The sequence below is a fragment of the Frigoribacterium sp. CFBP 13707 genome, assembly GCF_014842245.1.
GTDB classification, from domain to species: domain Bacteria; phylum Actinomycetota; class Actinomycetes; order Actinomycetales; family Microbacteriaceae; genus Frigoribacterium; species Frigoribacterium endophyticum.
Genome location: NZ_JACYVL010000005.1, coordinates 50,091 through 107,761, shown reverse-complemented (window position 1 = coordinate 107,761; position 57,671 = coordinate 50,091). Strand labels below are relative to the sequence as shown.

Below are 57,671 nucleotides of genomic sequence, written 5' to 3'. Positions count from 1 at the left end.
TCAGCGGCAGGCGGGCGCCGACCCGCCAGACCCCCACCGACTGGAGCACCGCGCCGATCCCGGCGACGAAGAGGTCGGCGGTGATCAGGTGCGGCAGGGCGCCGGGGTCGAGCCGCCCGGCCTCGATCAGGGCGGTGCCGATCACGAGCGGCACCGCGACGGCGCCCGCGTACATCGCCAGCACGTGCTGCAGGCCGAGCGGCAGCAGGCGGCGGAGCGGCGGCACCTCGTCGACGGGGTGCCGCGGCCCCTTCGGGCTCGTCGTCGTCGCGCCCACGACGGTGGCGGGGGCGGTCGGGGGGTGGTCGCTCATGCTGCTCCTCGCTGGGCCCCCGGCGGGGCCCCCTGACAGCTTGGCGTGCCCCGGGGGCCGCGCCGCGCCTCCGCCCTGATGTTTCACATGACCGTAACGCGGGAGGCGTGGGTCGCCCCCTGCAGGACGATCGCGTCACGCGCCCAGATCACTTAGCCCACGTCGTGCTCCAGCACCAGTTCTCGGCGAGACGTAACAGGGAACGCTCAGGCGTGGTTCAGTGGTCGGAGCGGCTGACCCGGCCGCTCTCGCATGTCGCAGACATGACAACATCAAGGAGAACACCATGATCGGCCTCATCATCAGCCTTCTCGTCATCGGGCTCATCGCCGGTGCCGTCGCTCGCCTCGTCGTCCCGGGCAAGCAGAACATCTCGATCCCCATGACCATCCTGCTGGGCGTCATCGGTTCGTTCGTCGGTGGCTTCCTCGCCTACCTGCTCTTCGGCAGCGACAACGCGGACGGCTTCTTCCAGCCCTCCGGCATCATCGGCTCGATCATCGGCGCCATCATCGTCCTCGTGATCTACATCCAGGTCACCGGTCGTCGCAGCCGCCGCTAGGCAGCAGCAGCACGGGCCCGGCCCGTCGCGCACCGAAGGGCCCCGGCACTCGCCGGGGCCCTTCGTCGTACCCCGGCGCCGCGGCCGCACCGGGGCGGGGGTGTTGGGTGGCCGCATGATCATCGTCACCGGACACCTGCTCGTCGACCCGGAGCTGCGCGACGACTACCTCGCCAGCCGTGCCCCCGAGATCGAGGCCGCGCGCGTCGCGCCCGGCAACCTCGACTACGCCCTCTCGCCCGACGTCGTCGACCCGGGCCGCGTCAACGTCGCCCAGCGGTGGGTCTCGGAGCAGGCGCTCGACGACTTCCGGGGCGAGGGCACATCGGAGGAGGACGAGGCCGAGGTGCGCGAGTCGCACGTGCACGACTACGCGCTCACCGGGCCGGAGGAGCCGTCGCTCTCGCCGGACGGCGACCTGGTCTGAGGGGCCGCCCTAGTCGGTGCCGTCGATCCCGCCGAGGCGCTCGAGCACCCCGGTGAGGATCGTGCCGGCGGGGTCGGGCAGCACGTGGTGGTTGAGGTAGATGCCCTCGAGCCACGACAGCACCTCGTCGGCGGGCATGCCCACCGCCGCCCAGTCGACGCCGGGCACGGCCCGGGTGACGGGCTGCTCGGTGCCGGGCCGCAGCCAGGCCTCGGCGATGGGGGAGTCGGGCGTGCCGTCGGCCGCGGCCGTCCAGAGCAGGGCGATCGGGTGCTCGCGGTCGTCGTCGACGCCGTGGTCGAGGGCGCCGTGCGCCGACTCCTCGACGTGGTCGTGCTCGACGTGGCCGGCGCCGAGCCACGGCAGGGTCAGCAGCTCGCCCTCGATGTCGACCTCGATCAGGTCGAGCTGCGTGGGCTCCTCGACCTCGCAGACCCAGAGGGTGAGGCCGGCGTCGTGCCAGGCGGCCGCGTCGTCGACGTCGTCGAGCAGGTCGGGCACGAGCTGGTGGAAGTCGGAGAGGAGCGCCGACGACCAGTCGAGCAGCTGTCGTGTGTCGTCGCCGTTCCAGGGGCTGACGTCGGTGTCGTCGCCGCTGAGGTCGTGGAAGTGGTGCTCGATGCCCGTGGGCGCGGTGTCGAGGTGGATCTGCCCCGTGCCGAAGCCGACGTAGAGCGTGCTCTGCTCCGTCTCGTCGTCCCACTCCGCGAAGAGGTTCGGGGCGCCGAGGGTCGTCGGCAGGGGCAAGCTGGCCGCGCGCCGGGTGCCGAGCGCGAAGACGGCGCGGAACCGCGTCGTCGGAAGCCGGAGGCTCATGTCAGTCACGGGGTGGTGGTCCAATCTCGATCGGCTCCACAGTACGGCCTCCCCGGCGCCGGTCGGCCCGTGCAGCGCCTGCACGTTCCCAGGGGTCTGTCGGCGCGGGCCCCTACCGTTCTCGCTCATGGACGACCCTCCCTCCCACATGCCCTGGCCCTTCCCGGCCCTGACCGCCTCGGCGGCCGCACCACGGGGGGAGGGGCACCATGAATGAGTGGGTGATGCTGGGCATCGGTCTCGTCCTCACCGTCGGCACCGGCCTGTTCGTCGCGTCCGAGTTCTCGCTGGTCAACCTCGACCGCAACGACCTCGAGAAGCGCCAGGAGAGGGGCGAGAAGCGCCTCGGCCCGACCATCAAGGCCCTCCGCATCACGTCGACGCACCTCTCCGGCGCGCAGCTCGGCATCACGCTGACGACGCTCCTGACGGGCTACACGTTCGAGCCGGCGATCAGCTCGCTGCTCGAGGGCCCGCTCACCGGCCTCGGCGTGCCCGAGGCGATCGTGCCCGGCATCGGCGCCGTCGTCGGCATCCTCGTCGCCACGCTGTTCTCGATGGTGATCGGCGAGCTCGTGCCGAAGAACTTCGCCCTCGCCCTGCCGCTCGCCACGGCCAAGCTCGTCGTGCCGTTCCAGGCGGCCTTCACGACGGTCTTCAAGCCGGTCATCCTGCTCTTCAACGACACGGCCAACGCGGCCATCCGCCGCATGGGCATCGAGCCGAAGGAGGAGCTCTCGGGTGCCCGCTCGGCCGAGGAGCTCAGCTCGCTCGTCCGCCGCTCCGCGCTCGAGGGCGTCCTCGACGACGACCACGCGACCCTGCTGGGCCGCACCCTGCGCTTCTCCCAGCACGACGCCGTCGACGTGATGACGCCGCGCGTGCGCATGACGACCGTCCGGGCGACCGACACCGCCGCCGCCGTGGTCGAGGCTTCGCTGAGCAGCGGCTTCTCGCGGTTCCCCGTCATCGGCGACGACTCCGACGACATCCTCGGGGTGGTGCACGTCAAGCAGGCGTTCGCCCTGCCCCTCGCCGAGCGCGACGACGTGCTCGTCTCCGCCCTCGTCTCCGAGGCGCGCTTCGTGCCCGAGACGATGGGCACCGACACGCTGCTCGGCCTGCTCCGCCGCGACGGCTTCCAGATCGCCGTCGTCACCGACGAGTTCGGCGGCACCGCCGGCCTCGTCACCCTCGAGGACCTCGTCGAGGAGATCGTGGGCGAGCTGGAGGACGAGCACGACCGTGCGCGCGTCGGCATCGTCCGCTCGGGCGGCACCGTGCTGTTCGACGCCGCGCTCCGGCCCGACGAGCTCCACGACCGGGCCGCGATCCGCGTGCCCGACGACGGCGACTACGAGACGGTCGGCGGCTTCGTCACCGAGCGGCTCGGGCGGCTGCCCGAGGTCGGCGACGAGGTGGAGGTCGCCGGCGGCGCCCTCCGCGTCGAGCGCGTCGTGGGCCAGCGCACCGAGCGGCTGCGCTTCGTGCCGCGGGCGGACGACGACGCGACCGGCCCGGCCGGCACGACCCGCGCCTCCGGCCCCGCCACCCCCGCCGAGAACCGCGACCGCGCCGACCGCGCGGAGCACGACCGCATCGCCACCGCCCTCCGAGAGGACCTGACCCATGAGTGAGTACCTGCCCGGCATCGTCTGGCTGGTGGTGCTGCTCGTCGTCAACGGCTTCTTCGTCGGCGCCGAGTTCGCCGTCATCAGCGCCCGTCGCTCGCAGATCGAGCCGCGCGCCGAGGCGGGCAGCAAGGCCGCCAAGACGACCCTGTGGGCGATGGAGCACGCGACGCTCATGCTCGCGACCAGCCAGCTCGGCATCACGGTCTGCTCGCTGGTGATCCTCAACGTGTCGGAGCCCGCGATCCACCACCTGCTCGAGATCCCGCTCGGGCTGACCACGCTGTCGGCCGAGGCCATCGGCGTCGTGGCGTTCGTCATCGCCCTCGTGCTCGTGACCTTCCTGCACGTGGTGGTCGGCGAGATGATCCCGAAGAACCTCTCGTTCTCGGTGCCCGACCGGGCCGCGCTCATCCTGGCCCCGCCGCTCGTCTTCGTGGCTCGCGTGTTCAAGCCGGTGATCTGGTCGCTCAACGGCATCGCCAACGGCGTGCTGCGGCTCTTCGGCGTGACGCCGAAGGACGAGGCGACCAGCACCTACACGCTCGACGAGGTCGCCGGCATCGTGCAGCAGTCGACGCGCGAGGGCGTGCTCGACGACGCGTCGGGCACCCTCAGCGCCGCGTTCGAGTTCACGACCCGCAAGGTGCGCGACGTCGAGGTGCCGGTGGCCGACATGGTGCGGCTCGCCCCGGCGGCGACCCCCGCGGACGTGCAGCGCGCCGTCTCGGCCCACGGCTACTCGCGGTACGTCCTCACCGACGCCGACGGGCAGCCCACCGGCTACCTGCACCTCAAGGACGTCATGGACCTCACGACGCCGGAGTCGTTCCACGCCCCGGTGCCCGAGAAGCGCATCCGTCGCCTGGGGGCGGTCTCGCACGATGCCGACCTCGAGGACGCCCTCGCGGCCATGCGCCGCAGCGGTGCCCACGTGGCCCGGTCGGTGAGGGCCGACGGCACGACGACCGGCGTGCTCTTCCTGGAGGACATCATCGAGGAGCTCGTCGGCGAGGTCGACGACGCGACGACGGTCTAGGCCCCGACGACGGGCTGGGCCTCGGCGACGGGCTGGGCCGCGACGACGGGCTGGGCCGCGACCGGCCCCGGCCCGCCCCCGCGTGCCGGGGCGGGCCGCTCGCCCGGCAGCTCGTGCAGGGCCTCGGCGGCGAGCTCGGCGGTGATCGGGTCGCCGTCGAGGGTCGCCTGCCGCAGGAGGCGGTACTGCTCCGCCATGCCGGCCCAGTTGAGCACCTGGACGATGTTGGGCAGGCGGAGCTTGTAGGCGAGGCCGTCGGTCACGTCGCGGCAGACCCGCTGCAGCGAGGCGTTGCCGCAGTGGTCGACGTAGGTGGAGAAGAGCGCCACGGTGTGGGCGTTGAGCGCCGGGCCGTCCTCCGCGTCGAGGTCGGCGAGGCAGGCGTCGATGCCGGCCACGATCTGCGCCGTCACGCCCGCCGCCAGCAGGGGGACGGCGAGGCGCACGGCGCCGCCGAACAGGACGCCGAGCGTCTGGACGGCCTCGATGGCCTCCTCGGCCCGGGGGGTCGCGACCCGGGTGTAGCGGTTCGGCGCCATCTCGACGAGGCCGGCGCGCACGAGGTCGCCGAGCGCCTCGCGGATGGGGGTGCGCGACACCTGGAGCCAGGCGATCAGCTCGTCGTCGTGCAGGCGTTCGCCGGGCTCGAGCGTGCCGTCGACGATCGCGTCGCGGATGCGCGAGCGCACCGTGTCGCGCAACAGCTGACGCTCGGCGGCGGGGGGCGAGGTGGGGATGGGCACGGCGGTCTCCGTTCGGCACGAGGGCGGTACGGCACGACCCTACCGGAGAAGTGTCACATACCAGTCCGTCGTCCGGGGGAGCGAGGGCTGGGGACGGGTGGCCCGGACGCACGAGACCCGCCCGGCCCCGAGGGGGCGGGCGGGTCTCTCCTGGCGTGCGCACCGTGTCGGGTCAGGAACGCGACGCGCACGGGCCGGTGCACCGCGCCTCCCGGGGGCTCTCGCGGGTCAGGAGGCGCGGGTCGTCACTTCGAGGCCGTGGCGGTCTCGCTCGGCACGTGCTGCGAGCCGACCTCGACGCCGTGCGAGGCGCGCAGCGTCTCGATGGTCGCCTCGATCTCGGCGTCGCGCTGCTCGTCGCTCCAGTCGAGGGCGCGGCCCAGGACGTCGGCGATCTCGGTGAGCAGCTCGATCGTCACGCCGCCGACGAACGCGAGGTTCGTGCGGCGCAGCACGACGTCGGCCAGGTGGACGGCGTCCTCGTGCTCGGCGAAGTAGGCGATCTCGGCCTCGGTCAGCTCGGGCTCGCTGGCCAGCGGCTGCGACGGCTGGTCGAGCAGCGTCTCGATCACGCTCTCGGCACGGGTGCCGTAGCGCGTCAGGAGGCGGTCGACCTGGTCGCGGTCGAGGCCGTCGGCGTGCGCCGCGACCCACGTCGTGCGGGCAGCGTCGGTGGTCGGGAACCCCTTGCCGCCGCCGATCGCCATCCCCGTCGTGTCGACGGTGCGCTCGACGCCCAGGCGCTTCGTGGCCTCGGTCGAGAGGTGCGCCGAGAGGGCACGGAAGGTGGTCCACTTGCCGCCGACCAGGCTCAGCACGGTCGAGGTCAGGCCCGCGATGGGCGTCTCGACGATGCGGTAGTCGCGGGACACGAAGCCGGGGGCGGTGTCCTCGTGACGGGGCAGCGGGCGGATGCCCGAGTAGCGGTAGACGATGTGGTCACGGCCGAGCTCGATCTGCGGGAAGACGTGCTTGACGAGGTCGAAGAAGTAGTCGACCTCCTCCTCGGTGCAGACCGCGGGCTGCGACGGGTCGGCGTCGATGTCGGTCGTGCCGATCAGCACCCGGCCCTTGAGCGGGTAGATGAGCACGATGCGGCCGTCGTTGTTCTCGAAGAAGATCTCGCGGCCCTTGGTGGCCTCGAGCAGCTCGGCGTTGTCGACGACGATGTGCGAGCCCTTGGTGCCGCCCATGTACGCCGACTCGCCGCCGAACGCCTGGTTCGTGAGGTCGGTCCAGGGGCCGGAGGCGTTGATGACGACGTCGGCCTGGACGACGAACTCGGTGCCGCTGACGACGTCGCGGAGCAGCACGCCGCCGTCGCGCGAGCCGACGGCCTCGACGTAGTTGGCGCTGCGGGCGCCGGTGCCGACCGCGAGGCCGTCCTTGAGCACGTCGAGCGCGAGGCGCTCGGGCTCGTGGACCGACGCGTCGTAGTAGGTGCCGGTGTACTTGACGCCCTTGTTGAGGGCCGGCATGTCGTTCAGCGCGGCCTTGCCGGTGCGGAACACGTGGCGGGGCACGGAGCCGCCGTCGCGCGAGAAGGAGTCGTACAGGGTCATGCCGACCTTGATCAGCAGCGCGCCGCGCTCCTTGGTGGAGCGCTGCTTGTGCGTGAGCATGCGCAGCGGGGCGTTGAGGATGCCCGAGAAGGTCGAGAAGATCGGCATCGTCGTCTGCAGCGGCTTCACGTAGTGCGGGGCGATCTTGAGGAGGCCGTTGCGCTCCTCGACGCTCTCGCGGACGAGGCGGAACTCGCCGTTCTCGAGGTAGCGGATGCCGCCGTGGATCATGTGCGACGAGGCGGCCGAGGCGCCCGAGGCGTAGTCGTTGCGCTCGACGAGGACGACGTCGACGCCCTGGAGGGCGAGGTCGCGGAAGGTCGCGATGCCGTTGATGCCCCCTCCGACGATCAACACCTTCGCGGTCGGGCGGTCGATGATCGCGGCGACGTTCTTGCGGATGCTCTGTGTCTTCTTCGACTCGGTCACGGGGTCTTCTTCCATCTGGGGGTGGTGGCGGGGCGGGTGGACGCACCGTCTCGCCGGTAACCTCATGGTCGACCCCTCGGAGCGAGGGTGCAACGTATCTGCACACATGTGCACGGAGGTGCTCGTGACCGAGCTGACGACGGCGGAGAAGACCCAGGAGGCGCTGCGTGCGGCGCACCTCTACTACATGCAGGACCTCACGATGGAGGCGATCGCCTCGGAGCTGGGGACGTCCCGCTCGTCGGTCTCGCGCCTCCTGAAGTCCGCCCGCGAGTCGGGGCTCGTCGACATCCAGATCAAGTCGCCGCTCGACCAGGCGACCGCCGTCGCCGAGGGGCTGCACCGGCGCTTCGGCGTCGTGGCGCACGTCGTGCCGGTGCCCGACCAGACGAGCGACGTCGACCGGCTCGAACGGGTCGCCCTGTCGGCTGCACGAACGATCACGCCCTACGTCGACTCGAACATGGTGATCGGGGTCGCCTGGGGCTCGACGCTCAGCGCCGTGAGCCGGTCGCTGGTGCCGAAGCCCACGCACAACTCGGTCGTCGTGCAGCTGAACGGCGCCGCGAACACGCGCACGACGGGCATCGAGTACGCGAGCGAGATCCTGCGGCGGTTCGGGCAGGCGTACACGGCGGCGATCCAGCAGTTCCCGGTGCCGGCGTTCTTCGACGACCCGGCGACGAAGCGGGCGCTGTGGCGGGAGCGGAGCACGAAGCGCGTGCTCGAGCTGCAGGCGTCGATGGACCTCGTCGTCTTCGGCGTCGGCTCGCGCGACGCACGCGTGCCCAGCCACGTCTACTCGGGCGGCTACCTCGAGCAGAGCGACCACGACAGCCTCGACGCCGACCACGTCGTCGGCGACGTGGCGACGGTCTTCTACCGCGCCGACGGCTCGTCGACCGACATCGAGCTGAACGCCCGCGGCACGGGGCCCGACCTCGCGACCGTCCGCCGGGCTCCCCGGCGGGTCTGTGTCGTCGCCGGCGAGGCGAAGGTCGCGGGCGTGCGCGGCGCCCTCGCGGCCGGGCTGGCGACCGACCTCATCCTCGACGAGGGCACGGCGCGGGCGCTGCTCGCGAGCTGAGGCGGGCGCGCGCCGACGACCCGGCCCGGAGGGCGGAAGAGCCCCGAGGAGGCGCGCCCGCAGCACCGACGACACGCCGACGTGAGAGACCCTTGCGTCTGGAGCTGTGCGTCCCCCATGATGGGGACGCTCCGGGGCCCACCCCACCTCGGAGTGAGCGCTCACCCGAACCTGCGATGCACGATCGCCGCGCACCCGTCCCGCCCCACGGCCCCCGGCCGTGGTGCGTCGACGCGTGCCCGGGCGGTCGGTCGCCGCGCCTACCCGAAGGCACCCCACCGCCATGCCCGGTCGTCCCGTCACGCCCTCTCCCGACTCCGCCCCCGTCGCCCCGTCCCCGCGGGCGCACGGCCGACGTGCCGCCCGCCGCCGCGGCGCCTCCGCCCCCGGTCGCACGCGCGCCCTCGTCGCCCTCGCCGCCGTGGTCGCGCTCGCCGGCGCGGCCCTGCCGATCCAGGCCGCCACGGCCGCGGCCGACACGACGCCGCCGTCCGCGCCGAGCAGCCTGAAGGTCAGCTACAGCGGCGGGGTCGGCAGCTCGCTGAGCTGGGGCAAGGTCTCGGCCGGCGACCTCGCCGGGTACCGCGTGTACCGCTCGAGCACGTCGTCGGTGTCGACCTCGTCGACCCTCGTCGCCAGCCCCACGACCCCGTCGGCGGTCGACGCGACGATCACGGGCGGGGCGAAGGCCTCCTACGCCGTGGCCGCGGTCGACCGCTCGGGCAACGTCTCGAAGCTCTCGAGCGTCAAGTCGGTCACGGCGACCGACACGACGAAGCCCTCGTCGCCCGCGAAGCTCAAGGCCACCGTCTCCGCCGCCGGGGTCGCCCTCGACTGGGCCGACGCGACGGAGCCCGACGTCGCCGGCTGGACGGTCACCCGCACCGCCTCCTCCGGCGGCTCCGCCGTCCAGCTCACCAGCTCGCCGGTCACCAGCTCGCAGTTCACCGACGCCCAGGCCCCCTCGGGCGTGAAGTCGACCTGGCGCGTGACCGCCGTCGACCACAGCGGCAACGTGTCGTCGGCCACGACCGTCAGCGCCACCCGCCCCGCCGGCCCCGCCGTCGTCCCCGCCGCCCCGGCCGGCCTCGCCGTGAAGCTCAGCAGCGCCGGCGTGCCCACCGTCTCGTGGTCGGCCACGCCGGGCGCCACCGGCTACGTCCTCTCTCGCGGCGCCGCGGCCTCCGGGCCGTGGGTGCGCGTGCCCACCTCGTCCGCCACGGCGACGAGCGCCGTCGACGCCGCCGCCCCCGCCGGGGCGACGTCGTGGTGGTCCGTCGTCGCGACGAATGCCGCGGGGCAGGGCCCGGCAGCCGTCGTCAGCGCCGCCGTCCCCGGCGACACCACGCCGCCCCGCGCTCCGTCGAGCCCGAAGGTCGTCGTGCTGGCGACCGGAGGCGTGACGGTCTCGTGGGCGGGCGGGGGCGAGGCCGACCTGGCCGGCTACACCGTGACGAGGCGGAACGGCGACGAGGTCTACGTGCCCCACCTCCCGGCGAGCGGGCAGGGCGTCCTCGTGGCGTCGACCTTCACCGACCCGACCGTCGCCGAGGGCGACACCGTCTACTACCGCGTGCGCGCCGTCGACCGGTCGGGCAACGCGTCGTCGTACCTCGCCGTCACGGCGAAGTCGCCGAACGTCGCCCCGGGTGCTCCGGGCTCGCTGAAGGTCGCCGCCGGCCCGACCGCCGGCCTCGCGCTCTCCTGGACGGCCCCGAAGGACCTCGACCTCGCCGGCTGGGCCGTGTCGCGCAGCGTCGCGGGGGGCACGTGGACCCTGCTGGCGACCGTCCCGCTCGACGCGTCCGGCGCCTCCCCCCGCTTCGTCGACACCAGCGCGCCCCAGGGAGTCGCGGCCTCGTACCGCGTGACCGCCCAGGACCGCGTCGGCAACGTCTCGAAGGCCAGCGGCGTCGTCACCGCGACCTCGCGCACCGTCGCCGTGCCCCTGCCCGTCGTGCAGACCGTGCTGACCGTCGGACCCGAGGGGACCTACGCCACCATCGGTGCGGCCCTCGCCGCGATCCCGCGCGCCTCGCTCGACGCGTACCGCGTCGACGTCGCCCCCGGCACCTACGACGAGTCGTTCGAGATCTCGCGGCCGAACGTCCAGGTGCACGGCACCGGGGCGACCCCCGGCGACGTCGTGATCCGGTCGGCCCGCGCCTCGGGCAGCGCCGACCCCGACGAGCCGGAGTCGACGCTCGGCACCGCCGGCAGCGCCGTCGTGCTCGTCACCGCCGCGAACGTGACCCTGGACCACCTCACCGTGGCCAACACCTTCGACGAGGCCGCGAACCCGCAGATCACCAGCGCCCAGGCCGTCGCCCTGCGCGTCGAGGGCGACCGCTTCGTCGCCGACACCGTCCGCCTGCTCGGCAACCAGGACACCCTGCTGGCCGACACCCCGAAGCCCACCACCCGCATCCGCCAGTACTACGTCGACAGCTACGTCGAGGGCGACGTCGACTACGTCTTCGGCGCCGGCACCGCGGTGTTCCAGCGGGTCACCTTCCGGTCGCTGGACCGGGGCAAGGCGAACAACGGCTACCTCACCGCCGCGAGCACCGACACGGGCAGCAAGTACGGCTTCCTGATCACCGACAGCAAGGTCGTGAGCGACGCCGCCGCCGGCACGGTCAACCTCGGCCGCCCGTGGCACCCGAGCGCCGACCCCGACGCGCTCGGCTCGGTCGTGGTCAAGGACACCTGGCTGCCCCGCGCGATCGACGCGGCGGCCCCCTGGGACGACATGTCGTCGACGAACTCGTCGGGCGTCAAGGTGCCCTTCTCCTGGAAGGACGCCCGCTTCGCCGAGAGCGGCAACACCGGCCCCGGCGCCGGCACGAACGAGAACCGTCCGCAGCTGACGGCCAAGGAGGCCGCGGCGGCGACGCCCGAGAAGTACCTCGCCGGGAAGGACGGCTGGAACCCCGTCCGTGCCGCCTCGACGGCGCTGCCGGCGACCCCGACCGACGTCGTCGCCTCGCCCGACGCCCGCGTCGTGCACCTGAGCTGGAGCGACGACGCCTCCGCCGCCGTCACCGGCTGGCAGGTGCTGCGGGCCGACGAGACCGGCCCCTTCGTGCCGGTCGCCACCGTGGACGCCCCGACCTGGAGCGACACGACCGTCAGCACCGGCTCGACCTACCGCTGGGCCGTCGTGGCGCTCTCGCGCACCGGCGCCGTGTCGGCGCCCTCCGCCGAGGTGACGGCGCTCGTCGCCGCGGCCCCGCTCGTCACCGACGTCGTCGTCGACCCGGCGGCCCCCGCCGACGGCGTGACGCGCTTCACGACGCTCCGCGACGCGCTCGCCGCGGCCCCCGCGGGCACGGCCACCGACCCCACCGTCATCTCGCTCGCCGCGGGCCGCTACGCAGAGTACGCCACGATCAGCAAGCCCCACACGATCGTCGTGGGCGCCACCGGCCGGGCCGGCGACGTCGTCATCACCGGCGACCGCGCCGCGGGCACGCCGACCGGCACCACGACGAACGGGGTCGCCGACACCTACGGCACCTCGGGCAGCGCCACGCTCGTCATCACCGGCAACTCGGTGCAGCTGCGCGACCTCACGGTCGAGAACGCCTACGTCGAGGGCACGTACGCCTCCGGCCAGGCCGTCGCCCTCCGCACCACCGGCGACCGCCTCGTGTACGAGAACGTCCACCTTCTCGGCAACCAGGACACCTGGTACGCCAACAGCCCGTCCGCGGGCGTGCCGGCCCGTTCGTACTTCCACGGCGGGTACGTCGCCGGCGACGTCGACTTCGTCTTCGGGCGCGGCACCGTCGTGATCGACGACTCCACCCTCGCGGCGCTCGACCACGGCACGTCGCCGAACGGCGCCGTCACCGCGGCCAGCACCGACGTCTCGCAGCGCTTCGGCGTGCTGATCTCGGGCAGCCGCATCGTCGGCACCGCCCCCGACGGCTCGCAGTCGCTCGGCCGCCCCTGGCAGCCCGGCAAGGCGCAGGCCGACGGCACGAGCGTCGCCGACTCGTCGGCGATCGCCCAGGTCGTCGTCCGCGACACCTGGCTCGGACCGGTGATCAGCTCGACCCAGACCTGGACGAACATGGTCAACAGCGGCGTCACCACCACCTGGCAGAGCGCCCGCTTCGCCGAGCACGGCAACGTCGGGCCCGGCAGCGGCGCCTCCGCCACCCGCCCCCAGCTCACCGACGACGAGGCGCGCGGCTACACGGCCGCGACCTACCTCGCGGGCAGCGACGGCTGGGACCCGGTCGCGGCCCCGCGCCCCGACGTGGCGCCCCTCGCCGTGGCCGGCCTGGTCGCCAGCCCCGACGAACAGCGCGTCGGCCTGTCGTGGACGGAGTCGATCGAGGCCGACGTGACGGGCTACCGGGTCTACCGGTCGACCGGTGACGAGCCCGTCGCCGTCGACCCGGCCCTGCTCGTCGCCGAGGTCGCGAAGCCGACCTTCGTCGACACGGGCCTCGCGAACGGCACGGCCGTCCACTACCTCGTGGTCGCCGTGGACCGGGCCGGCACGTCGTCCGCCCCGGCCGCCGTCACCGCGGTGCCCGCCCCCGCGCCGCTGGTCGCCGACGTCACCGTCGCCGCCGACGGCTCGGGCGACGTCACGACCCTCCAGCAGGCCCTCGCGGCCGTCCCCGCCGGCACGGCGACGAAGCCCTCCGTGGTCGTCGTCGAGCCCGGCACCTACCGCGGCGTGGTCTCGTCGTCGAAGTCGAACCTCGTCATCGCCGGCAGCACGGGCGACCCCCCGCGACGTCGTGCTGACCTTCGACAACGCCAACGGCACGCCCCGCTCCGCCACCACCTGCCCCGCCGTCGTCGCCGCCACCTGCGGCACCGCGGGCAGCGCCACCGTCACCCTGTCGGGCGCCGGCGTCCAGGTGCGCGACCTGACGATCAGCAACACGTTCGACAAGGCGGCGCACCCCGAGATCGGCACCTACAACACGCAGGCCGTCGCCCTCCGCGCGACGGGCGACCGCCAGGTCTACCGCGACGTGCGCCTCCTCGGCGTGCAGGACACCCTCAACGCCGACGCCTCGGGGAACATCACGGCCGACGGCAGCGGCTACCCCCGCCAGTACTACGTCGACAGCTTCATCGAGGGCAACGTCGACTTCGTCTTCGGTCGGGCGACCGCGGTCTTCGACCGGACGACGATCCACGCGACCGCGCACGGCGGGGGCACGATCTTCGCGCCGAGCACCGCCAGCAAGGCGCGCGGCTACCTCGTGGTCGACAGCCGGATCGCCAGCGACGCCGACGACACGTTCGCGCTCGGTCGGCCCTGGCGCTCGTGGAGCGACGGCGCCTACGGCGACGACTCCCGCGGCCAGACCGCGCTGGTCGACACCTGGATCTCGGACGGCGTCTCGACGACGCAGCCCTGGGTCGACTTCGCCCCGAACGTCTGGACCGACGGCCGGTTCGCCGAGCACGGCACGACGGGCCCCGGCGCCACGGTCAACGACAAGAGGCCGCAGCTCAGCGACGCCGACGCCGCCTCCGCGACGCCGTCGGCCTGGCTCGCCGGCACCGACGGGTGGGACCCGACGCTCGCGCCGGTCGCCGACGTCGCGCCCACGGCCCCCGTCGGCCTCACCGCCGCGGGCGGCAGCGGCCAGGCCGTCCTCACCTGGGACGAGTCGACCGAGGCCGACGTCGTCGGCTACCGCGTCCAGCGCGACGGGGTCGAGGTCGGCACGACCACGACGCAGGGCTTCACGGCCACGGGCCTGACCAACGGCACCGAGACCTCGTTCACCGTCACGGCGGTCGACGCCTCCGGCGCCGAGTCGACCCGCAGCGCGGCCGTCGCGGTGACGCCGGCGCAGCGCGTCGACGCGGTCGTCCAGGCCGGCGGCCCCTACCCGACGCTCCAGTCGGCGGTCGACGCCGCCACCGGCTCCGGCCCCTGGGTCGTCCGGGTGGAGCCCGGCAGCTACGTCGGCAGCACGACCATCGCGCGGTCGAACGTGACCGTCCTCGGCGGCGGGGCCCGCGCCTCCGACGTGACCCTGACCAGCAGCACGGCCGCGCCCGCCCTGTCGATCACCGGCTCGGGCGTGACGGTGCAGGGGCTGTCGGTCGAGAACACCTCGGGCGCCTCGAACGGCCCGGCCGTCTCGATGACGGGCGACCGGGTGCTCCTCACCGGCGTGGCGCTGAGCGCCGTCGACCGTGCCGTCTGGGCCGACGTGCCCACCGCCGGCGCGACCAGCCGACAGATGATCGAGTCGTCGACGGTCCGCGGAGCGAGCAACGTCCTGCTCGGCCGGGCGTCGCTGGTGGTGCACGACACGACCATCACGCCGACCCGCACCTCGGGCACCGTGCTCATCCCGTCGACCACCGCGGTCGGCGGACGGGGCTTCCTCGTCGTCGGCTCGACGATCGCCCCGGCGGCCGGGGTCACCGACGTGCGCCTCGGCGGCCCGTACGCCCAGGGCACGACGACCGCCGCGAACGCGCCCCAGGCGATCATCCGCGAGACCGTGCTGGGCACCGGCGTCAAGTCGTCGCCCTGGCAGGACTTCAACGGGTACGCCTGGACGGCGGCGCGGTTCGCTGAGTTCGGCAACACCGGGCCCGGCGCCGCGACGACCGCCACCGCGTCACGGCCGCAGCTCACCCCCGCCGAGTCGGTCACCGCGACCGTGTCCGCCTGGCTGGGCGCCGCCTCCTGGTACCCCGCCGTGGCCGACCCGGCTGCTCCGGCCGACGCCACCGCCCCGGGCGCGGCCACCGCGCTGACCGCCGTCGCGGGCTCGCGGTCGGCGACCCTGGGCTGGACGGCGCCGGCCGACGCCGACGTCGTCGGCTGGTCCGTCCACCGGGCACCCGGCACGACCGTCACGCCCTCGGCCGCGAACCTCGTCGCCTCGGTCGGGCCGGTCACGAGCTGGAGCGACACCGGCCTCACCGACGGCCAGCCGTACACCTGGGCCGTCGTCGCGGTCGACGCGGCGGGCAACCGCTCCGCGCCGGCCACCGTGACGGCGACGCCCGCCACAGCCGTCACGCCCGTGACCCCGTCGGAGCCGGTCGACCCGGGGGCCGTCGCCCCCGTCGCCCCCACGGCGGTCACGACGACGCTCGGCAAGGGCTCGGTGACCGTCGGCTGGGCCGCGAGCACCGCCTCCGGCGTCACCGGGTACGACGTGGTCCGCAGCTCGGCCTCCGCCGGCTCGGCCGTCGTCGCCTCGCTGGGCGCCGACGCCACGCGCTTCGTCGACCAGTCGGTCGTCGTCGGCACCGCCTACTCGTGGTCGGTCGTCGCGAAGGCCGGAGGCGCGGTGTCGGCCCCCTCGGCGGTCGCCTCCGCGACCCCCGTCAAGGTCGACTACGTGGTCGCCGCCGACGGCAGCGGCGACGCCACGACGCTGCAGGGCGTGCTCGGCCAGGTCGACGCGGCCGGCGCCCTGGTCGCGGCCTCGCCGGGCCTCCTGCCGAACAACGCCGACTACACGACCCAGGGCGGCCGCACCGTGCTGGTGCTGCCGGGCGCCTACTCGGGCCCGGTGGTGAGCGGCAACCGCTACGGGGTGACGATCGTCGGTGCGACCGGCGACCCGGCCGACGTCGTGGTCACCGCCCCCGGCGGCGCGGTCGCCGCGATGACGATCTCCGGGCCCCAGTGGACCCTGCGGGCCCTCACGCTGAAGAGCGTGGCGAGCACGCCGGGCGCTCAGGCGACGGCGCTGCAGGTGAAGTCGGGAGACAAGCAGGTCGTCGACCACGTGCGCCTGCTGGGCGACAAGCAGACGCTGCTCGCCTCCACGGCCAACACATCGACCTTCAGCCGCGTCTTCGTCACGGGGTCGTACCTCGAGGGCGGGGCCGACCTGGTGCTCGGCCGGGCCGTCACGGTGATCGACCACAGCACCGTGCACGTGCTCGACCGGCCCGGGGCCTCGCTCACCGACTCCTCGGTCTCCGCGGCGTCGCCGTTCGGGTTCCTGGTCACCGACAGCACGATCGTCACCGACGGCGCCGCCGGGACGATCTACCTCGGCCGGCCGTACTCGACGCAGGGCAAGGCGCAGGTCGTCGTCCGCGACACCGTGCTCGGGTCGGCCGTCGCGGTCGACAAGCCGTGGAACGACTGGGACGCCGTGACGACCTGGACGGCCGGCCGGTTCAGCGAGTACCGGAACACCGGCCCCGGCGCCGTCGTGACGACGCCCGCGACCCGCCCGCAGCTGAGCGACGAGGCGGCGGCCGGCATGACGGCGGCCGCGTACCTCGCCGGGACAGACGGCTGGGACCCGACGCGGCGCTGAGCCCGGCGGCGCGCCGGTGGCCGGCGCCGAGCTCGGCGCGGGCTCCGGGGGACACCGTCCCGGAGCCCGCGCCCAGTGGCCCGGCGTAGACCGGGAGGGTCATCACACGAGGCCCGCCCGGCGGGCCACCGAGGAGGAACCCCCATGGCAGACACCGATCTCACCGGTCGCCGCGTTCTCGCGATCGTCACCAACTACGGCGTCGAGCAGGACGAGCTCGTCGTCCCGACCGAGGCCCTGCGCGCGGCCGGCGCCACCGTCGTCGTCGCGGCCCAGTCGACCGGCCCCGTCGAGACCCTCGTCGGCGACAAGGACCCGGGGCAGTCCGTCCGCCCCGACACCACCATCGAGGAGGCCTCCGCGGCCGACTACGACCTGCTGCTCGTGCCCGGCGGCACGATCAACGCCGACACGCTGCGCCAGGACGACGCCGCGGTCGCCCTGGTGAAGGCCTTCGCCTCGGCCGGTGCGCCCGTCGCGGCGATCTGCCACGGGCCGTGGCTCCTCGTCGAGGCCGACCTGCTGAAGGGCAAGGAGCTCACCTCCTTCGCCTCGCTCCGCACCGACGCGACGAACGCCGGCGGCAGCTGGGTCGACCGCTCGGTCGTCACCGACGTCGAGGGCGGCTTCACGCTCGTCACGTCGCGCACGCCCGACGACCTCGACGACTTCGTCGGCGCCGTCCGCGACGCGCTGACGACGGAGCCCGCGGGCGCCTAGCCGTCTCGTCGACGCCCTCGCGTCCGGGCCCCCGAGCCGCCGCCTCCGTGCGGACGGCCGGGGGCCTCGTCGGTCGCTGGCCGCGTCCCGTCACGCAGGAGGAGGAACAGGAGCAGAGGCACCACCGGCACACGGACACGACCGTCGTCTCGACACGCCCGTCTCGTGCCACTGCATCGTCATCAGGTCGAGCTCGAGCAGCCGGTCGGAGAAGCCGAGGGGCAGACCGAGCAGCACCCGAAGTGCCTCCCACGCGGTCATGTTCCCGACCAGGCCGGTGACGGCGGAGATCGTCCCTCCTCGCGGAGTCACGAGGGCGGCCTGCCACGAGGGGTCGTCGTCCGGGCCCGTCGCCGCCGACCGGGCGCACCACCAGCAGGCGGTCGATCCCGGCACGACCGTGAACCCCGGGACGCCGAGGGCACTGCCGTAGGCGCCGCCGACGATGTGGGGGAGGCCGCGAGGCCACGCTGCGTCGGCCACCCACCCGGAGGCAGCGGCCACGCTCGGCTGGTCGGCGCAGCTCACCACCAGGTCGACTCCGTCGAGGAGCGGATCGAGATCTGCCGGGCCCCGGACGTGGAGGGGCACCGGCACGACCCGGACGGCGGGGTCGACGGTCGCGACGCGAGCCGCCGCAGCCACGACCTTGTGGCTGCCCACGTCGTCGGTGTCGAAGAGCGGCTGCCGGTCGAGGTTCGACACATCGACCACGTCGGCGTCGACGACGACGATCTCCCCGACGCCCGCGCGGGCGAGCGCGGCGACGACCGTCGACCCCGCGCCTCCGACTCCGAGCACGACGACCCTCGACGCGACCAGGGACGCCTGGAGGGAGGCGGCGTCACGCCCGGGGGCCGGGTGCAGCGAGGCGAGCTCGTCGAGGAAGCGCAGCTGGGCCGTCCGTCGAGGGTCGGCACCCGCTGCGTCCGGGCCCGTCGCCAGCAGCCCGTCGCCGCGCAGCACGGCGAGGACGGCGTCCACGACGCCCAGGGAGACGAGGTGTCCCGCCTCCTGCAGGCGACGGTGGACGCCGCCCCGGTCGAGGGTCCCGTCGAGACACGCCAGGAGGTCGACGACGTGGTCGTCGACGGCGTACTCGATCACCTCGCGCGTGGCCATCGACGTGACGCGGAGCGCGCCCGGGGCGTGCTCGACCACGAGGCCCCGGCGGAGGCGCAGGATCGGGGGCGTCGTCACGACGGCGGCAGCGACGGACGGGTCGTTCACGGAGCCTCCCGGAGGGCGAGGACGGTGGGCGACGCTGCCGTCCGGCGAGCGGTCACCCCTGAGGAGGTGAGGATCGCGGTCGCGACGACCACGCAGCAGGCGAGGAGGCCCACGACGGGCACCTGCGGCGCGAGGGCCGTGCCGAGGGCCTCGGCGACGAGCGTCGTCGCCAGCAGGCCCGCCGGGACCCCGCAGGCGAGGCCGCCCGCGACGGCGGCGGCGACGACGAGGGCGGCGTCGAGCACGAGGAGCCGCCCTACGTCGCTGCCCTGGGCTCCGACGGCCCTCCAGGTCGCGAATTCTCGTCGCCGTCGCGACGCCTCGGTCGCCCACGTGCCGGCGGCCGCGAGGGCACCGAAGGCGACGCCGACGCCGACCACCGCGACGAGCGCGCCCGAGGAGGCCCCCAGCTCGGAGACGGCTCGGGCGCGCATCTGGGCCCCTGTCACGACGGAGCTCCCCGGGACGTCGGCGAACACGTCGTCGACGCCGCGGACGACGAGGTCGGGGTCGGCACCGGGCGAGGTCGCGATGTCCCAGGCCGACGCACCCGCGAAGCCGAGCGATCGGGCCGTGCCGACGTCGACGACGATCTGGTCGCCGGTGACCAACGAGGCGAAGGTGCCCACCACCACGAGCGAGGTCGTGCGACCGCCGTGCTGCACGACGACCGGGTCGCCCAGGGTGGTCCCCAGCACGGTGGCCACGGAGACGGGCAGCAGGACGCCCTCCCCTCGCGCCAGGGCATCGCGGGCGTCGTCGTCGTCGCCGTCCACCCACGGCACGGAGGCCACGTCGAACCAGCTCGAGGCGTCGACGCCGACGAGGCCGACGTCGGACGTGCGCACGCCCGCGACGGCCAGGGCCCTGCCCGAGACCGAGGCCGACACCGTCTCCGCCCCGGGCACGCCCCGCACGCGGTCGGTGAGGTCGTCCGGGAGCGCCACGGGGACGCTCGCCTGCACGTCGGCCCCGAACTGGCGCTCGACCTGGTCGAGCGTCGCGGCGGCGACGGTCGACAGGGTGATGGCGGCCGCGGTCGCGAAGCAGGTCACGAGGGCACAGAGCGCGGCCACGGAGGCGGACGCCCCGGACGCCGAGGCCCGGCGGGCGGCCGTCGCGACGCGCCAGCGGCGGGAGTGGCGCAGGAGACGGCCGAGTGCGGCCAGGAGCAGCGGCGTCCCCACGACGCAGAGCACGACCGCGAGTGCGACGGCGACGCCGCGGCCCAGGGGGCCCCCGGTCGTCGCCAGGGCCACACCGACGGCCGCCACGAGGCAGGTCGCGAGACTGCGCGCGATCACGCCCCGCCGCCTCTCCGCCCCGCCCAGCGTGTCGACCGGTCGGCTCCGCGCGACGTCGCGGGCGGCCGCGGCGGCGCCCGCGAGGCCGGCCACCGTCCCCACGCTCAGGCCGACGAGGCCGAGACCCGCCATGGACGAGAGCGACGGGACGGCGCCGGGGGCGGCGAGCACGCCGCCGACCAGCCCCACGACCACCCCGAGGCTGCTCCCGAGCGCGGAGGCCAGGCTCGCCTCGACGAGCACGGCCGCTGCCGTCCAGCGGCCCGGTGCGCCGAGGGCGCGCAGCGCTCCCCAGGTCGACGCCCGTCGCCGTGTCGACGCCCGGAGGGTGTGCGCGGTGAGCAGGGCGGTCAGTCCGAGCGCCACGGTCGAGCAGGCCGCGAGGACGAGCGACTGCACGGCCAGCACGGGCTCGACGGCCGTCGCGAACGCCGAGGTGTCCTGCACCTCGACCCCGGCGGGGAGGTCTCCGGCGTGGTCCGTGGCCCAGGTCGTCCGGACGGACGGCTGGAGCTCCACGTCGACACGGGTCGCCCCGTCGGGCTCGGAGAACGCCTCGCGCGCCGAGGCGAGGTCGACGAAGACGGTGTCTCCGCCGAAGAGGCCGAGGGCCGCGTCGTCGGCGAGCCCGGAGACGACGAACTCCCGGCCGCCCGCCGTGCTGCTCACCCCGAGGGTGTCCCCGACGTCGACGCCGAGCTCGTCCGCGAGGTCCCGGGGCAGGACTGCGTCGCCCGACGCCGCCGTCGGCGACGCGCCGGAGACGAGCGCCCGCTCCATGAGGTCGGCGGCGTCGGAGGGGTACCCGGTCACCGTCACCTCGGTCTCGACCGAGACGCCTCCGCCGGACCCGTGCGACGGTGCCGCTGCGACGCTCGAGTGGCTCAACGTCGGCAGGAGACGGGCGACGCCGGGCAGCCCGGCGATCTCGTGGAGCGAGGTGGACGAGATCACGTCCGTTCCCGCCGATGCCACCAGTGCGACGTCGCCGAAGGCGACCAGGGCGTCCAGCCGGTCGTCCGTCGCCCGCTCCGCCGCGTCGCTCGTCAGCAGCGTCGCGACGACGAGGGCCGCGCCGACGGCCACCGCAGCCGTGGACAGGGCGTAGTGACGAGCGTCATCGCGCCAGTGACGCCATCCAAGCGTGCACGCGCTCGACCACATCGGCCGCTCCTTCCTGGTCGTGTCGGGCGCGGGCGACGTCGAGCTGCGCCACCACCCGGCCGTCCGCCAGGGCGATCGCCCGATCGGCGCGGCTCGCGGCGAGCGCGTCGTGGGTCACCATGAGCGCACAGCCGACGGCGCCTGACTCCACGGCCGACCGCAGCATCGTCAGCACGGTCGCGCCCGTCGAGGAGTCCAGGTCGCCCGTGGGTTCGTCGGCCATCAGGACGTCCGGCGACCCGAACAGGGCGCGCGCGACGGCGACGCGCTGCTGCTGCCCCCCGGAGAGACCCTGCGGCAGCCGCGGTGCGAGGGACGCGAGCCCGAGGTCGTCGAGGAGCCGGGAAGCCTCCGGGGCCCAGTCCTCGCGCCGGCGACCGTCGATGAGCGCCGTCGCTCCGACGTTCTCGAGCACGGTCAGTGTCGGCACCAGGTGGAAGGACTGGAAGACGAAGCCGAGGTGCCGACGCCGGAAGCGCGCGCGGGCTCGTTCGTCGGCCCCGACCAGGTCCGTCCCGGCCACCTCGAGCTCTCCTCCGTCGACGGCGTCGAGCCCGCCCAGCATCTGGAGGAGCGTGGTCTTGCCGCACCCGCTGCGCCCGACGATGGCGACGAACTCGCCGTCGCGGACCTCCAGCGAGACCCCGTCGACGACCGGCACCGTCTCGACCCCGCCACGGCTGGGGAACTCCCGACGCAGGCCGACGGCGCGCACGAGCGTGCGCCCCTCGCTCACGTCGGCTCTCCCCGTCGCGGTGACATCAGGTCGAACTCGATCCACATCTCCCAGTCGCCGACCCGGCCGTCGAGGAGCTGTGACTCCACGACCCGCCACAGCGACTCGAGTGCCTGCCGGCCCGTCGTGTCGCCGAGGGGAGGAGGTACGGGGGGCAGGAACCTGAGGGTGAAGTGCCCGCCGCCGTCCGAGTCGAGGACGATCGGCAGCATCGGCACCCGGGCGGCACGGCTGAGGAGGACGGGCCCCTCGGGCGCGAGGACCGTCGTGCCGAGGAACGGGACACGAGCGTGGCGCAGCCCCTGCCCCCTCGGGTCGAACTCAGGGAACATGGCGAAGACCTGACCCGCCCGCAGGGCTTCCAGCCCGCGGCGGAAGGTCACCGCGTCGTCGACGGGGAACGCCTCCACGTCGAGGTCGGGGAACGCGACGTCACGGAGGTCGGCGAGGTTCATGCGGTTGTAGACGAACCTCGTCGGCGCCAGGTGCGCGAGGACCAGCGGGACGGCGTACGACGGGCCGAGGTGCAGCGGGAGGGCGAGCACCCCGCCGCGGCGCTGGGCCTCGACGAGGTGCTCCAGGCCGCGGATCTCGACGACGTCCTGGAAGAGCGTCCGGTCGTCGGAGAGCCAGAGCGACAGGAAGGTCGACTCGAGCTGGAGGCGGGGGCCGTACGTGGCGAACCGCCGGGCCGCAGCCGTCGCCGTCTCTTCGTCGAGCGCCGGCGCCAGCTCCATGAAGGCCCGTGTCTGAGCCTCGACATGGGCGGCCGTCTGGTCGGGCTCCGCGCAGGCGTCGTGGAGCGGGCGGTCGAGGGCGGCGAGCTCGGACATGAGGGCCCACGCTCGAACAGGGCCTGCGGCACGGAGGGCCTCCCACAGCTGCCGGTCGCGACGCAGCGTGAAGAGGGTGAAGAGGGGTAGGTGCACGGTGCTCCTCGGTCAGGTCGGCCCGGCGGGGAGACGGGGCTCCCCGCCGCGAGAGGTCACGTGCACATGCAGTTGCCGCGGTCGCATCGCGCCGCAGCTCCCGGCTTCAGCGTCGAGGTGGTCGTCTTCGTCATGGTCACCTCCTCTCGTCGTCGAGTCGACCCTCCTGGACGTGACGTCCGGAGGGTGACATCGAACATACTGGTCGGTCCCGTGGCGTGCAAGGGCGGGCGCGTGACGAGCCGCGCCTCCGGAGGGGCTTTAATCGGGGGTGGACGTCCGACGCGGACGTGGGCGTCCGGATCAGGAGGCAGCGGCATGAGGTGGTCGAGGAACCGCGGTGCCGACGACGGCGTCGACCCGGCCCCGGTCGACCCGGTCGCCCTCGAGCGCGCCGTCGGGGAGGGCCTGCTCATCGCGCGGGCCGCGGCCGTCGTGTCGGTCGCGAACCGCATCGTGGTCAGGGCCCTGCGCGACGACGACGTCTTCGACCGTGACGAGACCGCGGAGGCGGTGGGCCGGACCCTGCACCGGCTCGCGGAGGAGCAGCGCTACCAGAACAAGCGCATCGAGGCCGCCCGCGCGAAGACCAAGGGCAGCCGCGGCCGCTCCCGCCACCAGCACGACTACCGGAGCGCGGACGACGCGACGCTGTGGTTCCGCGAGAACACCTACGTCGCCGTCGCCGACCGGCTCGACGCCCTCCGCTCCGACCGCGACTACGTCGACGGGATCGTCGCCTCCGCCGTCGAGCGCGCCTGGGCCGACGTCGGCTCCGCCGTCGTCACGCGCGTGCGCGCCGCGGGCGCCGTCGACCCCGCCTACGAGGCCGAGCGCGACGAGCGGCTCGCCGGTCTCGGCGACGACCTCGCCGCGCTGGGGGAGGCGCGGCGCAGCCCCGACGACCGGGGGTGACCGGGGGCTCGACCCGCGACTCCCCGCGCCCCCGTCCGGGGGCTTGCCGCCCCGGGCTGCGTGGGCCAGGATCGAACGTCCACGGTCAGGCCCCGCCCCCGCCCGACCCGCCACCCTCACTCCCGTCACCCGGGGACGGAGCTGCCGCATGTCCCTGATGCACCGAGCCGTGCGAACGGTCGCCCGCGGGCGCTACCGCGTCGTCGACGACCTCCTCACCACGCCCCGCCCCGACGACGCCCCCTCGGCGCACGCGCCGGGCACCGACCCCGACCGCGTGCTCGTGTTCGGCAACGGCCCCGCCGTCGGCTGGGGCGTCCGCAGCCACGACCTCGCGCTGCCGGGGCACCTCGCCCGCCGGCTCTCCGCCCTGACCGGGCGCGGCGCCGACGTCGACGCCCTGGCCGACCCGCAGGTCACCGTCGCGACCGCCCACGAGCTCGCCGCGTCGCGCCCCCTCCGCGGCTACGACGCCGTCGTCGTCGTGCTCGGCATGAGCGACGCCCTCCAGCTGCTGCCCGGGCACCGCTGGAGCAGCCACCTCTGCGCGCTGCTGTCACAGCTCGAGCAGGCCACCGACCCGAGCTGCCACCTGCTCGTGGTCGGCATCCAGCCCCCGAGCTCGGTCCAGAAGTTCGGCGCCGCCCGCGGCGGGGCGGCCGACCAGCAGGCCGGCGTGCTCAACCGGCTGTCGGCCGACCTCTGCGCGGGGCGCGAGCGCCTGCACTTCCTGCTGCCGCCGGTGCCGTCGACGGGCTCGGCTGAGCAGGCCCGGGCAGGCTCGGCCGAGCAGGGCCGGGCTGGCTCGGCCGCCGGCGGCACGGCCGACCGCCGCCTGCAGGTGCTGCGCTACGGCGCCTGGGCCGCCGACCAGGCCGCCCTGCTCGCCCCCCTGATCGACCGCGAGCTCGAGCGAGGTGCGACGGCCCGTCGCGCCCGGCACGCCCCGCAGGACGCCGAGGCCCAGCTCGCCGCCGTGCGCGCCCTCGGCCTGCTCGACACCCCGCCCGAGAAGCGGTTCGACGAGATCGTCGAGCGCGCCCGCGTGCTGCTCGGCGGGCAGGGCGCCTCGTTCGCCCTGATCGACGAGGGCCGCCAGTGGAACAAGGCCGTCTCGGGCCAGATGCGCGTCGAGCAGCCGATCGCCGACTCGTTCTGCGCCCACACGGTGCGCGACGGCCAGGCTCTCGTCGTGCCCGACGCCTGGGCCGACCCGCGCTTCGCGTCGCACCCGTCGGTGCGGTTCTACGCCGGCCACCCGGTCGAGACGGCCGACGGCGTGCGGGTCGGGGCGCTCTGCGTGACCGACGTCGTGCCGCGCAGCGCCGAGAGCGTCGACCTCGTGCTGCTCCGCGAGCTGGCGCTGCAGGTGCAGCGCGAGCTGCAGGACCTCCCGGCGCGGACGCCCGCGGCCTGAGCAGGCCCGGTCCGGGGTACAGCGCGTACCCCGATCCGGGCGGTCGGGCCCCTACGGCCCGGGCTCCCGTCTGGCCACCCCCCTGACGCGACACGTGTCGACCGGTAGCGTCGACCAGGTCCCGGGCACGTGAGGCCTCCGGCCCGGTCGACGGTCGGCACCCGCCGACGGGGCGCGGCCGGGGGGATTCGGGTCCGACCCGGCCGTGCTCCCCTCGCCCTGCCCCGCGCCCTCGCCCCGCGCCTCCTCAGCGGGCGATCGGGTTCGGCAGGGTGCCCGCGTAGATCAGCGACGACGACTGCGCCCCGAGGTCGACCATCTGCCTCGTGTCGCGCAGCTGCAGACGGTTCAGGCACGAGTGGTCGAACCGGGCCGCCCGCAGGTCGACGGCGCCGTGCAGCCCGGGGTGCTCGACCGCGTGCCGGTCGACGCACTCCGCGACGAGCCGCCAGAAGAGCGCCTCCGGCAGCACCCGGTCGACGTCGAGGATCGCCGCGAGGTGCCGCAGCACCCCGTCGAAGACGTCGGTGAAGACGGCCAGCGCCTTCTCCCGGTCGTCGACCGGCGACACGACGCGGCGCAGCTCGGGCGGCAGCTCGTCGGGCGACGACGGCTCGGCGAGCAGGGCGACCTCCTCGCCGATGTCCTTCATCACGACGCCCGTGGGCACGTGGTCGCGCAGCACCGTGATCACGTTCTCGCCGTGCGGCATGAAGGCGAGGTCGTGGGCGAGCAGGCAGTGTACGACCGGCCGCAGGTAGGCGTGCAGGTACGACCGCAGCCACCCCTCGGCGCCGACGCCGGAGGCCCGGATCATCGCCGTCGCCAGCGCGTGCCCGTCGCGGTCGCGGTGCAGCAGCGCCGCCATCGTCGCCAGCCGCTCGCCCGGGGCGAGCAGCGGCACCGGGCTCTCGCGCCAGAGCGCCGCGAGCATCTTCCGCTGCGGGGACGCCGTCGCGGTGCGGTGGTAGACGTCGCCGGTGTACCCCAGGGAGGCGCGCTCCCGGAGGACGCGGAACCGCGCCTCCCGCAGGGTCGGGTCCGCCGAGACGAGGTCGTGCACCCAGTCGTTGATCGCCGGCGTCGGCCGCATGTACTCGGGGGAGAGGCCGCGGAGGAACCCCATGTTCTGGATGGCCAGGGCCACCTTGACGTAGCTGCGTTCGGGGTGCGTCGGGGTGGAGAACGTGCGGATCGACTGCTGCGCCCGGTGCTCGACGTCGCCCTCGCCGAGCAGGACGAGGTCGCGGCGGGCGACGTCGGCGGCGAAGGTGACGGCGACGCGGTGCTGCCACTGCCACGGGTGCACCGGGAGGAGGTGGAAGTCGTCGGGGTCGAGGCCCCGGCCGCGGAGGGTCGCCGCGAAGCGCTCCAGCGTCTCGTCGCCGAGCTCGGCGCGGCGGTGGGCGGCCTCGTCGAGGCCCCGGCCGAGGGCGAGGTGCGCGTGGGCGCGCCGGGCCGCCAGCCAGAGCAGGCGCACGGGCTCGCCGTTCTCCGGGGCGTAGGCCCGCGACTCGTCGAGCCCGAACCCGATCCGGCCCGCGTTCGCGACGAAGGAGGGGTGGCCCTCGGTCATCGCCGCCTCGATCGTCGCGTGGTCGGCGGTCGTCAGCTGCTCGCTCGACGGCCCGCCCCGGTGGTGCTTGTGGGCGAGGCCGGCGAGGGTCGCCGAGACCTCCTCGAGGTAGGTGGCGAGGAGGTGCTCGGGCACGGCGAGGAGGGGCTGCAGCTCGACGACCAGCTCGAGGGCGTCGAGCGGGGCGGGGCGCCCGTCGACCGTGCGCGTCACGCTCGCCTCGTCGATGGCCCAGTGCTCGAGGGCGAGCCGCCGGGCGCGGAAGCGGTAGGCGACGGTCGGGGTCGGGGTCGGGGTCGGGGTCGGGGTCGGCGCCGGGGCGACGGCCGGCGCCCCGGCCGGGCCCGCCGCCGCGTCGTGCCGCGGCAGCGCGGCGAGCACCACCTCGTACACGTCGTCGCCCAGGCCGGCCGGCGCCAGCAGCCGCTCGTGCGAGAACTCGGCGAGGGCCTTCGTCACGAGGTGCCGGTGCGCGACCGCCATCGGCTCCGGCGTGAGGTGCGCCGCGGCGCGGTCGTCGTGGGTCAGCACCGACAGCGCCGCCCGTTTCTCGGGCAGCTCGAGCTCGCGCAGCACGCGGAAGCCCGCCTCGTCGTTCTTCGCCCTGACCGCCGCGTTGCGCACGTCGGGCTCGACGACCACCCTGGTCGCCCCCAGGCCGTCGAGCACGAAGCCCGTCACGGCGGCCATCACGGCGGAGGTCAGCCCGTGCACGCGTCGCTCGACCGGCGGAGCGACGAGCAGGTGCACGCCCACGTCGCCGGGGCGCACCTCGGGCACCTCCGCCAGCAGCACGCGCGTGGGGTCGTACGTCTCGACGTAGAAGAGCGGCTCGTCGTCGACGCGGCCCAGCCAGGCCCGCTGGTGCGGGTCGGCCTCGATCGCGGCGAGGTGGGCGCGGACCTCGTCGGTGCTGAGGCCCGCCATGCCCCACCACGAGGAGGCGGGGTGCGAGAGCCAGCGCCGCAGCGGCACCGCGTGCGGGTGCGCCTCGAACGGCTCGATCGTGACCAGCCCGCACGAGGCGCGGTGCTCGGTGACCGCGGTCATCGGACCGTCACCCCCTCGGCGGCGGGGGCTCCCGGGGAGCCGACCCGCGACTCCTCGGTCGGCAGCCCGAACGTCTGGAAGGCGACCCGCCGCTCGACCGGGTAGACCTCGCGGCCGGTGATCGACGCGAGGATGCTCGAGCTGCGCCAGGCGCCCATGCCCAGGTCGGGCGCGGTGAGGCCGTGGGTGTGTTCCTCGCCGTTCTGCACGAAGACGCGGCCGCGACCGCCGTCGACGCTGTGGTCGCGGGCGACGGCGAGGCGCCCGCGGGCGTCGCGCTCGACCTGGTCGCCGAGCGGATCGAGCACCGAGGTCGACCGTGGGGCGTACCCCGTCGCCAGCACGAGGGCGGTGGTCTGCCGCACCGCCGTCGTGCCCAGCTGCGCGTGGCGGAGGGCCAGCGTGAAGAGCCCGCGGTCGGCGTCCCAGGTCGCGTCCGTCAGCTCGGTCTCGGTGAGGAGGGTCGTGTCGAGCGGGCCGTCGACGCTGCGGCGGTAGAGCGTCTCGTGGACGTCGTCGACGAGGTCGCCGCTGATGCCCTTGTACAGGCTGCGCTGCTCGCGGCCGAGCCGGTCGCGCTCGGCGAGGGGGAGGCCGTGGAAGTGGTCGGTGTACTCGGGGCTCGTGAGCTCGAGGGTGAGCTTCGTGTACTCCATGGCGAAGAACCGGGGCGAGCGGGTGACCCAGTCGAGCCGGGCGCCGGAGCCCGCGACGCCCTCGCGCCCGACCCCGTCGAGCAGGTCGCGGTAGATCTCGGCCGCGGACTGCCCGCTGCCGACGATCGTCACGGAGGGCGCGTCACGCAGCCGGTCGCGGGCGTCGAGGTAGTCGGCGCTGTGCACGACCGGGCCGTCGAGGCCGTTCAGGTGCGACGGGACGGCGGGCTCGGTGCCCGTGCTCAGCACCACGTGCCGGGTGCGCCAGGTCTCGTCGCCGGCGTGCACGAGCAGCGTCCCGTCGTCGAGGTCGGTGACGGCCGTCACGCGACGGCCCCAGCGCAGCGTGCCGAGCTGGTCGGCGACCCACCGGCAGTAGGCGTCGTACTCGACGCGGAGCGGGAAGAAGCTCTCGCGGACGTAGAACGGGTAGAGGCGCCCGGTCTGCTTCAACCAGGCGAGGAAGGAGAACCGGGAGGTCGGGTCGGCCATCGTCACGAGGTCGGCCAGGAAGGGGACCTGGATGGTGGCGCCCTCGATCATCATGCCGGGGTGCCAGCGGAACGCGTCGGCCGCGTCGAGGAAGACCGCGTCGAGGTCGTCGACGGGGTCGCTGAGGGCGGCGAGGCCGAGCCCGAAGGGGCCGAGGCCGACGCCGACCAGGTCGTGGACGTGCTCGGGGACGGCGCTCATCGGACGACCGCCGCGCTGGCCGCGCCGTCGGTGCTGCCGACGTGCAGGGCGCTCGCCGCCTCGCGGACGAGGTCGAGCACCCCCTCGACGTCGGCCAGGGTCGTGTCGGGGTCGAGCAGCGTGAGCTTCAGGCACGGCCTCCCGTCGATCACCGTCTGCGCGACCGCGGCGCGCCCCGACTCGACCAGGGCGCGTCGGACGTGCGGCACGAGCCGGTCGGCCTCGGCGTCGTCCAGCCCCTCCGGGCTCCAGCGGAACAGGACCGTGCTCAGCTGAGTCTCGCCGATCAGGTCGAGGTCGTGGGAGTCGCGGACGACCCCGGTCGCGGCCGCGCCCAGCTCGACGACGCGGTCGATCATCGCTCCCAGCCCGTCGGCACCGACGGCCCGCAGGGTCGCCCAGAGCTTGAGGGCGTCGAGCCGCCGGGTCGTCTGCAGCGACTTGTCGACCTGGTTCGGGTCGGCGGCGCCCACCGGGTTGAGGTAGTCGGCGTGCCAGGCGAGCGGCTCGAGATCGGCCCGGTCTCGCACGACGAGCGCGCTCGACGACACGGGCTGGAAGAAGGTCTTGTGGAAGTCGACGGTGACCGACCGGGCCCGCTCGACGCCCTCGAGGAGGCGCCGCCGCGTCGTCGAGACCAGCAGGCCCCCGCCGTAGGCCGCGTCGACGTGCAGCCAGACGTCGGCGTCGTCGCAGACGTCGGCGATCGCGGCCAGCGGGTCGAGGCAGCCCCGGTCGGTCGTCCCCGCCGTCGCCACGACGGCGACGACGACGTGGCCGGCCTGGACGAGGGCGTCGAGGGTCACCCGGAGCGCCTCGGGCCGCATCCGGCCGAGGTCGTCGGTGGGCACGGCGACGACGCTGTCCGGCCCCAGGCCGAGCACCCGCGCGGCCGTCGAGACGCTGAAGTGGCTCTGGTCGGTGGCGAGCACCACCATCCGCTCGAGGACCTCGTGCAGGGAGCGCGGGCGCCGGTCGGGGCGTCGACCGGGCCCGCTCGTGCTCCGCAGCCGCGCCTCCTCGTCGAGGTCCTGACGTCGGGCCCGCCCGGCGGCGCGCTCGCGGGCCAGCAGCAGGGCGTGCAGGTTCGACTGCGTGCCGCCCGACGTGAACACCCCGTCCGCGGTGTCGGCGGGGAGGCCGGCGCGCTCGGCCGTCCAGGCGATCAGCCGCCGCTCGACGAGGGTGCCGACCGTCGACTGGTCGTACGTGTCGACCGAGGGGTTGACCGCGGCGAGCACGGCCTCGGCGGCCACCGCCGGCAGGGCGACCGGGCAGTTGAGGTGCGACTGGTAGGCGGGGTGGTGGAACCAGACGGCGTGCGCGGTGAAGAGCTCGTCCACCTCGCGGAGGGCGGCGTCGGTGCCGGCGCCGGGGCCGTCGAGGTCGACGGCGTCGACGAGGGCCTCGAGGTCGGCGCGGGGCACGCCCGACGACGGCTGGTCGACGAGCCGGAACCGGTCGGCGAGGCGCTCGACGACGGCGGTCGTCGATCGGGCGTAGGCGTCGGCCGTGGCGGCGGACAGGAGGTGGGTCACGGTGGGCTCCCGGTGGTGCGTGATCGCGGCAGGCTCTCTGCGGCCTGCCCGAGGTTAGGCAAGGCTCACCTAAATCGCAAGACGGGGCCGCATCATGAAACAGGCTCATGACCAGGGGTTCACCGGGTGTCCGCCGAAAGGGCGACCCGGAGGTCGCCCGGGGCGACGGGCGCGACACGCCCGGGGTGTGGACAGCGACACGCCCGGGCTGTACTGTCACCTCTCGTGCCGATCGTCGGCACGACCCGTCGCCTCGTCGACGTCGAGCACCCCCGAGAGAGAGGCCAGCACCGTGTCGAACCGCACCTTCGCCGACCTGCGTGCACCGCGCCTCCTCGACGGCCGCGGTCGCTCCTGGCACCCCGGGCAGTACGCATCGCCCGAGCAGCAGGAGAAGACCATGCTCGAACTCGACACCCTCTCGTAGGCCGCGCGCGTCACCCGACGCCCCAGCCCACGAGGGCCGGGGCACCTCTCGCATCCACCGATACTGCAGGGTCGGAGTGCGTCCGTCCGCCCCGGACGACGACACCCCCCCCCACAGAGGACCGAGAGGACCATGGAGAAGATCACCGCCCGGCTGTTCAGCTGGGCCAGCCTGCTCGAGGAGAAGACCGCGCAGCAGGCCAGGACGACGTCGACGATGCCGTTCATCTACCCGCACCTCGCACTGATGCCCGACGCCCACCTGGGCCTCGGCGCGACCGTCGGGTCGGTGATCCCGACGCTCGGCGCCGTGATGCCGGCCGCCGTCGGCGTCGACATCGGCTGCGGCATGATCGCCGTGCGCACGCAGTTCACGGCGGCCGACCTGCCCGCCGACCGCAAGCCGCTGCGCGAGCAGATCGAGCGGGCCGTGCCGACCTCGGCCGGCGCGTACAACCGCAAGGTCGTCGCCACGGCCGAGCCCCGCGTCGCCGAGCTCGAGGCGCTGGCGGCCGAGGCGGGCTTCGACCCGGCGTCGTACGCCAAGAACTGGCAGCTGCAGCTGGGCACGCTCGGCAGCGGCAACCACTTCATCGAGGTCAGCCTGGACGAGACGGACGCCGTGTGGCTCTTCCTGCACTCGGGGAGCCGGGGCGTGGGCAACAAGATCGCGCAGGCGCACATCAAGGTCGCCCAGGCGGCCATGACGCGCTGGTGGATCACGCTGCCCGACCCCGACCTCGCCTACCTCGTCGAGGGCACGGCCGAGTTCGACCGGTACATCGCCGAGCTCGGCTGGGCCCAGCGCTTCGCCCTGCTGAACCGGGAGGAGATGATGGACCGCGTCGTGCGCCAGTTCGCCGACTGGGTCGGAGCGCCCGTGGAGGAGCAGGAGCGCATCAACTGCCACCACAACTTCACGCAGCGCGAGCGGCACTTCGGCAAGGACGTGTGGCTCAGCCGCAAGGGCGCCATCTCGGCCCGGGCGGGGCAGGCCGGGCTGATCCCCGGCAGCATGGGCACCGCCTCCTACGTGGTCGAGGGCAGGGGGAACCCCGTCGCGCTCGAGTCGTCGCCGCACGGCGCCGGCCGGGCCTACTCGCGGAGCGCCGCCCGCAAGAAGTTCACGCACGACGAGCTGCGCACCGCGATGGAGGGCATCGAGTACCGCGACACCGACGCGTTCCTCGACGAGATCCCCGCGGCGTACAAGCCGATCGACCAGGTGATGGCCGACGCGGCGGAGCTCGTGACGATCCGGCACACGCTGCGCCAGATCGTGAACGTCAAGGGCGACTAGCGGGGGAGGCGCGGGCTGCGGCTCGCGCCTCCTCGCCGCCGTCCCGTGTCGACGGTTCAGGAGCGGGCGGCGCGGGCGGCCCGCGCGGGGTCGCTCGCGCGGCTGCCTCCTGAGTCGTCGACGCGGCGGGCCGCCCGGCCGCGGGGGCGGTGCGGCGGGGCCGCGGTCGTCGCGGCGCTGCGCGCGGCGGTCGTGTCGACGGTTCAGGAGCCGGCGGCGCGGGCGGCCCGCGCGGGCTCGCTCGCGCGGCTGCCTCCTGAGGCGTCGACGCGGCGGGCCGCCCGGCCGCGCCGCGCGCGCCCCGGGCAGACTGGCCCGGTGACCGACCCGCTCGTGACCCCCGACGGCCGCTACCTCGTCGTGCGCGGCCGGCTGTGGCGGCGCACCGACCCGGCCCTGCCGGAGGAGCGGCGGTCCGAGCTCGTCCACGAGCTGATGGACGCCCGCCGCGCGAAGAAGACGGCCTTGGCGGCCGACGACCACGCCGGCGTCGAGGCGGCGAAGGCCCGGGTCGACGCGGCCAAGACGGGCCTCGGCGAGCGGGGCCCGGTGTGGTGGAGCGACGACGCCCCCGACGAGACCCGGCGCATGGCCGAGAACACCCGCTACGCGGAGTGGTTCGCCGCTCTCTGACGAACCGGCGGAGCTAGCGCCCCTGGCGCTTCTTGAACGGCTTCGGCTGCCCCTTGACGGCCGGGGTGCGCCCCTTGCCCTTCGACGCCTTGGCCTTGCCGCCCGCCGGCACGGGAGGCGGCGGCGGAGGAGTCGAGGGGCTCGCGAGCTCCTCCTCGGCGACGACGATCGCGGCCTGGCCGGCCTTGGTCAGCCGGTAGGGGCTGGCGTCGCGGTCGAACAGCTTGGTGCCGAACTCGAGCTCGAGCGCCTCGATCGACGACTCGAGCTTCTGGCGCGAGATGCCGAGCTTGTCGGCCGCGACCGGGAAGTGCAGCACCTCGGCCGCGACGAGGAAGTGCCTCAGGTGGCTGGTCTTCACGGTGTCGCCTCTCGCTGGTCGGCCGGGTGCCCGACGCCCCAGACTACCGCCGACGACCGAGCGGCTCAGGCCACCGACACCCCGCCGGCGACCGGCGACGTGTGGCTGACACCGAGCCCGTCGAGCGCCTTCTGGAAGATCTTGAGCCCGGTCATGCCCGGCAGGTTCGAGATGTTCGAGTCGAGCTTCTCGGCGGCCTTCCGGCCTTCCTCGCCGCTCATCAGCTGGCCGAACACGAAGCGGACGTCGTCGATCTCCATGATCGACGAGCCGACCGGGGCCCAGACCTTCTGCAGCAGGAAGCGGGTCAGCTTCTGCGCCTTCTTGCTCTTGAGCAGCCGCTCGCGGGCCTGCGACACGTAGAAGGCCACGTGGCGCGACTCCTGGCGGGCGATGCGGACGAGCAGCTCGGCGAGCACAGGGTCCTTCTCGAGGGCGGCCATGCGCTTGTAGGCGGCAACGGCCGAGTACTCGTTGGCGGCGCCCCACGACATGTGGACGGCGACGAAGTCCGAGCCGACGAACTTGCCGAGCAGGCCCTGCTTGACCGGGTCGAGCTTGTCGCGCCAGCCGAGCTTGAGGCGGTTCGCGCGCAGCTGGTCGTAGTCGACCTTGACGCCGTGCACCTCGAGGATGGCGGCGAGGGCCTCGCCGTGCCAGAACTCCTCGCGGTTCCACATCGTCATGAAGGTCGAGACGTCGCCCTCCTTGTGCGAGGGCGTCGTCAGCAGGTCACGGGTGTAGCACACGGTGTGGTACTCGACGTCGGCCATGTAGCGCAGGGTGCGGAGCGAGTCCGCGCTGAGCGGGTTCTCCTTGAAGTGGTCGAGGTCGAGGTCGTCCCACGTGATCCGCTCGCTGGTCGCGGCGAACTTGTCGATGTCGAATGCCATGTGGTGTCGGGAGGCGCGGGTCGTCAGACCTGCCCTCCGTCTCCTTTCCGTGTGGTGCTGCCGCCGGTCGTCGCTGTGACCGCGCCCCGGGCCCTGGCCCAGTCGCGGATGCTCCATCTTCTTCGGAGCGCCTCGCGGGCGAGATTGGAGTCGGGGTTGACGGCGGACGGGTTGCCGAGCAGCTCCAACCAGGCGAGGTCGGCGTGGGAGTCACCGTACCCGTACGACCCCGTGAGGTCGATCTCGTTCTCCCGTGCCCACTGCGTCAGCCACGCAGCGCGGGCTTCGTCCACCAAAGGCGGCTGGGCGAGGTACCCGGTGAGCACCCCGTCGCGCTCGTGCATGGTGCTGCCGACGACCTCGTCGAACAGGTCGGCGATCGGCCCGGCGAGGGTCGCGATGGAGCCCGTGACCAGCACGGTCCGGTGACCGGCGGCACGGTGCTCCGCGATGCGGGCGAGCGCCTCGGGCAGGGTGTGGCGGCGCACGGCGTCGGCGTAGCCGCCGGAGCGCACCACTCCGCGGAGGCGCGAGACGGGCATGCCGCTGTACCGCCTCAGGAAGCTGCGGATGAACTCGCCGCGGTCGCGCGACTCCGCCCGGAGGTAGGCCGGCAGGCCGGTCAGCAGCGACGCGACCTCGCCCGGCCAGGCCGCCTTGCGGAACCCGTTCGAGCGCACCCAGAGGTACTGCTCGACGATGTTCGAGTCGAGCACCGTCCCCTCGAGGTCGAACACGGCGACCACGTCGGTGCGGGGCGGCAGCGGCCGGGTGTCGACGACGGCGCCGACCGCGGCGGGGCGCACCGAGAAGGCGCGCGTCATGGCCGTGATCGACGGGAAGTGCACGGTCTGGAAGTACTCCTCCCAGTCGATGTCGGTGACGTCGAAGCCGACGTCGGCGGGGGAGCCCTCGGGCAGCCCGGCGTGCAGCGCCCGGGTGCGGCGGTCGTCGAAGATGATCTCGGACTGCACGTAGTGGCGGTAGAGGTCGGTCAGGCTCTGCAGCGACTCGAGGTCGGCCCGCCGGGTCTGCACGTCGCTCAGCGCGGTGCGCGTGCGCTGGTTCGAGGGCAGGTGCGTGAGCACGCGCTCGCGCCAGTCGTTCGTCCGCTGCTTGAAGCGGATGGCGCCCTCGACCTTGCGCACGCCGGGGAAGTCCCAGTGCGGCACCGGGATGGTCGTGTGCTCGTCGCGCGGCAGCGGGTTCGCCGTGAAGAACGCGTTGAGGTTCTCGAACATGCGGAGGATGGGGAACGGGTTCGCGTTGCCCGACGCCACGTGGAAGTACTGCGCCTCGGGGCCCGCCGGAGTCGCGGTGCGCGTCGCCGGCACCGGCGCGGCCGCGTCGTCGATCACCGGGCGCGCCGGGGGGTTCGCCGCGACCGCGAGGATGACGTTCACCACGAAGTCGACGGGCACGATGTCGAGCACGCTGTCGGGCACCCCGGGGAACTCCGGCAGGAGCCCACGGGCGTACGACATGATCAGCGGGTCGGCGACCTTGAAGCCGTCGATCCAGCCCGGGTACGGGTGGCGGAGCGCGCTCTCGACGATGGCGGGGCGGACGACCGACAGGCGGTGGCCGTCGGCAGCCCACAGCTCTTCGGCGGCGCGCTCGGCGAAGGCCTTGGTGAGCGTGTAGACGTCCGTCCAGCCGAGGGTCTCGGCCCGGGTGCGGCCGTAGTCGACGAGACGGGCGGCGACCCAGGCGACCCGCGCCTCCTCGGCGGCCGTCGCGACGGCCTGGGGCCCGGTCTTGCCGTGGCGGGCACGGCCCTCGGCGAGGAACCGGCGGAGGGTCTCGGGCTGCCGCGACGCGGCCTCGACGCGGGCGCGCGCGTCGCGGGCGGCGGCGTGCTCGGCGCGCCAGTCGACGGCGTGCGTGAGCGCCGCCTCGGGGAAGACGCCCTTGCGGATGCCGCCGACGTACGCGGTCGACACGTGCACGACGTGCGGGTCTCCGCCCGCGCGGCGCAGGGCCTCGTACAGGCCGACGGCCCCGCCGACGTTGGTGTCGAAGGCCTGGTCGATGGGCGGGTCGAACGAGACGGTCGACGCGCTGTGGATGACGACGTCGAGGTCGGCGGGCAGGTCGGGCAGCGAGCCGAGGCTGCTCTCGACGACGCGGAGCCGCTCGGTGAGCGCGCGCTCGACCTCCTCGGCGCCGACGCGCTCGCGCCAGCTCGCGAACACCGGCTTCTTGAGCAGGTGCCGCAGCCGACCGAGGGCCGGCGTGCCGGCCTTGGGCCGGATCAGCAGGGTGACCGTCGTGTCGGGGTGGGTCGAGAGCAGGCGCTCGAGGATCGCCTGGCCGACGAATCCGGTGCCGCCCGTGAGCAGCACGTGCGCCGAGCCGAGGCTGGCGACGGTGGAGCCCGGCGTGGCGGAGGGGAGGGGTGCGGTCATGCGGTGAGCTTTCGGGTCACGGTGGAGCCGACGCGGGCGTCGAGCCCCGGCAGGGCGGCGACGCGGTCGCCGACCGAGTCGGCGCGGAGGTGGCCCTCGGCCCCGCCCCAGACGACCGTGTCGAAGAAGGTGCGCTCGGAGTCGGCGCGCTCGATCGCGCCGATCGGCCAGACGGCCTTCGCGAGGGAGGCGCGGGTCTGCTTCACGGCACGCGCCGAGTCGGCGAGGCGCCAGTGGGCCTCGAGGTCGAAGAACCGCTCGTGGCGGCGCTTGATCGCCCGGACGCGGTCGAGGACGGCGCTCAGCGCCGGGCTCGCGGCGCGGAGCTCGAGCACGTCGTAGGCCTCGCCCAGCACCCACTCGTCGACGAGCCCGGTGGTCATGTGCTCGGCGACGATCGGCACGCCCTTGTTGATCGCCTCGAGGGCGCGGGTGATCGGGCCGCGGCGCTCGGCGGCCTCGGAGGCGGCGTGGCGGCGCGGGCCCTCCTCGTCGTCACGGAGGCGCGGGCGGCCGTGCGCCTCGAGCACGGCGTCGAGGGCGTCGGCCAGCCAGAACTTCTCGAAGGCCCACGTGACGAGGAAGGCGGTGACGCGGGCGTCCTTGTGCGTCGCGGTGACGAGGAGGTTGCGGAGGTGCTCCATCGTGGCGGCCTCGAGCCGGCCGAGGTGGCGCAGCAGGCGCAGCTCGTCGTCGCCGAGCGGGGAGGCCTCGAAGGGCGTCAGGTCGAGCTCGGGGCGGAGGGTGCCCTGGGCGGTCAGGGTGAACTCGCGCATGTCGAACTCGGTGGTGTCGTAGGGGTCACCGTCGATCGTCATGACCAGTGATCCTCTCGTGACGCGTTCGTGCGGGCGGGCGGGGCACGATGCACGCTGCGAGCCCTCAAGACCGTATCGTAAGCGGCATGGCAACAGCGCTCGTCACCGGGGGCACGTCCGGCATCGGAGCCGAATTCGCCCGCCAACTCGCCGCACGTGGCTGGGACCTCGTCCTGGTCGCGCGTGACGCGACCCGACTCGACGACACGGCCGCCGCGCTCCGCGCGACGGGCCGCCGGGTCGAGGTCCTCTCCGCCGACCTCGGCGACCGCTCGGACGTCGACCGGGTCGCGGCCCGGTTGGCCGACGAGGCCTCCCCGGTCGAGCTGCTCGTCAACAACGCCGGCTTCGGCGTGCACACGCCGCTGACGTCGGAGGACGTCGCGACGCACGACGCGGCGTTCGAGGTGATGGTCCGCAGCGTGCTGGTGCTGTCCGGGTCCGCGGCACGCGCCATGCGCCTCCGGGGCCGCGGCCGCATCGTCAACGTGTCGAGCACCGCCGGCTTCATGACCATGGGCGGCTACTCGGCCATCAAGGCGTGGGTGACCTCGTTCAGCGAGAGCCTGTCGGTCGAGCTGGCGGGCACGGGCGTCGGCGTCACGGTGCTGCTGCCGGGCTGGGTGAAGACGGAGTTCCATCAGCGCGCCGGCATCCGGTCGTCGAGCATCCCGAACGCATTGTGGCTCGGCGCCGAACCACTGGTCGCCGCGTGCCTGCGCGACGTCGATGACAACAAGGTGGTCTCCATGCCCACGGTTCGGTACAGGGTGCTGTTCTGGTTGGTGCGGCACGCTCCGCGCAGCGTCGTCCGCCGCGTCTCGGGCGCCATCTCGTCGAGCCGTCGGAAGCCCGCGGAGTCGTGAGCGACCCCAGCCGGCCCGGCCACCCGCGGCGCGAGGCCGTCGCCCGCGCCGCGACCGACGTCACCGACCGCTTCAGCTCGCGCGGCCGGGCGATGGCCCGGTACGTCGCCCAGCGCGTCGTCCTCAAGCCGACGATCTGGTCGATCACGAGCGTCACCGTCATCGACCGCGACCGCCTCAAGGGCGTCGAGGGCGGCTTCATCGTGGTGGCGAACCACTCGAGCCACCTCGACGCGCCCCTCATCCTCGGCGCGCTGCCGCGCCGGCTCGCCCGCTACCTCGCCACCGGGGCCGCGGCCGACTACTTCTTCGACGTGCCGTGGCGCCGCCAGCTGACCGAGCTGTTCTTCAACGCCTTCCCCGTGCAGCGCGGCTCCTCGACCGCGACGCCCGCGGGCACACCCGGCTCGGCGACTCCCCAGGCCCCCGCGGCCGTCGCCGCGGCGGCGGCCGCGGCCGCCGCGCACCCGTCGACCGGCGCGACGCCGGCGCAGTCCGCCGCCCGCCGCAAGGCCGCTGCGAAGTCGGCCGCCCGCAAGCGCGCCGGCCAGCCCACGGTCAGCGCCCGGTCGCTGCTCGAGCGCGGCTACCCCGTGCTGGTCTTCCCCGAGGGCACGCGCTCGAAGGACGGCTCGGTCGCCGCGTTCAAGCCCGGTGCCGCCGCGCTGTCGGCGGCGTGCGACGTGCCGATCATCCCCCTCGCCCTGATCGGGGCGCACATCGCCCACCCCCGCGGGTCGGCCTGGCCGAGGCCCGGCCGGCTGCCCGTCGGCGTGGCCTTCGGCGACCCGATGCGGCCCGAGCCCGGCGAGACGCCGGTGCAGTTCTCGGCCCGCCTGCGCGACGAGATCCTGCGTCTGAAGGACGCGAACACCGCCCGTATCCTGGGTCCCGAGACCCCGTCCGAAGGAGCACGACCGTGACCGACGTCCAGAGCAAGCCGGAGACCGAGGTGCGCGACCACGGCGTCGCGCACATGAAGTGGTGGGGCTGGGGCGTCGAGGGCGTCGCCTTCCACCACGACGACAAGCCGGGCTTCGCCCCGTTCGTCAAGAAGATCGTCGGCGTCGAGCTGTCGCAGGGCCAGCACGACACGGGCCTCGACTTCTCGCAGCTCACCGTCCCGGCCTCGCGCGCCTCCTCCGAGGTCGTCGACTCGCTCGTGCAGATCGTGGGCACCGAGCACGTCGACCAGGGCGACCACGACCGCGTCGTCCACACGTACGGCAAGAGCATCCGCGACCTGATCCGCATCCGTGCGGGCGTCCTCGACCGGGTGCCCGACGTCGTCGTCTACCCGGCCGACGAGGCCGAGGTGCAGCAGATCGTCGACCTCGCCGTCGCGAGCGACGTCGTGCTCATCCCCTTCGGCGGCGGCAGCAACATCGTCGGCAGCCTCGAGCCGATGCCCACGGAGGAGCGCACCGTCGTCTCGCTCGACATGGGCCGCCTCTCGAAGGTGCTCCACGTGGACGAAGACAGCGGTCTCGCCCGCATCCAGGCCGGCGGCCAGGGCCCCGACCTGGAGGAGCAGCTCAACGCCCGCGGCTGGACCCTCGGCCACTTCCCCGACAGCTTCACGCACTCGACGATGGGGGGCTGGGTCGCGACCCGCTCCTCCGGCATGCAGAGCGACAAGTACGGCGACATCGCCGACATCACCAAGGGGCTGCGCGTCGTCCGCCCCGGGGGCGTGCTCGTCATCCGGGCCGTGCCCAGCGCCTCCACCGGGCCGTCGCTCCGCGAGATGATCATCGGCTCGGAGGGGCGCCTCGGCGTCATCACCGAGGTCACCGCGCAGGTGCACCGCCTGCCCGAGAAGCGCGAGATCCTCGCCTACCTCTTCCCGTCGTGGCACGACGGCCTCGCGGCGATGCAGGCCATCGCCGAGAGCGACGCCCACCCGTCGGTGACGCGCGTCAGCGACGCCCACGAGACCGCGTTCTCGTTCGCGACCTCGAAGGAGAGCAAGGGCATCTCGAAGGTCGTCAACGACGCCCTCCCGAAGGTGCTGAAGGCCAAGGGCTGGGACGTCGAGGCGATGTGCCTGTCGTTCATCGGCTACGAGGGCAGCCCCGAGCACGTCGCCCAGACGCAGAAGGCCGTCGCCAAGATCGTCAAGGCGAACCGCGGCATGAGCGTCGGCAAGGGGCCGGGCAAGCTCTACGACCAGAAGAAGTTCGACACGCCCTACCTGCGCGACTTCTTCATGGACCACGGAGGCGCGGCCGACGTCAGCGAGACCGCCGCACCGTGGTCGAAGCTGCGCGACGTCTCCGCCCGCGTCTACGCCGCGGCGAACCAGGCGTTCGACCAGATCGGCGTGCAGGGCTGGATCATGGGCCACCTGTCGCACTCGTACCACTCGGGGGCGTGCCTCTACTTCACCTTCGCCTTCGAGCACGGCGCCGACGCCGAGGCCGAGTACGACGTCGTGAAGCACGCGATCCAGCAGGCGTTCATCGACACCGGCGCGACCGTGTCGCACCACCACGGCGTCGGCCTCGAGCACGCCCCGTGGCTCGAGCAGGACGTCTCGACGCAGGGCATCCAGGTGATGCAGGGGCTGTTCGACTCGGCCGACCCGGGCCGCGTCTTCAACCCGGGCAAGATCACCGGCGCGTAGCGACCGGGCAGGAGGCGCGGGTGGGCCCTCGGGGCGACCCGCGCCTCCTGCGCGTCCTGCACCTCCGGTCACCGGGAACACGGTCGACCTAGGATGTGTTGATCGCAGGTACCGCTCGCACCCGGCGGGCCCTCACGGAAGAGACGCGCATGACCGGAATCCACGGCGACATCACCTCGGCCTTCGGCGACACCCCCCTCGTGCGGCTCAACGCGCTCGCCGTGCCCGGCGGCGCGGAGGTCGTCGTCAAGCTCGAGTTCTACAACCCCGGCGGCAGCGTCAAGGACCGCCTCGGCGTCGCCATCGTCGACGCGGCCGAGGCGAGCGGCGAGCTCAGGCCCGGCGGCACGATCGTGGAGGGCTCGAGCGGCAACACCGGCATCGCCCTCGCGCTCGTCGGCGCCGCCCGCGGCTACCGCGTCGTCGTCACGATGCCCGAGACGATGAGCGTCGAGCGCCGCACGATCATCGCCGCCTACGGCGCCGAGGTCGTGCTCACCCCCGGCAGCGAGGGAATGCGCGGCGCCGTCGAGCGCGCGAAGCAGATCGTCGACGAGACCGAGGGCGCCGTCTGGGCTCGGCAGTTCGAGACCGAGGCCAACGCGGAGATCCACCGCCGGACGACCGCCCCCGAGATCCTGCGCGACACGGACGGGAAGATCGACTTCTTCGTCGCCGGCGTCGGCACGGGCGGGACGATCACCGGCGTCGGCCAGGTGCTGCACGAGCAGGTGCCCGGCGTGAAGGTCGTGGCCGTCGAGCCCGCCGACTCGCCGCTGCTCAGCGAGGGCAAGGCCGGCCCGCACAAGATCCAGGGCATCGGCGCCAACTTCGTGCCGGAGCTGCTCGACCGGTCGCAGATCGACGAGGTGTTCCCCGTCCAGCTCGACGACGCCCTGCGGGTCGCCCGCGACCTCGCCGCGAAGGAGGGCATCCTCTCCGGCATCTCGTCGGGAGCGATCGTCCACGCCGCGCTCGAGATCGCCGCCCGGCCCGAGAACGCCGGCAAGCGCATCGTGGCCATCGTCTGCGACACGGGCGAGCGCTACCTGTCGACGGTCCTCTTCCAGGGCCTCGCGGGCGCCGGCGCGTAGCGTGCGGGCCGTCGCCCGCCTGGCGGAGGACGTCGCGGCCGTGCGCCGGCGCGACCCCGCCGCCCGGGGGCGTGTCGAGACGGCCCTGGTCTACCCGGGGCTGCACGCCGTGTGGCTGCACCGCGTGGCGAGCCGCCTGTGGCGGGCCGAGGGCCTGACCCGCCGGCTCGGCGGGCGCGTCGTCGCGCGGCTCGTGGCGCACGTCGCCCGGTCCGTGACGGGGGTGGAGATCCACCCCGGGGCCCGCCTGGGGCGCCGCTTGTTCATCGACCACGGGATGGGCACGGTCGTCGGCGAGACGGCGGTCGTCGGCGACGACTGCACGCTCTTCCACGGCGTGACGCTCGGCGGCAAGGGCGGGCGGGGCGCAGGGGCACGTCGCCACCCCACGCTCGAGGACGGCGTGACCGTGGGCGCCGGCGCCTCGGTGATCGGTGGGGTCGTGGTCGGGGCGCGGAGCGTCGTGGGCGCGGGCGCCGTCGTCACGAAGGACGTGCCGGCGGACTCGGTCGCGACCGGGGTGCCCGCCGTGAGCCGGCCGCGCGGCGCCTGAGCGGCGGCGCCTGAGCGGCGGCGCCTGAGGCTCGGCGCCTGAGGCGAGTCGCGACGCCGCGCCCGCGCGCCCGCTCTGCTCGGCGTGCCCGGGGCCGCCCCGCTCTGCGTCGACGGTTCAGGAGTCACCGGCTCGCCGGGCCCTCCGCGCACCCGTCGTGCCGGGCGCTCCTGAACCGTCGACGCCGCGCGTCCGCCCGAGCCGCAGAGGCCCGCGGCCGGCGGGCGGCGGTGCCAGCCGTGCACGGGTCGACGTGCGTCGACGGGCGTCGACGGTTCAGGAGGCGGCGGCGGCCCGTGCGCCTCGCGGGCGCCTCGCGCCGGCCGCTCCTGAACCGTCGACGCGCCCCGTCAGCGCCGCGGCTCCCACCGGAACGACCGCATCGCCGCGACGCCCCCCACCACGGCCCACCCCACGCTCGGCAGCAGCAGCCACGGCAGCAGCCCGAGGTCGCCGCCGTCCCAGGCGAGGGTGACGAGCTCCATCAGCCCGCCGCCCGGCAGCAGCCGCTTGACGGCGACCAGGTCGTCCGCGCCCGTCAGCTGGAACCAGAACCCCACCCCGAGCGTCAGCAGGAAGAAGGGCATCGTCGTGTACTGGGCGTGCTCCGGCGACGTGGTGACGCCGGCCGTGGCCAGCGCGGCCCCGACGAACATCGCCTCCGCGATCAGCACGGCCACGACGAGCAGCCCCGCGTGCACCGGCGGGCTCTGCACCCCGAGCACCCCCAGCACGACGACGAGCTGCGCCAGGCTCACCGCGACCACGGGCAGCACGAGCCCGGCGAGCAGCCCGCGGTCCGACACCGACCCGCCGCGCAGCCGCTTGAGGCACAGCGTCTGCCGTCGGGCGGCGAGCGTCGTCGTCACGGTGACGTAGACGCCCATGCCGACCATGCCGAGGATCTGCACGCCGGCGAGCACGCCCGCGCTGTCGGCCCCGTCGAGCACGAGCAGCAGGGCTCCGAAGGCGAGCGGCACGAGCACGGCGCAGGCGGCGACCGTGCGGTTGCGCACCATCATGCGCAGCTCGGCGACGCCGATCGCGAGCACGGCGTTCACGGGCCGCCCGGTCGTCGGGCGGGGAGGGGCGGTGGCGGTCGAGGTGGTCACGAGAGGTCCTTCCGGTGGGGTGTGCAGGAGGCGCGGGTCGGCCCGAGCGGGCCGCTCACGCGTGGCTCAGCGAGCGGAACACGTCGTCGAGCCCCGACTCGTGCGCGCTGAGGCGCTCGAGCTCGTGCCCGGCGTCGGACGCCCAGGCGAGCAGGGCGGCGACGTCGCGCTGCGGGTCGGCGGTCTCGACGACGACCAGCCCGTTCTCGGCGCGGGCGACGGGCAGCGGCAGGTCGTCGAGCGGCCCCGGGGCGACGAAGCGCACGGTCGTGGTCGACCCGGCGGTGAGGTCGGCGACGGTGCCCTCGCGGCGGAGCGTGCCCCGGTGCATCAGGCCGATGCGGTCGGCGTGCTGCTGGGCCTCCTCGAGGTAGTGGGTGGTCAGGAGGAAGGTGACGCCCGCCTCCCTCAGCTCCGTCACGACGGCCCAGAGCCGGTCGCGGGCCTCCGGGTCGAGGCCGGTCGTGGGCTCGTCGAGGAAGACCAGCTCGGGCGTGCCCCAGATCGCCCCGGCGAAGTCGACGCGGCGCTTCTCGCCGCCCGACAGCTGGAGCACGCGGGCGTCGGCGCGGTGGTCGATGCCCACCCGGGCGAGCACGGCGTCGACGTCGTCGGCCCGGCCCGACACGGCGCCCGACAGGGCGACGCTCTCGCGCACGGTGAGCTCGCCGGCCAGGCCGGAGTCCTGCAGCATCAGGCCGACGCGGGGCCGGGTGCGGGCGCGGTCGGCGGGGTCGCCGCCGAGCACCTCGACGCGGCCCGTGGTGGGGCGCCGGTGCCCCTCGAGCACCTCGAGCGTGGTCGTCTTGCCGGCGCCGTTCGTGCCGAGCAGGGCGTACAGCTCGCCGCGGCGCACGGTGAGGTCGAGGTCGGAGACGGCGACGTGCCCGTCGTAGGAGCAGCCCAGGCCGGAGGCGCGGATCACGTCGTCCGTCGCCGGCGGGGCCGGTCGTGTGGTGTCGGTCATGACCACGACGATCCCCGCTGCGGGCGTCGGCGCCCAGTGTCGCCGGGGCACGAGTCGCCGTGACACTTGTCACGTCGAGTCGTGACGGGAGGCGGGTCCGGCCCGCGGGGGCGGCCGTTACCGTGGAGGGATGGACCTCCCGGGCGTGACCGCCGACCGACCTGCCGAGCCCGTCGGGCCCGCCGTGCGGCCGGGGCCCGCCGACCCGGCGCGCCCCGGTGACCGGACCACCGCCTCCCCCCTGGCCCGGATGCGGCGGTACACCACCCTCTCGTTCTCGGGCATGGTCGGCGTGCTGACCGGCGTGCTCGTGCTCGTGACGGCGACCGCCACGGGCTCGCTCGCGGCGGTCGCCGCCGCCCTGCTCGTCGGCGTGCTCGTCACCGTGCTGTCGCTGTCGTGGGAGCACGGCCCGCCCCGGTCGCTGGCCATCGTCGCCCTCGTGCTCGCGGAGGCCGCCTGGTGCGTCTCGCTCGCCCTCGGCACGAGCTCGTGGGGAGCGCTGCCCGTCGCCGTCGCCGTGGCCGTCGTCGCCACGACGCCCCGGTCGGGGGCGCCGCGGGGGAGCGCACCGCGCGGCTGGCCCTGGCTCGTGGGGGGCGTGCTGGCCGTGGCCGCGCCCCCCGTCATGGCCGGGGCCCTGGGCGAGCTGCCCGCCGCCGCGGTGGCGCCGGTGACGACGAGCGCGGTCGTGTTCGTCGTGGCCGCGTGGAGCGCCTACCGCCTCAACCGCTACCAGTTCGCGCTGTACCTCGAGATCGACGCGGCGCGCGCGACGGAGGCCGAGCTCGCCGTGCTGCGCGAGCGCTACCGGTTCTCGACCGACCTGCACGACATCCAGGGCCAGGCCCTGCACGTCGGCCGGCTGCAGCTGCAGCTCGCCGACAAGACGCTCGACCGCGACGTCGAAGCCGCCCGGGGGCACCTGAGGGAGGCCGAGCAGCTGATCGCCCAGACGATCGCCGAGACGCGGCGGCTGGCCTACGGCGAGCGGACGGTGACCCTCGCGGGCGAGGTGGCCAACTCCGCCGAGCTCATCCGGGCCGCGGGCATCGAGCTGCGGGTCGACGGCGCCGTGCCCGCGGCCCAGCCGCTGGACGACCTGCTCGGGCTGGTCGTGCGCGAGGCGACGACGAACCTGCTGCGGCACGCGCAGGCCGAGCACGTGGTGATCGAGCTGGCTCCCGGTGCGGTCTCGGTGGTCAACGACGGCGCCGCGCCGAGCGGCCGGGGCCTCAGCGGCCTGGCCCGGCTCGGCGACCGCTTCGCCGCGGCCGGGGGAGTGCTCGAGACGTCGCAGCACGGCGGCACGTTCCGCACCGCGGCGCGGGTCGCGCCGTGATCCGCGTGGTCCTCGCCGACGACGAGACGCTGCTGCGCACCGCGCTCGCCGCGCTGCTCGACCTGAGCGACGAGATCGAGGTCGTCGCCCAGGCCCAGGACGGCCTCGAGGCGGTCGCCCTGGTCGAGCGGCACCGGCCCGACGTGGTGCTGCTCGACCTCGAGATGCCCGGGCTCGACGGCGTCGACGCGGCCACCCGCATCCTCGCCGCGCGCCCCGACCAGGCCGTCGTGCTGCTCACCCGCCACGGCCGGCCGGGGGTGCTGAAGCGGGCGCTGTCGGCGGGGGTGCGGGGGTTCCTGCTCAAGTCGGTCGACCCCGACGAGCTGGTGCGCGTCGTGGTGCACGTGCACGGCGGCCGCCGCTGGATCGACGCCGACATCTCGGCCGCGGCCATGATGGACGACTGCCCGCTGACCGCGCGCGAGCTCGACGCGCTGCGCCTCACCGCCGAGGGGTGGTCGGTGCGCGAGATCAGCACGCGACTCCACCTGGCCTCCGGCACGGTCCGCAACTACCTGTCGTCGGCGATGTCGAAGACGGGCAGCAGCTCGCGGCACGCGGCCGCCCGGGTCGCCCGCGAGCGCAGCTGGCTCTAGGGAGTCGCGGCGGGCGCCCCGGCGCGCGGCCGGTCGGCCACCGTGGTCAGCGCTGCGAGCCCTCGACGTCGGCGTGGCCGACGCGCTCGCCGGCGGTGGCCATGTGCGCCCGCATCGCCTCGAGGGCGGCGTCGGGGTCACGGCGCGAGATCGCCTCGAAGACGGCGAGGTGCTCGCGGTAGGCGACCTCGGCCTGGCTGCGCTCGCTGAGGCCGCGCTCGACCCAGAGGCGCAGCAGCGAGCGGGTGCTCTGCAGCAGGTCGCGCAGCACGACGTTGTCGGCGCTCACCGCGATCTGGAGGTGGAACCGCAGGTCGGCCTGGAGGAACGCGTCGAGGTCGTCGAGGCTGTCGCGCATCGTGTCGACGAACCCGCGGAGCGCCTCGACCGCCTCGTCGTCGACGCGCTGGGCGGCGTAGGTCGCGGCCTGGATCTCGAGCCCGCTGCGCACCTCGATCAGCTCGCGGGTGCGCGCGGCGTTGAGCATCATGCCCCAGCTGAGGGTGGTCGGCAGCAGCTCGGACGTGGTGTCGCGCAGGTACGTGCCCGAGCCCGGCCGGACCGAGACGATGCCGAGGATCTCGAGCGCCGCGAGGGCCTCGCGCACCGCCGATCGCCCGACGCCGAGCTGCTCGGCCAGCTGACGCTCCGGGGGGAGGCGCGACCCTGGGACGAGATCGCCGACGGTCAGCAGCGCGATCAGCTGCTTCACGACCTCGCCGACGGCGGTGCCCTTCGGCACGAGCTCGAGCTCGAGCCGGAGGCTCGTGGGGTCGTCGTCGGGGTAGGCAGGCACGGCCCCGAGCTTACTGAGCGGCCCGGGGCGGCTGCTGGCGACCCTCGCGCGGGTGCCCCTCGGGCGCCCCTCGGGTGCACCGACTGGTCAACCGGTTGACAAGTCGGCCGTGACGGGGGCAGCATGGACACCACGCCGCCGGGCCCACGGTCGGCCCGAACGATGACGTTGAGCACGAAGGAGTCGATGTGGACACCACCGCCCGAGCGACGGAGGCCATGAGCCCCGTCGAGAAGTCCGCGATCAGGAAGGTCGCGATCCGGCTGGTGCCGTTCGTCGCGTTGATGTTCTTCATCAACTACCTCGACCGCACCGCGATCGGCTTCGCCGCCCCGAACGGCATGGAGAGCGACCTCGCCCTGTCGGCCGCTCAGTTCGGCTTCGCGTCGGGCGTCTTCTTCATCGGCTACATCCTGCTCGAGGTGCCCTCGAACCTCGCCCTGCACAAGTTCGGCGCCCGCAAGTGGCTCGCCCGGATCATGGTCACCTGGGGCGTCGTGGCGCTGCTCTTCACCTGGGTGCAGAACTTCGAGCAGCTCGTCGTGCTGCGCTTCCTGCTCGGCGTCATGGAGGCCGGCTTCTTCCCCGGCGCCATCCTCTTCCTCAGCCTCTGGGTGCCCGCGCGGCACCGCAGCAAGATCCTCGCCCTGTTCTACCTGGCGCAGCCCCTGACCACCGTGATCGGGGCCCCGCTCGCCGGCTGGCTGATCAGCCACGACGGCGCGTTCTTCGGCCTCGAGGGCTGGCGCTTCATGTTCCTCGGCGTCTCGGTGCCGGCGATCGTGATCGGCGTCGTGGCGTGGTTCTACCTCAAGGACAAGCCCGCCGACGCGAAGTGGCTCACCCGGGAGGAGCAGGTCTGGCTGACCGGCGCCCTGCAGAAGGAGGCGGCGACCAAGACCGGCTCGACCGCCGGCGGGAAGCACCCCAGCATGTGGAAGGTCTTCGGCAACGGCCGGGTCTGGATGCTGAGCTTCATCTACTTCGGCTTCGTCTACGGGCTCTACGCGCTCGCCTTCTTCCTGCCGACGATCATCGGCGGCTTCCAGGAGCAGTACGGCACCGACTTCAGCATCACCGAGCGCGGCTTCATCACGGCCATCCCGTACGTGCCCGCCGCGATCGCGCTGTACTTCTGGTCACGAGACGCCACGAAGCGCGGCCTCCGCACCTGGCACATCGCCCTGCCGGCGCTGGTCGGGGCGGTGAGCATCCCGCTCGCGCTGTTCGCCGGCTCGCCCGCCGCCACCATCGCGGTGATCGCGGTCACGGCCATGGCCATCTTCGCGGCGCTGCCCAACTTCTGGACCCTGCCCACGCAGTTCCTCACCGGCGTCGCGGCCGCCGCGGGCATCGCCCTGATCAACACGATCGGCAACCTCGCGGGCTTCAGCGCCCCGTACATCACCGGGGCGGTCACCGACTGGACGGGCAACTACGAGGTGCCCATGTTCATCGTCGGCGGCTTCATGCTCCTGTCGGCCGTGCTGATGGTCGTGCTGAGCCGGATGAAGAAGCCCGAGGGCGCCGCGACGCCCGAGGAGGCCCGCGACCTGGCCGCCACGGCCGGCCTCGACTGAGGCCCGGTCGCTGCCGCCGGCCGCTGCCGACGGCTGCTGCACCCGGCTGCTGCCCGCTGCTGCACCCGGCCGCTGCCGCCGGCCCGGCGCGGCCCCTCGACCGCACGGGCCCGGGCGTCCCCCCTCCCCGGGCCCGTGCGCCCCACCCCGCCACTTCGCCGACCGCGCCGCCGCGGCCGCTCGACCACCGCCTCCCTGGAGTTCCCATGACCCGCCTCTACAACGACCCGAGCGACTTCGCCGACGAGATGACCGACGGCTTCGTCGCGGCGAACCAGCGCTGGGTGCGCCGCGTGCACGGCGGCGTCGTCCGCGCCACGCGGTCGACGCCCGGCACCGTCGCGCTGGTCGTCGGCGGCGGCTCGGGCCACTACCCCGCCTTCGGCGGCCTGGTCGGCCAGGGCCTCGCCCACGGCGCCGCCCTCGGCAACCTCTTCGCCTCGCCCTCGTGGCAGCAGGTGCGCTCCGTGGCCCGCTCCGCCCACACCGGCGGGGGAGTGCTGCTGAGCTACGGCAACTACGCGGGCGACGTGCTCAACTTCGACGCGGCGCAGGCGAAGCTCGTCGCCGAGGGCATCGAGACCCGCACGGTGCGCGTCACCGACGACATCGCCAGCGCCCCCGCGGCGGAGGCCCACAAGCGCCGCGGCATCGCCGGCGACCTGACCGTCTTCAAGGTCGCCGCCGCCGCGGCCGAGGCGGGCTGGTCGCTCGACGAGGTCGTCCGCGTCGCCGAGGCGGCCAACGCCCGCACCCGGAGCGTCGGCGTCGCCTTCACCGGCTGCTCGCTGCCGGGCGCTGACGAGCCCCTGTTCACCGTGCCCGAGGGGCGCATGGCGGTCGGCATGGGCATCCACGGCGAGCCCGGCATCGGCGAGGTCGACGTGCCGACCGCCGACGGCCTGGCCGCCCTGCTCGTCGAGTCGCTGCTGGCCGACGCCGAGCGGCCCGAGGGCGTCGAGGAGGCGCGGGGCCAGCGGGTCGCCGTGCTCCTGAACGGCCTCGGCTCGGTCAAGTACGAAGAGCTGTTCGTCGTCTACGCGAAGGTCGACGCGCTGCTGCGCGAGGCCGGGGTCGAGATCGTCGAGCCGGAGGTCGGCGAGCTCGTCACGAGCTTCGACATGGCCGGCGCGTCGCTCACGCTGTTCTGGCTCGACGACGAGCTGGAGTCGCTCTGGGCGGCGCCCGCCGACGCCCCGGCGTACAAGAAGGGCTCCGTCGACGTCGCGGCGCGCGCCGACGACGCGGAGCTCGAGGCGCTCGTCGCCGCGCCCGTGCCGCCCGCGACGGCCGCGTCGCGCGAGGCGGCCGAGCTCGTGCTCGCCGCCCTCGAGGCGGTCCAGGCCACCGTCGAGCAGCACGCCGACGAGCTCGGCCGGATCGACGCGGTGGCCGGCGACGGCGACCACGGCATCGGGATGCTCCGCGGCGTGGGCGCCGCGGTCGCTGCGGCCCGCGAGGCACTGCAGGCCGGGGCCGGCGCGGGCACCGTCCTCGACCGGGCCGGGGACGCCTGGTCCGACAGGGCCGGCGGCACCTCCGGCGCCCTGTGGGGCTCCGCGCTGGCGAGCCTCGGCGCGGCCGTCGGCGACGACGATGCTCCGACGCGCACCTCCGTCGTGGCCGGCGTCGGCGGAGCGACCGAGGCGATCCTCGAGTTCGGCGCCGTCGTCGGCGACAAGACCATGGTCGACGTGCTCGTGCCCTTCGACGAGGCCCTCCGTACCGAGGTCGAGCGGGGCGCCGACCTCGCGACCGCCTGGGCCCGGGCCTCCGGCGTCGCCCTCGCCGCCGCCGCCGCGACGGCCGACCTGCTGCCGCGCATGGGCCGCGCCCGCCCGCACGCCGAGAAGAGCCTCGGCACCCCCGACGCCGGCGCGACCTCGCTCGCGCTGATCACGGAGGCCGTCGGCCTCGTCGTCGCGAGCCGACAGCGGGCCTGACCTGCGCCTCCTGCACGCCCCTTCCCCGCACCACCCCACGAAAGGCACCACCATGGCTGACCAGCTGCGCATCGTCGTCGGATCGGACGACGCCGGGTTCGACTACAAGGAGGTCCTCAAGGCGGACCTCGCGGCGAACGACGGCGTCGCCAGCGTGGTCGACGTCGGCGTCGGCTCCGACGGGCACACCGCCTACCCCCACGTCGCCGTCGACGCCGCCCGCATGGTGGCGTCGGGCGAGGCCGACCGCGCGATCCTGATCTGCGGCACGGGGCTCGGGGTCGCCATCGCCGCGAACAAGGTGCCCGGCGTCCGCGCCGTCACCGCCCACGACTCGTTCTCGGTCGAGCGGGCCGTCCTCTCGAACGACGCGCAGGTGCTGTGCATGGGCCAGCGGGTCGTCGGCGTCGAGCTGATGCGCCGCCTGGCACGCGAGTACCTGACCTACCGCTTCGACACGACGAGCGCCTCGGCCGACAAGGTCGCGGCGATCTGCGGCTACGACGGCTCGGCCGAGCCCGTCGGGATCGACGCGCGGTCGTGACGGCCGCCTCACCGGCCTTCACGATCGGGGTCAGCCTCAAGACGTACCTCAGCCACGCGCGCACCGTCGCGTGGGCGACCGAGCTGGCCGAGGTCGCCCGGCGCCACCCCGCGGTGCGCGACGGGGTCGTCGAGCTGTTCGTCGCGCCCACCTTCCCGTCGCTCGTCCCCGTGCGCGACGTGCTCGCCGGCACCGGCGTGCGCCTCGCCGCGCAGGACCTCTCGGCCACCAGCCCGGGGGCGTTCACCGGCGAGGTCAGCGCGGACGAGCTCGCCGAGATCGGCTGCTCGATCGCCGAGGTCGGGCACGCCGAGCGGCGCGCGCTCTTCCACGAGGACGACGCGGTCGTCGCGGCCAAGACGGCCGCCGCGCTGCGGAACGGCCTCACGCCGCTGATCTGCGTCGGCGAGGACGACCGGGCGCCGGCCGCCGTCGCCGCGCGCGAGGTGAAGCGGCAGGTCGACGCGGCGCTGGCCGCCGTCGAGGACTCAGGACGCGTCGTCGTCGCGTACGAGCCGGTGTGGGCGATCGGTGCGGAGTCTCCTGCGTCGTCGACGCACATCGCCGCCGTGGTCGCCGCGCTCGAGGCTCACCTCGCCGCGCTGCCCGGGCACGCCGACAGCCGCGTCATCTACGGCGGCAGCGCCGGGCCCGGCCTGCTCACCGAGCTCGGGGGGCAGGTGCGCGGCCTCTTCCTCGGGCGTCGCGCGCACGACGTGTCCGCCGTCGAGGGCGTCCTCGACGAGGCGCTGGCGCTGGCGGCGGTCTCGCCGGTGGCGACGGTCGCGGCGGCCGCGGAGGTCGCCTCGTGATCGGCCTGAGCACCTACGCCTACTTCTGGCGCGGCAGCGAGCACGTGCCCGCGCCGATGAGCCTCGCCGACATGCTGCGCGACACCGCGGCGCAGGGCGTCCGGCTCTTCCAGATCTGCGACCACGCCCCGCTGGCCGCGTACGACGACGAGCAGCTCGCCGCCCTGCGGGCGCTCGCCGACGAGCTCGGGCTCACGCTCCAGCTCGGCACCCGGGGCACCGACCCGGCCGTGCTGCGGAGCTGGCTGCGCCTCGCGGTCGCGCTCCGCGCCTCCCTCGTCCGCACGATGTGGACGGCCGGCGACGACCGTCCCGACGCCGTCGAGACGGAGCGTCGCCTGCGGGCCGTGCTGCCCGAGTACGAGGAGGCGGGGGTCACACTCGGCCTCGAGACCTACGAGCAGGTCGGATCCGCCGAGCTCGTGGCGGTCGTGCAGGCCGTCGGCAGCCCGCGGCTCGGCATCGTGCTCGACCCCGCGAACACCGTCGCGGCCCTCGAGCACCCCGCCGACGTGACGGCGCGGTGCCTGCCCTTCGTCGTCAACTGGCACGTCAAGGACTTCGCCTTCTCGCGGCAGGACGGCTGGGTAGGGTTCGCCCTCACCAGCACGCCCCTCGGCGAGGGGCGGCTCGACCACGCCGGCATCCGGGCGGCGCTCGACGAGCGCGACGGCGGCACGTCCGGCGTCGACGAGGTCGTCGAGCACTGGCTGCCCTGGCAGGGCGACCCCGAGACCACCACCCGGCTCGAAGCCGAGTGGACCACCCACACCATCTCTCAGCTGAGGAGCAAGAACCATGACTGACACCCTCGACACCACCGCCCCCGAGAGCACCGTCACCCACGCCGACGGCCAGGGCTCGTCCGACGTCGTCGTCGCCGTCATCGGCGCCGGCGGCAAGATGGGCCAGCGCGTCTCGAACAACCTGGCCAAGAGCTCCTACACCGCCCTCTACAGCGAGGCGTCGCCCGCCGGCGTCGAGCTGATCGAGTCGCTCGGCCGCACCGTCACGCCGACCGACGTCGCCGTGGCCGACGCCGACGTGGTCATCCTCGCCGTGCCCGACGTCGTGCTCGGGAAGGTCTCCGAGCAGGTCGTGCCCGCGATGAAGTCGGGCGCGGTCATCCTCACCCTCGACCCCGCCGCCGCCTACGCCGGCCTGCTGGCCGACCGCGACGACATCCACTACGCCGTCGCGCACCCGTGCCACCCGTCGGTGTTCCTCGAGCGCACCACGAAGGAGGAGTGGGCCGACACGTTCGGCGGCGTGGCCGCCCCGCAGGAGGTCATCGCGGCCCTCGAGGGCGTCGACGAGGGCTCGCCCGTGCGGGAGCTGGCCACGCAGGTCATCTCGACGATCTACGCCCCCGTCATCGCGGTGCACTACGTGACCGTGAAGCAGCTCGCCGTCCTCGAGCCCACGCTCGTCGAGACGATCGCGTGCATGGTCGGCGCGTTCCTCAAGGAGGCGCTGGAGGAGACCGTCGACGGCGTCGGAGTGCCCTACGAGGCGGCCCGCGCCATGCTCTACGGCCACACCTGGATCGCACTGACCAACGGCCTCCGCGGCTCGAACCCCTTCAGCGACGCCTGCCACATCGCCATGGACTACGGCCGCGAGTCGATCGTCAAGGACGACTGGAAGAAGATCTTCGACGACAGCGAGCTCGACTCCGTCATCGCGCGCATGCTGAAGATCGACGCCGTGCAGCGCTGAGGGCGACCTGCGCCACGCTCGTGAGCGGGGCGTGGAGGAGGCGGTGGCGGCGTCGGCGACGCGGCCACCGCCTCCTGTCGTGCGTGCCGGGCACCCCGTCGCCGGGTGCCCCGCGGCGGGTCGGCTCGGGTCAGCTCGGCATGGTCGGGGCGGCCTGCTCGTCGTCGAGGGCCTCCTCGCCGGCCTCCTCGTCGGCCGCGGCCTGCGGGTCGGTGCCGGTCTCGCCCTGCCGCTCGCGGAGGACGTCGTCCTTCGCCGCGTCGCCCTCGCCGGCGTGGTCGTGCTCGACCTGCTCGGCCAGGCCACGGGTCTTCTCGGCGTCGGTGGCTTCGTCGGCACCGTCCATGATGGGTCGGGTCATCTTCTCGTCGCTCATGGTCGGAGGGTACCTCCCGACGCCGTGCGGGCGGGGGCCCGCGTCCAGGCAGCGTCGGCGGGGCCGGTCGCACCCGGCCGCGGAGCCGTGCGGGCCCGCGCCGATCGGCCTACCGTCGCCCGCATGATCAGGGAACTCTGGCTCCTCCGGCACGGCGAGAGCATCGCCAACGTCGCCGCCACCGCCGCCGAGCAGGCCGGCTCCGAGACCATCGACGTCGAGCAGCGCGACGCCGACGTGCCCCTCAGCGAGCGCGGCGTCGAGCAGGCCCGGGCGCTCGCGGGCTGGCTCGGCGAGCACGGGCTCGACGCCTCGACGGTGGGCGCCGCCTCCCCGGGCGGCGTCGCGGGCTCGTCCGTCACGTCGTTCTGGTGCTCGCCCTACCTCCGGGCCCGGCAGACCATCGGCACCGCGCTCGACGAGGCCGGGCTCGCCCCGGTGGTGCGGGTCGACGAGCGCCTCCGCGACCGCGAGCTCGGCGTGCTCGACCTGCTCACCCGGCGCGGCGTCGCGGCCCGGCACCCCGACGAGGAGGCGCGGCGCGAGCGGCTGGGCAAGTTCTACCACCGGCCTCCCGGCGGCGAGTCGTGGGCGGACGTCGCCCTGCGGGTCCGGTCGCTGCTGCGCGACCTCGACGAGCTGCCCGGCGACCGGGTCGTCGTGACCGCCCACGACGCCGTCGTCATGCTCTTCCTCTACGTCTGCACCGGCCTGAGCGAGGCCGACCTGCTCGAGTTCGCCCGGTCGAACACCGTCACCAACGCCTCCGTCACGCGGCTGTCCCGCACCGACGGCGACGCGTGGTGGACCCTCGACGCCTTCGCCGACGTCGCCCACCTCGACCGCGGCGACGCCCCGGTCACGACCCACGGAGGAGACCGTGACGTCCAGCCCCGATGAGATCGTCGTCACCCCCGATCTGCTGCGCGGCTGGGAGCTCCCGTCCGCCGGCGCCGGCAAGTACTCGCGCGGCCAGGTCGTCGTGGTCGGCGGAGCGGCGCGGACCCCCGGCGCGGCCATGCTCGGCGCCTGGGCCGCGCTCCGGGTCGGGGCGGGCCGCCTGACCCTCGCCGTCGCCGGGTCCGTCGCCCCGCACGTGGCCGTGGCCCTGCCGGAGGCGGGGGTCGTGCCCCTGGGGGAGACCGACGGCGGCCACGTGGTCGGCTCGTCGCTCGCCCAGGCCTCGAGCGACCTGGAGGGCGCCGACGCCGTGCTGGCCGGGTCGGGGCTCGACGACGCGGACGAGGCGGAGGCCCTGGTGCGACTCCTGCCCGACCTCGTCGGCGACGACGCCGTCGTCGTGCTCGACGCCTTCGCGCTGGGGGTGCTGCCCCGGTGCGGCGACGCGGTCCACCCGCTGCGCGGGCGCCTCGTGCTGACGCCGAACCCGAGCGAGGCCGGCCGGCTGCTCGAGCGCGACGTCGACGACCTGCCGAGCGACCTGCTCGAGATCGCCCGGCGCTGGGGCGCCGTGGTGGCGTGCCAGAGCTTCGTCGCCTCCGACGACGGGCGGCTGTGGCGGTCGGGCGCGGGGCACCCGGGGCTCGGCACGTCGGGCAGCGGCGACGTGCTGGCCGGAGCGGTCGCGGGGCTCGCGGCGCGCGGGGCGACCCCGGCACAGGCGGCGGTCTGGGCGACCCACGCCCACGCGACGGCGGGCGACCGGCTGTCGGTGGGTGTCGGGCCGATGGGGTTCCTCGCGAGCGAGCTGCTCGACGAGCTGCCGCGCGTGCTGGTGGAGGTGGGGGCGTAGCCGGCGCTCGCGTGGGCGGCGGCGTCGGCGTCGGTGGCGGTAGCGTCTAGGCGTCGACGCGCGGGCGCGTCTCGGCGGCGACGGACGTCGCGGGAGCAGCCTCCGCCCGTCCGGACTCCTCACGGGTCGGGGTCGACGACGGCTCGAACCGGTCCTTGAGGCGGAGCGCGGGCTGCTCGACGAAACGATGCGACAGCCAGGCGGTCGTCACGGCCGCGGCGATGACGGCCACGGTGCCGAGCGCACCGGGCACGACCGGCTCGATGAGGGCGATGAAGACGACGTGCCAGAGGTAGAGCGGGTACGACAGGGCCCGGCCGAACCAGGCGACCGGCCCGAGCGACAGCACCCGCGCCGGCAGGGTCGGGCGGCAGGCGAGACCGCCGATGAGGAGGGCCGAGGCCACCGCGACGCCGGGCAGCATCACCGTGAAGGTGGTGACCTGCTGCTGCCAGCCGCTGCCGATGACGGCCAACGAGCCGACGACGCCGACCAGGCCGGCCCAGGTCGCGACCGTGCCGAACCGGCCCTGGAACGCCGCACGGCCGCGGTCGGACCCCAGCACCAGCGCCAGGGCGCAGCCGAGCAGCAACGGGGCCACGTTCAGGACAGGACTGAAGTAGATGTCGGGGGTGGCGCCTCCGGCGGGGGCGTCGAAGAGGACGCCCGAGGCGACCACCGACGCGACCACGAGGGCCGCCAGCACGGCCACGGCGACGCGGCGGGCGCCCTTCAGCGCGAAGAGCAGCATGAGGAGCGGAGGCCAGACGAGGTAGAACTGCTCCTCCATCGAGAGGCTCCACATGGGGGAGAAGACGCCCTGCGACTCGCCGAGGAACGACCGGGCGACGTTGCCGGTGTAGGTGACCGCCACCAGGCCGGCGCCGAGGGCGCTCATCGTCGAGCCCTGGTAGTCGCCGATCAGCCACCAGAGCGCGAGGCCGACCACGACCACCGCGAGCAGGGTCGGGTAGAGGCGGAGGACGCGGCGCAGCCAGAACCGGCCGAGGCGGATGCGCCCGGTGCGGGCCCGCTCGCCGACCAACAGGGTCGTGATCAGGTAGCCGCTGAGCACGAAGAAGACGTTGACCCCGACGAAGCCGCTGCCGAAGCCGGGCACGTGCAGGTGGTAGAGCACCACGAAGGCGATCGCGACCGTCCGCAGACCGTCGAGCGGCAGGACGCGGTCACGGCGCGTCGATGTCGTCGGGGGAGCGAGGGGCATCGGACCAGTGTGGACCGGAAGGCTTGGGAACGCCCGGACGGGGCTCGGTGGGCCTAGCGGGCGCCGGGGCGTCGGGGCGCCGGCCGTTCTCGCGCCTCCCGCG

Annotated in this window: 47 protein-coding genes and 1 pseudogene (1 of these 48 only partly in view); 28 read left to right on the top strand and 20 right to left on the bottom strand. The window is 74.4% G+C overall.

The window, feature by feature from the left end:
- Positions 1-313 carry the beginning of a nucleobase:cation symporter-2 family protein gene (locus IFT45_RS11090; RefSeq protein WP_192045277.1) on the bottom strand. The gene continues 1,133 nt to the left of window position 1, outside the view, so 313 of the gene's 1,446 nt are visible here — the first part of the coding sequence; the start codon lies at positions 311-313; the stop codon falls past the left edge of the window.
- 286 nt (positions 314-599) lie between these two features.
- Between IFT45_RS11090 and IFT45_RS11085 the strand changes: the two genes are divergently transcribed.
- Positions 600-875, top strand: a complete 276-nt coding sequence (locus IFT45_RS11085) for a GlsB/YeaQ/YmgE family stress response membrane protein (protein WP_056052552.1) — start codon at positions 600-602, stop codon at positions 873-875.
- 115 nt (positions 876-990) lie between these two features.
- Complete coding sequence (locus IFT45_RS11080; RefSeq protein WP_056052556.1) at positions 991-1,302, top strand: putative quinol monooxygenase; 312 nt, start codon at positions 991-993, stop codon at positions 1,300-1,302.
- Between the two features lie 9 nt (positions 1,303-1,311).
- Here the strand turns inward: IFT45_RS11080 and IFT45_RS11075 are convergent, their stop codons facing one another.
- The gene (locus IFT45_RS11075) at positions 1,312-2,118 is read right to left on the bottom strand and encodes a hypothetical protein (RefSeq protein WP_206759071.1); all 807 of its coding nucleotides are present in this window, start codon (positions 2,116-2,118) and stop codon (positions 1,312-1,314) included.
- A gap of 209 nt (positions 2,119-2,327) precedes the next feature.
- Between IFT45_RS11075 and IFT45_RS11070 the strand changes: the two genes are divergently transcribed.
- Both IFT45_RS11070 and IFT45_RS11065 read left to right on the top strand, forming a co-directional pair.
- On the top strand, positions 2,328-3,755 hold the full coding sequence (locus tag IFT45_RS11070; protein WP_192045278.1) for a hemolysin family protein: 1,428 nt from the start codon (positions 2,328-2,330) through the stop codon (positions 3,753-3,755).
- Positions 3,748-4,788, top strand: a complete 1,041-nt coding sequence (locus IFT45_RS11065; RefSeq protein ID WP_056052565.1) for a hemolysin family protein — start codon at positions 3,748-3,750, stop codon at positions 4,786-4,788. The genes IFT45_RS11070 and IFT45_RS11065 overlap by 8 nt, the downstream gene beginning before the upstream one ends.
- Here the strand turns inward: IFT45_RS11065 and IFT45_RS11060 are convergent.
- Positions 4,785-5,531 carry a GntR family transcriptional regulator gene (locus tag IFT45_RS11060; protein WP_056052568.1) on the bottom strand — a complete coding sequence of 249 codons (747 nt, stop codon included), beginning with the start codon at positions 5,529-5,531 and terminating at the stop codon, positions 4,785-4,787. The genes IFT45_RS11065 and IFT45_RS11060 overlap by 4 nt on opposite strands.
- A gap of 245 nt (positions 5,532-5,776) precedes the next feature.
- Positions 5,777-7,522 (bottom strand): glycerol-3-phosphate dehydrogenase/oxidase, encoded by a 1,746-nt coding sequence (locus IFT45_RS11055; RefSeq protein WP_056052571.1) that lies wholly within the window; start codon positions 7,520-7,522, stop codon positions 5,777-5,779.
- Between the two features lie 124 nt (positions 7,523-7,646).
- On the opposite strand from IFT45_RS11055, the gene IFT45_RS11050 reads away from it, so the two are divergent.
- The 4 genes and pseudogenes from IFT45_RS11050 (at position 7,647) to IFT45_RS11015 (ending at position 17,614) form a co-directional block, all read left to right on the top strand.
- The gene (locus IFT45_RS11050) at positions 7,647-8,609 is read left to right on the top strand and encodes a sugar-binding domain-containing protein (RefSeq protein ID WP_341777173.1); all 963 of its coding nucleotides are present in this window, start codon (positions 7,647-7,649) and stop codon (positions 8,607-8,609) included.
- Positions 8,610-8,892: 283 nt separating this feature from the next.
- Positions 8,893-12,825, top strand: a pseudogene (locus IFT45_RS17230) (pectinesterase family protein); the annotation flags it as partial.
- A gap of 169 nt (positions 12,826-12,994) precedes the next feature.
- The gene (locus IFT45_RS11020) at positions 12,995-16,894 is read left to right on the top strand and encodes a pectinesterase family protein (protein WP_371810975.1); all 3,900 of its coding nucleotides are present in this window, start codon (positions 12,995-12,997) and stop codon (positions 16,892-16,894) included.
- Between the two features lie 144 nt (positions 16,895-17,038).
- Positions 17,039-17,614 carry a DJ-1/PfpI/YhbO family deglycase/protease gene (locus tag IFT45_RS11015; protein WP_056052581.1) on the top strand — a complete coding sequence of 192 codons (576 nt, stop codon included), beginning with the start codon at positions 17,039-17,041 and terminating at the stop codon, positions 17,612-17,614.
- Between the two features lie 90 nt (positions 17,615-17,704).
- On the opposite strand, the gene IFT45_RS11010 is transcribed toward IFT45_RS11015, so the two are convergent.
- From IFT45_RS11010 to IFT45_RS10995, 4 genes are read right to left on the bottom strand one after another with little or no spacing between them, the layout of a single operon-like run.
- Complete coding sequence (locus tag IFT45_RS11010; RefSeq protein ID WP_192128161.1) at positions 17,705-18,844, bottom strand: ThiF family adenylyltransferase; 1,140 nt, start codon at positions 18,842-18,844, stop codon at positions 17,705-17,707.
- On the bottom strand, positions 18,841-21,234 hold the full coding sequence (locus IFT45_RS11005; RefSeq protein WP_192128159.1) for an ABC transporter permease: 2,394 nt from the start codon (positions 21,232-21,234) through the stop codon (positions 18,841-18,843). The genes IFT45_RS11010 and IFT45_RS11005 overlap by 4 nt, the downstream gene beginning before the upstream one ends.
- A gap of 31 nt (positions 21,235-21,265) precedes the next feature.
- Positions 21,266-22,048: an ABC transporter ATP-binding protein gene (locus IFT45_RS11000; RefSeq protein ID WP_192128157.1), complete on the bottom strand. Its 783-nt coding sequence runs from the start codon at positions 22,046-22,048 to the stop codon at positions 21,266-21,268.
- Positions 22,045-22,977, bottom strand: a complete 933-nt coding sequence (locus tag IFT45_RS10995; RefSeq protein WP_185231561.1) for a hypothetical protein — start codon at positions 22,975-22,977, stop codon at positions 22,045-22,047. Before IFT45_RS10995 ends, IFT45_RS11000 begins: the two co-directional genes overlap by 4 nt.
- Positions 22,978-23,295: 318 nt before the next feature.
- Between IFT45_RS10995 and IFT45_RS10990 the strand changes: the two genes are divergently transcribed.
- The gene (locus IFT45_RS10990; RefSeq protein ID WP_056052594.1) at positions 23,296-23,892 is read left to right on the top strand and encodes a hypothetical protein; all 597 of its coding nucleotides are present in this window, start codon (positions 23,296-23,298) and stop codon (positions 23,890-23,892) included.
- 148 nt (positions 23,893-24,040) lie between these two features.
- Entirely contained in the window at positions 24,041-25,309 is a 1,269-nt protein-coding gene (locus tag IFT45_RS10985) for a GAF domain-containing protein (RefSeq protein ID WP_192128155.1), read from the top strand.
- A 247-nt stretch (positions 25,310-25,556) separates the two neighbouring features.
- Here IFT45_RS10985 and IFT45_RS10980 read toward each other — a convergent pair whose 3' ends face one another.
- The 3 genes from IFT45_RS10980 to IFT45_RS10970 are packed head-to-tail and all read right to left on the bottom strand — an operon-like array spanning position 25,557 to position 30,822.
- The gene (locus IFT45_RS10980) at positions 25,557-27,935 is read right to left on the bottom strand and encodes a GNAT family N-acetyltransferase (protein WP_192128153.1); all 2,379 of its coding nucleotides are present in this window, start codon (positions 27,933-27,935) and stop codon (positions 25,557-25,559) included.
- Positions 27,932-29,284 (bottom strand): lysine N(6)-hydroxylase/L-ornithine N(5)-oxygenase family protein, encoded by a 1,353-nt coding sequence (locus tag IFT45_RS10975; protein ID WP_192128152.1) that lies wholly within the window; start codon positions 29,282-29,284, stop codon positions 27,932-27,934. Before IFT45_RS10975 ends, IFT45_RS10980 begins: the two co-directional genes overlap by 4 nt.
- Complete coding sequence (locus tag IFT45_RS10970) at positions 29,281-30,822, bottom strand: pyridoxal-dependent decarboxylase (protein ID WP_192128150.1); 1,542 nt, start codon at positions 30,820-30,822, stop codon at positions 29,281-29,283. The genes IFT45_RS10975 and IFT45_RS10970 overlap by 4 nt, the downstream gene beginning before the upstream one ends.
- A 292-nt stretch (positions 30,823-31,114) precedes the next feature.
- On the opposite strand from IFT45_RS10970, the gene IFT45_RS17515 reads away from it, so the two are divergent.
- From IFT45_RS17515 to IFT45_RS10960, 3 genes are all read left to right on the top strand, one after another.
- The gene (locus IFT45_RS17515) at positions 31,115-31,249 is read left to right on the top strand and encodes a hypothetical protein (RefSeq protein WP_255354131.1); all 135 of its coding nucleotides are present in this window, start codon (positions 31,115-31,117) and stop codon (positions 31,247-31,249) included.
- 132 nt (positions 31,250-31,381) lie between these two features.
- The gene (locus IFT45_RS10965) at positions 31,382-32,548 is read left to right on the top strand and encodes an RtcB family protein (protein ID WP_185231569.1); all 1,167 of its coding nucleotides are present in this window, start codon (positions 31,382-31,384) and stop codon (positions 32,546-32,548) included.
- A gap of 318 nt (positions 32,549-32,866) precedes the next feature.
- On the top strand, positions 32,867-33,181 hold the full coding sequence (locus tag IFT45_RS10960) for a hypothetical protein (RefSeq protein ID WP_192128148.1): 315 nt from the start codon (positions 32,867-32,869) through the stop codon (positions 33,179-33,181).
- A 13-nt stretch (positions 33,182-33,194) separates the two neighbouring features.
- Here IFT45_RS10960 and IFT45_RS10955 read toward each other — a convergent pair whose 3' ends face one another.
- From IFT45_RS10955 to IFT45_RS10940, 4 genes are all read right to left on the bottom strand, one after another.
- On the bottom strand, positions 33,195-33,542 hold the full coding sequence (locus tag IFT45_RS10955) for a LysR family transcriptional regulator (protein WP_056052618.1): 348 nt from the start codon (positions 33,540-33,542) through the stop codon (positions 33,195-33,197).
- A 65-nt stretch (positions 33,543-33,607) separates the two neighbouring features.
- Positions 33,608-34,435, bottom strand: a complete 828-nt coding sequence (locus IFT45_RS10950) for a hypothetical protein (RefSeq protein ID WP_056052621.1) — start codon at positions 34,433-34,435, stop codon at positions 33,608-33,610.
- 23 nt (positions 34,436-34,458) lie between these two features.
- A complete protein-coding gene (locus IFT45_RS10945; RefSeq protein ID WP_192128146.1) occupies positions 34,459-36,843 on the bottom strand; it encodes an SDR family oxidoreductase in 2,385 nt (794 codons plus the stop codon).
- Positions 36,840-37,661: a hypothetical protein gene (locus tag IFT45_RS10940; protein WP_056052626.1), complete on the bottom strand. Its 822-nt coding sequence runs from the start codon at positions 37,659-37,661 to the stop codon at positions 36,840-36,842. Before IFT45_RS10940 ends, IFT45_RS10945 begins: the two co-directional genes overlap by 4 nt.
- Before the next feature lie 86 nt (positions 37,662-37,747).
- Between IFT45_RS10940 and IFT45_RS10935 the strand changes: the two genes are divergently transcribed.
- From IFT45_RS10935 to epsC, 5 genes are all read left to right on the top strand, one after another.
- Entirely contained in the window at positions 37,748-38,527 is a 780-nt protein-coding gene (locus IFT45_RS10935; protein WP_192128144.1) for an SDR family oxidoreductase, read from the top strand.
- A complete protein-coding gene (locus IFT45_RS10930; protein WP_192128142.1) occupies positions 38,524-39,450 on the top strand; it encodes a lysophospholipid acyltransferase family protein in 927 nt (308 codons plus the stop codon). Before IFT45_RS10935 ends, IFT45_RS10930 begins: the two co-directional genes overlap by 4 nt.
- Entirely contained in the window at positions 39,447-41,153 is a 1,707-nt protein-coding gene (locus IFT45_RS10925) for an FAD-binding oxidoreductase (protein ID WP_341777174.1), read from the top strand. Before IFT45_RS10930 ends, IFT45_RS10925 begins: the two co-directional genes overlap by 4 nt.
- Positions 41,154-41,302: 149 nt before the next feature.
- Positions 41,303-42,247, top strand: coding sequence for a cysteine synthase A (gene cysK / locus IFT45_RS10920; RefSeq protein ID WP_192128140.1), 945 nt, complete (start codon positions 41,303-41,305; stop codon positions 42,245-42,247).
- A gap of 1 nt (position 42,248) precedes the next feature.
- Complete coding sequence (gene epsC / locus IFT45_RS10915; RefSeq protein WP_192128138.1) at positions 42,249-42,800, top strand: serine O-acetyltransferase EpsC; 552 nt, start codon at positions 42,249-42,251, stop codon at positions 42,798-42,800.
- Between the two features lie 350 nt (positions 42,801-43,150).
- Here epsC and IFT45_RS10910 read toward each other — a convergent pair whose 3' ends face one another.
- Both IFT45_RS10910 and IFT45_RS10905 read right to left on the bottom strand, forming a co-directional pair.
- Positions 43,151-43,912, bottom strand: a complete 762-nt coding sequence (locus IFT45_RS10910) for an ABC transporter permease (protein ID WP_192128136.1) — start codon at positions 43,910-43,912, stop codon at positions 43,151-43,153.
- A 55-nt stretch (positions 43,913-43,967) separates the two neighbouring features.
- A complete protein-coding gene (locus IFT45_RS10905) occupies positions 43,968-44,879 on the bottom strand; it encodes an ABC transporter ATP-binding protein (RefSeq protein ID WP_192128134.1) in 912 nt (303 codons plus the stop codon).
- Positions 44,880-45,009: 130 nt separating this feature from the next.
- Between IFT45_RS10905 and IFT45_RS17855 the strand changes: the two genes are divergently transcribed.
- Positions 45,010-46,221: a histidine kinase gene (locus IFT45_RS17855; protein ID WP_192128132.1), complete on the top strand. Its 1,212-nt coding sequence runs from the start codon at positions 45,010-45,012 to the stop codon at positions 46,219-46,221.
- Complete coding sequence (locus tag IFT45_RS10895) at positions 46,218-46,820, top strand: DNA-binding response regulator (protein WP_056052641.1); 603 nt, start codon at positions 46,218-46,220, stop codon at positions 46,818-46,820. The genes IFT45_RS17855 and IFT45_RS10895 overlap by 4 nt, the downstream gene beginning before the upstream one ends.
- A 46-nt stretch (positions 46,821-46,866) precedes the next feature.
- Here IFT45_RS10895 and IFT45_RS10890 read toward each other — a convergent pair whose 3' ends face one another.
- Positions 46,867-47,616 carry a FadR/GntR family transcriptional regulator gene (locus IFT45_RS10890; protein ID WP_056052644.1) on the bottom strand — a complete coding sequence of 250 codons (750 nt, stop codon included), beginning with the start codon at positions 47,614-47,616 and terminating at the stop codon, positions 46,867-46,869.
- Positions 47,617-47,834: 218 nt separating this feature from the next.
- Between IFT45_RS10890 and IFT45_RS10885 the strand changes: the two genes are divergently transcribed.
- From IFT45_RS10885 to IFT45_RS10860, 6 genes are all read left to right on the top strand, one after another.
- On the top strand, positions 47,835-49,196 hold the full coding sequence (locus IFT45_RS10885) for an MFS transporter (protein WP_056055583.1): 1,362 nt from the start codon (positions 47,835-47,837) through the stop codon (positions 49,194-49,196).
- Positions 49,197-49,402: 206 nt separating this feature from the next.
- Complete coding sequence (locus tag IFT45_RS10880) at positions 49,403-51,139, top strand: dihydroxyacetone kinase family protein (RefSeq protein WP_192128130.1); 1,737 nt, start codon at positions 49,403-49,405, stop codon at positions 51,137-51,139.
- Positions 51,140-51,191: 52 nt separating this feature from the next.
- Positions 51,192-51,683 (top strand): ribose-5-phosphate isomerase, encoded by a 492-nt coding sequence (locus tag IFT45_RS10875; protein ID WP_056052650.1) that lies wholly within the window; start codon positions 51,192-51,194, stop codon positions 51,681-51,683.
- The gene (locus tag IFT45_RS10870) at positions 51,680-52,495 is read left to right on the top strand and encodes a triose-phosphate isomerase (RefSeq protein WP_192128128.1); all 816 of its coding nucleotides are present in this window, start codon (positions 51,680-51,682) and stop codon (positions 52,493-52,495) included. Before IFT45_RS10875 ends, IFT45_RS10870 begins: the two co-directional genes overlap by 4 nt.
- The gene (locus tag IFT45_RS10865) at positions 52,492-53,301 is read left to right on the top strand and encodes a sugar phosphate isomerase/epimerase family protein (protein ID WP_371810973.1); all 810 of its coding nucleotides are present in this window, start codon (positions 52,492-52,494) and stop codon (positions 53,299-53,301) included. The genes IFT45_RS10870 and IFT45_RS10865 overlap by 4 nt, the downstream gene beginning before the upstream one ends.
- Positions 53,294-54,214, top strand: coding sequence for a phosphogluconate dehydrogenase C-terminal domain-containing protein (locus tag IFT45_RS10860; RefSeq protein WP_192128126.1), 921 nt, complete (start codon positions 53,294-53,296; stop codon positions 54,212-54,214). Before IFT45_RS10865 ends, IFT45_RS10860 begins: the two co-directional genes overlap by 8 nt.
- A 130-nt stretch (positions 54,215-54,344) precedes the next feature.
- Here IFT45_RS10860 and IFT45_RS10855 read toward each other — a convergent pair whose 3' ends face one another.
- Complete coding sequence (locus IFT45_RS10855; protein WP_056052658.1) at positions 54,345-54,590, bottom strand: hypothetical protein; 246 nt, start codon at positions 54,588-54,590, stop codon at positions 54,345-54,347.
- A 123-nt stretch (positions 54,591-54,713) separates the two neighbouring features.
- On the opposite strand from IFT45_RS10855, the gene IFT45_RS10850 reads away from it, so the two are divergent.
- Together IFT45_RS10850 and IFT45_RS10845 are read left to right on the top strand one after the other, a co-directional pair.
- On the top strand, positions 54,714-55,490 hold the full coding sequence (locus tag IFT45_RS10850; RefSeq protein WP_192128124.1) for a histidine phosphatase family protein: 777 nt from the start codon (positions 54,714-54,716) through the stop codon (positions 55,488-55,490).
- Positions 55,471-56,343: an NAD(P)H-hydrate dehydratase gene (locus tag IFT45_RS10845; RefSeq protein WP_192128121.1), complete on the top strand. Its 873-nt coding sequence runs from the start codon at positions 55,471-55,473 to the stop codon at positions 56,341-56,343. Before IFT45_RS10850 ends, IFT45_RS10845 begins: the two co-directional genes overlap by 20 nt.
- Positions 56,344-56,389: 46 nt before the next feature.
- Here IFT45_RS10845 and IFT45_RS10840 read toward each other — a convergent pair whose 3' ends face one another.
- Positions 56,390-57,568, bottom strand: coding sequence for an acyltransferase (locus tag IFT45_RS10840; protein ID WP_192128120.1), 1,179 nt, complete (start codon positions 57,566-57,568; stop codon positions 56,390-56,392).
- Positions 57,569-57,671: the final 103 nt, after the last annotated feature.

What these genes read in the sequence shown, in the direction of transcription:
- IFT45_RS10980 (WP_192128153.1), bottom strand. Translation starts at nt 27,935, where the DNA reads ATGACCGCGGTCACCGAGCACCGCGCCTCGTGCGGGCTGGTCACGATC.
- IFT45_RS10885 (WP_056055583.1), top strand. Translation starts at nt 47,835, where the DNA reads ATGAGCCCCGTCGAGAAGTCCGCGATCAGGAAGGTCGCGATCCGGCTG.
- IFT45_RS10990 (WP_056052594.1), top strand. Translation starts at nt 23,296, where the DNA reads ATGAGGTGGTCGAGGAACCGCGGTGCCGACGACGGCGTCGACCCGGCC.
- IFT45_RS10950 (WP_056052621.1), bottom strand. Translation starts at nt 34,435, where the DNA reads ATGGCATTCGACATCGACAAGTTCGCCGCGACCAGCGAGCGGATCACG.
- cysK (WP_192128140.1), top strand. Translation starts at nt 41,303, where the DNA reads ATGACCGGAATCCACGGCGACATCACCTCGGCCTTCGGCGACACCCCC.
- IFT45_RS10840 (WP_192128120.1), bottom strand. Translation starts at nt 57,568, where the DNA reads ATGCCCCTCGCTCCCCCGACGACATCGACGCGCCGTGACCGCGTCCTG.
- IFT45_RS10905 (WP_192128134.1), bottom strand. Translation starts at nt 44,879, where the DNA reads ATGACCGACACCACACGACCGGCCCCGCCGGCGACGGACGACGTGATC.
- IFT45_RS11080 (WP_056052556.1), top strand. Translation starts at nt 991, where the DNA reads ATGATCATCGTCACCGGACACCTGCTCGTCGACCCGGAGCTGCGCGAC.
- IFT45_RS10860 (WP_192128126.1), top strand. Translation starts at nt 53,294, where the DNA reads ATGACTGACACCCTCGACACCACCGCCCCCGAGAGCACCGTCACCCAC.
- IFT45_RS10855 (WP_056052658.1), bottom strand. Translation starts at nt 54,590, where the DNA reads ATGAGCGACGAGAAGATGACCCGACCCATCATGGACGGTGCCGACGAA.
- IFT45_RS17855 (WP_192128132.1), top strand. Translation starts at nt 45,010, where the DNA reads ATGGACCTCCCGGGCGTGACCGCCGACCGACCTGCCGAGCCCGTCGGG.
- IFT45_RS10975 (WP_192128152.1), bottom strand. Translation starts at nt 29,284, where the DNA reads ATGAGCGCCGTCCCCGAGCACGTCCACGACCTGGTCGGCGTCGGCCTC.
- IFT45_RS10965 (WP_185231569.1), top strand. Translation starts at nt 31,382, where the DNA reads ATGGAGAAGATCACCGCCCGGCTGTTCAGCTGGGCCAGCCTGCTCGAG.
- IFT45_RS10880 (WP_192128130.1), top strand. Translation starts at nt 49,403, where the DNA reads ATGACCCGCCTCTACAACGACCCGAGCGACTTCGCCGACGAGATGACC.
- IFT45_RS11015 (WP_056052581.1), top strand. Translation starts at nt 17,039, where the DNA reads ATGGCAGACACCGATCTCACCGGTCGCCGCGTTCTCGCGATCGTCACC.
- IFT45_RS10850 (WP_192128124.1), top strand. Translation starts at nt 54,714, where the DNA reads ATGATCAGGGAACTCTGGCTCCTCCGGCACGGCGAGAGCATCGCCAAC.
- IFT45_RS10875 (WP_056052650.1), top strand. Translation starts at nt 51,192, where the DNA reads ATGGCTGACCAGCTGCGCATCGTCGTCGGATCGGACGACGCCGGGTTC.
- IFT45_RS10945 (WP_192128146.1), bottom strand. Translation starts at nt 36,843, where the DNA reads ATGACCGCACCCCTCCCCTCCGCCACGCCGGGCTCCACCGTCGCCAGC.
- IFT45_RS11070 (WP_192045278.1), top strand. Translation starts at nt 2,328, where the DNA reads ATGAATGAGTGGGTGATGCTGGGCATCGGTCTCGTCCTCACCGTCGGC.
- IFT45_RS10940 (WP_056052626.1), bottom strand. Translation starts at nt 37,661, where the DNA reads ATGACGATCGACGGTGACCCCTACGACACCACCGAGTTCGACATGCGC.
- IFT45_RS11065 (WP_056052565.1), top strand. Translation starts at nt 3,748, where the DNA reads ATGAGTGAGTACCTGCCCGGCATCGTCTGGCTGGTGGTGCTGCTCGTC.
- IFT45_RS10985 (WP_192128155.1), top strand. Translation starts at nt 24,041, where the DNA reads ATGTCCCTGATGCACCGAGCCGTGCGAACGGTCGCCCGCGGGCGCTAC.
- IFT45_RS10935 (WP_192128144.1), top strand. Translation starts at nt 37,748, where the DNA reads ATGGCAACAGCGCTCGTCACCGGGGGCACGTCCGGCATCGGAGCCGAA.
- IFT45_RS11075 (WP_206759071.1), bottom strand. Translation starts at nt 2,118, where the DNA reads ATGAGCCTCCGGCTTCCGACGACGCGGTTCCGCGCCGTCTTCGCGCTC.
- IFT45_RS11085 (WP_056052552.1), top strand. Translation starts at nt 600, where the DNA reads ATGATCGGCCTCATCATCAGCCTTCTCGTCATCGGGCTCATCGCCGGT.